This window comes from Brevibacillus composti (assembly GCF_016406105.1).
GTDB classification, from domain to species: domain Bacteria; phylum Bacillota; class Bacilli; order Brevibacillales; family Brevibacillaceae; genus Brevibacillus; species Brevibacillus composti.
This window is the reverse complement of record NZ_CP066308.1, coordinates 4172705-4230375: the sequence shown is the minus strand read 5'-3', so window position 1 is coordinate 4230375 and position 57671 is coordinate 4172705. Positions and strand designations below refer to the sequence as shown.

The following is a 57671-nucleotide window of genomic DNA, read 5'->3' as shown; positions in this document are numbered from 1 at the left end:
CGGCCCACTACTCGTTCATGCAGCAAGCGGCGGTAGTTTTCCATTTCCGGAAGCTCGGGCATGGCAAAAGCACTCCTTTCCTTTCTTTACCTTGTGCGGAAAATGCGGTTCTATACGAGAGCAGCCCGGAGCGGACGGCTACGCAGGGACCGGGAGTGAGCCATCCGGACTTTTTGCAAGACAAAAAAGGACTTCACCCGGATGATAATCCCGTTGATGATATTTGGGCACTCAAACATGTGGGGCAAGTGTACATGAACGGTAAACTTGTGACGCTTCCAGATATTGAGTATTTGCCCCATCTTGACTAGGACATTTGGAGACGATGAATCTTTTACGGGCAGCCCCCATGCGAGAGTGGGGGTTGTCTGTTTTTTTGGAGAAACCATTGTTCGGAATACATACAATATTTTGTTAATAGGAGAAACTTTGCAATATAATAGAAAGGAATTGGCGGTTGGGCTAGGATGATCAGAAGACAAACCAGACGGAGGAGAGAAAATGCTGGAAAAGGCGATCCGGGATGAGCTGAGAGCCATCGTGGGAGAAAAGTATGTTCTCGATACACCCAATGAATTGTATGCGTACTCCTATGACGCGACTCCGATATTCCAGGCGATGCCGGATGCGGTCGTCATGCCGGCGGGCGCGGAGGAGGTGGCTGCTGTCTTGAAGCTGGCGAATGCGCACGGCATCCCAATCGTACCGCGGGGGTCCGGAACCAATCTGGCCGGGGGGACGATTCCGGTCGAAGGCGGCATCGTCCTGAACATGAACCGTATGAATCAAATCTACGAGATCGACCAGCAAAACCTGACGGCCACACTCGGTCCCGGGGTGGTGACAGCCGATCTGCACGCAGCAGTCGAAGCCGTCGGCCTGTTTTATCCGCCTGATCCGGGCAGCATGCGAATTTCCACCATCGGCGGAAATCTGGCACAATGCGCGGGCGGGATGAGAGGGCTGAAATACGGGGTGACCAAGGATTATATCCTGGGGCTGGAATACGTCCTACCGTCGGGAGAGGTGCTTCGCTGCGGCGGGAAGAACATGAAGGACGTGGCCGGGTACGACATGACCAGGCTATTGGTCGGGTCGGAAGGGACCCTCGCCGTCATTACGGAAATAACGGTGAAGCTGCTTCCCCTGCCGGAGTCGAAGCGGACGCTCGTCGCCTACTATACCAATCTGGTGGATGCGGCGAAGACGGTAGAAAAGGTGATTGCCGACAAGATCATCCCGGCTACCATCGAGTTTTTGGACCAGTCCACGATGAAGGTCGTGGATGATTTCGCCAAGCTGGGTCTGCCTCTGGAGATGAAGTCGATGCTCCTGATCGAGCAGGACGGGCCGGCCGATTTGGTCGAGCAGGATATAGAGAGGATCGCGGAGATCGCGAGGCAGCAGGGGGCTGCCGAAGTGAAGCTGGCGACGACGCCGGAAGAGGGGGCGAAGCTGCTGGCGGCTCGGCGATCAGCATTGGCGGCGCTCTCCAGACTGCGCCCCACGACGATTTTGGAGGACGCGACGGTTCCGCGCTCCCGCTTGGCGGAGATGGTTGCGGAGGTCGAGCGGATCGCCGAAAAATACCAGCTCCATATCTGCACGTTTGGCCATGCCGGAGACGGCAACCTGCATCCCACCTGTATGACGGACGAACGGGATCAGGAAGAGATCAAGCGTGTCGAGCAAGCGTTTGAGGAAATATTCCATGCTGCTATCCGCTTGGGGGGGACGATCACCGGGGAGCACGGCGTCGGCATGGCCAAAATGAACTACCTCGACCTCAAAGCAGGACCGGGCGGCATCGAGCTGATGAAGCGGATCAAGGCGGCTTTTGACCCGAATCACATCATGAATCCCGGAAAAATGTTCGCAGGCAGCGGCCGACGGAGAGTGGTGGTGAAACGATGAGCACAGCGCATCGCGGAGGACTGGCCAAATTCAACATGGATGAAATCATGAACTGCATGCATTGCGGCTTTTGCCTGCCCGCCTGTCCGACCTACCGGGAAACAGGCCTGGAATCGCAAAGTCCGCGGGGGCGCATCGCCCTGATGAAAGGGGTTGCGAACGGCCAGCTTGCCATAGACCCGGAGTTTGAAAAAAACATGTACGCCTGCCTCGGCTGCCGGGCTTGCGAGACAGCCTGCCCCGCCGGTGTCTCCTATGGAAGTCTGGTGGAAACCGCACGGGAGGTCGTGGAGGACGACAAAAAGAGCGGAGCCAGGCAGCCATTTTTGCGCCGGCTGATGTTCGATCACGTGTTTCCCTACCCGGAGCGGGTGAGGGCGGCGGGGACAGCGCTGTGGGCGGCGCAAAGCCTGGGACTGCAAGAGCTGGCTAACAAGACAGGGCTGATCCGCCTTTTGCCGCGTGAAATGGCCGAGATGCAGCAGGCGGTGGACAGGATCGCTTCCCCCAAGGAGAGAAAGCAGCGGAAACCGGTGATGCAGGCCGAAGGAGAAGCTGCTCTGAAAATCGGGCTGTTTACCGGCTGCGTCATGGATGTGATGTATTTTGAGACCAACCAGGCGACCGCCCGCCTGCTGACCAAAGCAGGCTGCGATGTCGTTTTTATCGAAGGGCAAGGCTGCTGCGGGGCGCTCCACGCCCATGCCGGAGAAAAGGAAGGGGCCATCCGGCTCGCCAAGCGCAACATTGCCGCATGTGAGCAGGCAGATGTTGATTTGATCGTCAACAATGCAGGCGGCTGTGGTGCGGCTTTAAAAGAGTATCACCACTGGTTTCACGACCATCCTGAGTGGCGAGACCGGGCGTGCGCCTTTGTGGCGAAAGTCAGGGATGCGGGTGAACTCTTGGCAGAGCTGCCGCCGCTGACCTTTACCAAGCCGCTTCATGCCCGCGTCACCTACCAGGACTCCTGCCATCTCGCACACGGCCAAGGTATCCGCAATCAGCCGCGCCAGCTGCTGAAAAGCATCCCCGGACTGGAGCTGGCCGAAATGAACGGGGCGGACAGCTGCTGCGGCTCCGCCGGCATCTACAATATCACCAACTTTGACATGTCGATGCATATCCTCGACGGGAAGATGGAGCACGTCAAGGAGACCAAAGCGCAGATCATCGCTACCTCTAATCCGGGGTGTTTGCTGCAGATGAAAAAAGGGATACTGCGGGCGGGGTTGGAAGGGAAAGTGGAAGCGGTGCATCTTATGGATTTGCTGGATCGGGCGTTGTAGTTATTAAATAGTGGAGGAACGGGGCTGCGGTGAGAAGAAGCATGTTTCCCTGCTAGGCTCCGGGCTCCGCCCCGCAAGGAGATTCACTGGCCGCTCCAGAGTAATTCGCGGGGGTTCGCAAAAGGAGTAGCGCTTCGGGGTCATCCCACGTTGCGCCCCTTTTTCCCGCGAATGACTCCTCCGCTGGGCAGGGCTCCACAGTCGCGCCGCAGGGAAACATGCTTCTTCCAGTGACAGTCGGCTGATGGTCCCCACTGCTTTGTAACTGCACAATTTCGCCTTCAGGTACACAAATTCATATGTTCGCTTCCAAAAAAGTCCGGAAATCTACTCCGGGCTTTTTTAAATGCGGACTTTCCAACTTGAGGATCAATTTTTCCCCATCCATGTAAAAGCCATCACATCCTTTCAAAAAGCAAGCACCGGGAAGAAGCATGTCTCCCTGCGCAGCGACTGTGTAGCCAAGCCCAGCGGAGCAGACAGTCTCAGCATCCCTGCAGGCGGAGCCCGGAGCGAAGCAGGGAGACATGCTTCTTCTCACTACGGCCGCGATTTCTTATCCTTTTCAACGAACGGGTGTAAGTAAAACAATTAGGTGTAGAAGATTTCCATTATCCCAGCCGAATCGGGTAATATATGATAGGGGGACAAGACCCCCTGCCATCTAGCAAGGACAGGAGATCGTATCCATGCAAAAAGTAAACTTGATTGCAACGGCAACCTTCGGGCTGGAGTCCGTGGTGGCCGATGAGGTAAAAGCACTCGGCTATGAAGACGTCAGAGTAGACAATGGCAAGGTAGAGTTCACTGCCGATATTTCTGCCATCGCCAGGACAAATTTATGGTTACGAACGGCGGATCGCGTGCGTCTTAAAATAGGGGAATTTCAGGCGACCACCTTTGACGAACTGTTTGAGAAGACCAAGGCGCTTCCTTGGTCCGACTGGATCCCGGTCGACGCCACTTTCCCGGTCGAAGGGAAATCGGTCAAATCGACACTCTTCAGCGTCCCGGACTGCCAGGCCATCGTCAAAAAGGCAGTCGTGGAAAGCTTGAAAAAAACGTACAAGCAGGATTGGTTTGAGGAAAAGGGGCCGCTTTACAAAATCGAGGTAGCACTGCTAAAGGATACCGCTACCCTGACGATCGACACGACGGGCCCGGGTCTGCACAAGCGGGGATATCGCACATTGATCGGGGCCGCACCGCTGAAAGAGACCATGGCCGCCGCGATGATTTTGCTCTCCCGCTGGAAGCCGGACCGGGTGTTGATGGACCCGATGTGCGGCTCGGGCACGATTCCGATCGAAGCCGCCTTGATCGGGCAAAATATCGCCCCCGGCATGAACCGGGAATTCGTCTCGGAGAGCTGGCCGACCATTCCGAAGACCGCGTGGCGGGAAGCGCGTGCCGAGACGCATGATCTGGCCCGTTACGACCAGCCTCTGGAGATTATCGGCACAGACATCGACGAGGACATCCTGCGCGTGGCCAGACGGAATGCAGCGGAAGCGGGCGTGGATGAGCATATTCATTTTCAGCAGATGGATGTCCGCGACGTCCGCACCAAACGGAAGTACGGCTATCTGATTTGCAACCCTCCGTACGGCGAGAGGCTGGGAGACTGGAAGCAAGCCAGCCGCTTGTACCAGGAGATGGGCAAAACCTTCTCCGCGCTGGATACCTGGTCGCTCTATTTCCTCACGTCGGACGAAGAATTCGAAGAGCATATCGGACGCAAAGCGAGCAAAAAACGAAAGCTCTACAACGGCAATATCAAAGTGGATTACTATCAGTTTTTTGGTCCACGACCACCCCGTCAAAGTCCGATCAAGGCCCCCGGCCAAGACGAACAAAACGAGAGATAGAAGGAGAAAATGGAGGAGAAAACATGGGTGTGACACGTACGGCAGGGAGGGTGCTTACGGCGCTTTTGTCCTTTTCCCTGATGACCGGCTCGGCATTTGCGGCGACAGAACCTGCCGCTGCTCTGCCGCCGGGACCGGAAGACAGCCAGCAGATTGAGCCGCAGCCGCTTCCGGAAGAGGAGACGATTGCCTTTACCGATCTGGGGAACAGCTACGCGCGGGATGCCGTCAATCGTCTGGCAGCGCTTCGCTTGATCAGCGGGCAAGGGGGAGATCAATATCGGCCGCAGGAGCCCATCTCCCGCCAAGATGTCTTTGTGCTGCTGTCCAAGGCGATGGGTGTCCAGCCGAAGCGGCCCAAAGAGGAGAAGTACACGGATGTCTCCGTCGACAGCCCCTATGCGCCCTATATATACGGATTGACCGAGCTCGGCGTGCTGAACGGACGCAGCGACGGCACGCTGGGAGCGCGGGACGCTTTGACCCGGCAGGAAATGGCCGTCATTCTGGACAGGCTGTGGAAGGCGGGAAGCGGGCCCAAACAGGTAGCCCGGCAGGAAACCTACGCCGATCGGAAGGAGATCGCCGAATACGCCAGAGAGGCTGTCGCTTCTGTCACCGCCCAAGGCTGGATGAAAGGGGCAAACGGAATGTTCCGCCCCCAGGGACAGGTGACCCGAGGGGATGCCGCCATCATTGCCGAGCGTATCTGGCAAGCGCGGTATCAGCTGGCTGAAAAGGTCGATTTTCGTGTCGATAAGACGAAGCTGACCGTCATGGCCGGCACCAGCGAAAAAGTGGAGGTTACCCGCCCGACTGGGGGAGCCTTGCCGTTTACGCCGGTATTCGCCTTTGACCGTCCGGCTCTCGGCGCGATGATGCCGGACGGCACCTTTGTAGCGGGGCCGACGCCGGGCAAAGGCATACTGACGGTTACGGTGGGTCTGCGCTCGATCACCATCCCCGTGGAGATTACGGCTGCCCCGGCGGAAAAAGCGCCTGCCGAGCAGGCTGATACTCGTCAGGAGACTGCGGCCGGTGGGGCAGACAACGGCAGCAGCAAAACAACTGACGCTAGTGAGGACGGAACCGGCAGCAGCAATGCGACTGCCGCCAGTGAAGGCGACACCGAAAACAGCAAAGCAACCGTTGCAGATGAGGAAGACCCCGGTACTGCCGAGGCTGTCTCCGGCGAAGAGAAGACAGCCGCGACCGAAGAGAGCGATGCCGATGCGGCTGCGGATGAACTGATCAATCTGGCGCCGGGCAGCTTCACCTCTGTCAAACCCTTCGGCAAGGAGGATGCCTACTTCCGTGAAGTGGAGAAGCAGTATCCCGGTCCGGTCGGCGGTTTGGTCACGCCCTCGGAGACCTGGACCGGCTACAATCGGCAATTTGGCCGCAAGGTGATGGTCGCATTGCCGGAGGTCAAGCAGCTGGAGCGGGTGACGCTCACGTTCAGACATGCCAAAAGCTCGGGGATCACGATTCCGGAGTGGATGGACGTCGAGGTTTCTCCAGACGGAAAAGCCTGGTATTTCGCTGGAAAAGCCAGACATGACGTCTCCCAGGCGGAAGAGGCTGCTCTGGAGCGGACGCTGGCTGTCACGCTGCCGCAGGTAGAGACTCGCTATGTGCGCGTTTCCTTCCCGGTGAAGGTGTTTGCCTTTGCCAGACAGCTGGAGATCTGGGGGAGAGACGGCAAACAGCGTAGTGCCGCACCTGTGCTCCTGCCGTTTGCCAACCAGACCGAGACACTGGTAGAAAAGAAGTCCGTCCGCCGTGTGGAAAACATGCTGCTCGCCTACACGGGCGATCATGGCGAGCGGGGGACATGGACGAAAGAGGATTTCCTCCCGATGGTCGGCTATCGGACCAAGGACGGCTATATGCGTGACCAGATGTTCGACACGGTCCTGTTTCTGCCGTACCAGACCATGCCGGCCACCAAGGAAAAGTGGCAGGCTTATCTGCGGGATCTGTTCGGCTCCCGCCAGCAGTTGGAAGCCCTGAACGACGCGATGCGCGAATTTAATCGGCTGTATGGTACCTTGTACACGACGCCGATTGTCGAGAATGTGGTCTTGGCCTTACCCTACCCGAATTCGGCGCAGACCGACTTTGGCAAGCTGGCTCCGGATAAAGAGTCGCTCTCCTTCTCCGCCAAGCATGTGGGCGAGGAAAAAGCGTACCAGAACCGCAAACAGGCCCTGGAGTGGTACTACAGCGAATTGAAAAAGCGCTGGGATCAGGCGGGATACCAGTATTTGCGGCTGGAGGGCATCTATTGGTTCCATGAGCTGGTGGAAGACAGCGCCCCCAAAGAGCGGGAGCTGATTCGCAACATGGGCCGGATGGTGCATGCGGACGCCCTGCGTTACTACTGGATTCCGTATTTTGGAGCGCCGGGCTTGAGCGAGTGGAAATCCCTCTATTTCGATGTCGCATTCCTGCAGCCGAGCTATTACTCGGACAAGCCCGTTCCGCTCGACCGGATCGAGGGCACGCTGGAAGTGATTCAGAAGTACGGGATGGATGTGGAGATCGAAGGGGACGAGCGGATGTACCGCGATCCGAAGTTCTACCAGCTCTACTACAACCAACTGATCGCCGCGCATAACTACGGCATGGACAAGAACAACATCCACGCGTACTATTTCGGATCCAAGACCCTCTTGGAAGCGGTGAGAAGTCAAGATCCGGCGATCCGCGCCATCTATGACGACACGTACAAATGGATGAAAGGGAAGTTTGATCAAACCGAGTATATGCTGCCGGAAGCCATGCCGGTGAACAAGTAAAGGTCTTCATGCAAAAAGTAAAGCTGCCCCTAAGCTGATATGCTCCCCTTTAAGTAGCAGGTTCAAAAAATAAACCACTGCTTGAAGGGGAGCACTTTATGTCCAAAAAATGAATATAACGCTAGAGAGAAGATAGCTATCATACAACAATTGGAATTAGGTACAGGAAACCGCTCAAATGTTTAACATCAGTGTGAAAACCTATTAGTGACATGGTGGCATTGGTATGAGTTGTACGGAATGGAACTGTTTGGAAATCTGTACTCTAAAGAAGTATGAGAGAGATGGACAGGCGGCTTTACAAGACAGGCGGGGACGGAATGGGAAGTTTAACCATTTACACAAACCTTTTTACGCTCTCTATTGCTCAATTACTTCAGCTAATAAGAGCTGATCTCATTGTAGTTACTATCATAAGCAACGATTGTTGAGAACGAGTTAACACCAATTTTTACATCGAAGTAGTATTTATAATTATTGTCAACTATAAATATGGAAGATTCGTTATTTGGATAGGTAATCTGGATGGATTTTATCCGATTATCATGGATGATTCCACTAACGATGTGAAAATTAGATTCTTTTCCTGGTAACCCACCAACCACTTGCAATTTCGTAAATGGTGATTTAACATCCGTTTGGGTAATTTCGATATTAACTACATCCCAGTTACCATTACTATTTTCAGCATGAAATGCTCCTTCAAATAGATCACCATTATTTTCAAATATAATTTGCCCAAATGCAAGTTCCTCAATATAAGATATCTTTACAACTTTAAAATCTTCTACCTTTGACCCCATTTTTTCATTAGTTTTTTGATGAACAAAGGTAACGAGAGTCTGATCTGTATCCGTAATCGTGTTGGTTAATTCGGGACCGTTATTGATCTCATTTGATTGACATCCAACTAAAACTAGAAAGGCAAGTATAGAATAAAGGATTTTACTGTTCATAAAAAATGGTTCCTCCTTAAATAAAAGTGGGGTTTCCCCCACCTTTATTTATACATTGCAGCAAACATGTAAATTATACCTGGGCCTTCCACCTCACTAATTGCGTATTGTTTCCAGCTTGCAGAGGCACCTGCATTGATAGTCCTAAAAAGCTAGCTGAAAATGCGCTGGATACTTTTGCTGTTACCGGTTGGTATGATTGAATGTATTTGGAAATGCCTTTTGCGTAAGTAATTGTATTCTTAATGGGTTCCTCTGTAACGTTTACTACTCCATATCCGGCTGCAGCGCCACTGGTTGCTTGTGTATTTGTGCTTACGGCGTCATCGGATAGATTTCCAGGTGTATTGTTGTTATTCAGGTAGAAGTGATGAACGATAGCAACCTTGGAATAACTGATACCTTGCTTAAATTCCCAAGATGGACCGGTCGTATAGTGATCCGATCTATCAGGTGTTGTATGGGTGTCAATGTGCGTGGAATAGTTCCACGGACCGGCAATGTGAGGTAAAATTTCGTATGACGATGCAAAAAGTTCCCTCGACATTTCTTCAGCTCTTTGAGGGTCTGTTTCTGATGTTTCGAACTTAACTGAAAAGACGGTACCATCAGAAAATTTAACTTCATAGTGATCTTTCAGTTTTCCTTTCTTTCTTTCTTTATCAATAATTTTTTGAACCTCAGCCATCCTGTCTTCTTGTTGTGCCAAAGCAATTAATTCCTTTTTCCACACTTCTTTATCTAGTTTGCGTATCCTTTCTTTATATTCACGTGGATGAGAATTAACGTATTCGTCAGTAATATCAGGTTGTCTACTATTGATTGAGTTTTCATTTGCTTGATGATCGAGTGAAAACTCTATTCCTCTTTCCTCCATATCTTTTACGAGTTCAGTTAAGTATGCATAATGTTCGGCTTCATCGGTTGACAAACCAGAACTAGTCAACTCATTTTTAATGGATTGATACCTATTCGTTCTTTTAATATCGTCGTTACCAGCAGCAAGAACTGAAGAGGAAATGAGCATAGTAAAGAGAACTGTTATCAACACTTTTTTCAAATCAAATAGCTCTTCACCGTAAAACGTGCTTGATCTCCCTCTATCGCAGTTTTTCGTAGTTATGTAGCCGGTTTACACTCCAGTCTAATGCGAATCTTGAATCTCTCTAGATTGCGGTAGCCGTAGGCTCTTCGTTTGATTACCTTCACTTTGTTGTGTGTCCCTTCAATCTTGGCATTCGTTACCCGAAAGGAGAAATAATTCTGAATGGGCTCTCGCCACTGGACAATCGTTTTGGCAATGGAACGAACCGCAGGAGTCGGAGAATAGAGATGGTCGACAATCCATTTCTGAAGCGCTTCCTCCCCTGCCTCTTGGGTTTGAACGGCATACACGGTTCTTATGTCTTGAAGCGCATAGTAGAGTCGTTCCAGATGTGGATCTTCTGCTAACCAAATCTTCAGTTCCTGAAGCTCTTCGGGCTTCAGCTTGTCAGGGATCGTATGGAGCAGGCGTTGTTCATGTCTGCCCCGACGATGTGTTCCACGAGCATGAGTGCGTTTTCGGGTAGCTTCCAACGCTTTAGAGAAAAGCTGGATCACGTGAAATTTATCTGCTACCACAAGGGTATGCTTCCAGACCTGACGTACGGTTTCAGCCATTCCTGGAGCCAAATCCGTGACAACTACATGGGGAGCCTTACGAAAAGGCCATTGCTGTAGCGCGTTTCGTACCTGTTCACGTGAACGTCCTTCTGTGACTTGCCAGATATGACCGGTTTGAGCATCCATGAGGTTCACGCCATACTTATGTCCTTTTTGCAGAGCAAACTCATCCAGACAGACCACTTCAGGAGCTTCATGTTCTTTTGGTTGAGCAAGGCGTTGGGGGGCCAGTTGGTAGTACCAGCGTTCGAGTGTCGAGTAGGCCACACTCAATTGCTTGGCAACCGAGAGCAAATCCCGGCTGCGGCACATATCCACCGCCATCTCTTGAAATGCAGAGGTGACCGATCCTCGAGGCGGGATACCGTTCCATTCCACTGTCCATGTAAGCACACAACTCGCACAGCGCTGGCGATACACGGGAACGGATACCCAGACGGTCCCCCAAGAAGGAACGAAACGATGACGAAGAATACGCCGTCCAGGACGGGCATGGTTGGTACTGGCTCGGAGGCAGATCGGACAAAGATGACAGGCAGAATTCGGTTCCAGAACAGCGATCCAATCCGTTTCCTTTGTTTTTTCCCAATGTGTGAGATGGAATGATGGAAGTCCGATAAAGTCTGTGCTAAAATCAAGGCACAACGCAGATTTCCTCCTTTTCAGTGGTTGTCTCGACAACTCCCACGATAGAGGAACATCTGCGTTTTTTCAATGTCTAGCACGGGTTATGGTGATGAATCAAAAAATGGGAAAAATGTTATTCCTATCCACAGTATACTAGTACTTAATTCACTTTCTCTAAGACCTCATTTTTTATCGGGGGAATCAACCGGAACATGTACACATACAAGAGCGCACTCAGCAGCGAAAGCCCGAGAATGATCGAAAACACGCCGAGCGGCGCTACCCATTGCGACAGTCCGATTGCCAGCGGCGCAATAAACCGGCCGATGGAAAACTGCAGGGAAGAGGCGCCCATGTACTGGCCCCGCGCATCTTCGGGCGCGTACTTGCTGATAAAGCTCTGCGCCACGGGGGTGCGAATCAGTTCGCCCATGGTGAGAATGAACATACAGCCGAACAGCAGCCAGATGTTAACGGTGAACGCCATCAGGAAAAAGCCAAAGCCGTATAGAACGGACGACAGGATCAGGCTGCTTTGGTCGCTCCAGTTACGGAACCAGCGGGTGACGGGCAGCGTGAACAAGACGACGAGCAAGCCGTTCAGTCCCATCAGCCAGCCAAAGGCCGATGTGCCCCCGATGGAGAAGGACCAGTCGCCCCACCAGACGAGCGGCTGGTTGTGGACATTCTCTTTGACATAGAGGGCCATGTACAAATCCAGCTGCATGAAAGCGATGGCGACCAGGATGCCGGCCAGGATGTAGATCGCAAATGGTTTGTCTTGAAAAATAACGGTGTAGCTTCGGAACTGCTCCTTCAGCGAAAAACGCGGCGGCGGTCCGCTTTCCTCCGTCTTTCCGACAAGCGAGGGAAGGGTCTCTTTGATCAAAAAGAAAATGGCAATCGCGTACACCAGCTCCATAATCGTACAGACCAGCAGCAGTTCAAAGCGGTAGTGCACGAAAAAGATCGAGCCGAGCACCGGTCCGAGCACCACCCCGATGTTCATGGCCGTGTAAAAGGTGGCGAAGACGACGCGGCGCTCCTCCTCTGTCGTCAGGTCGGCCACCATCGCCGAGCTGGCCGGCCAAAACATCGACCCGGCCATCCCGATGCCGATAAATGCAATGTAGTCGATCCAGGGCGACGGTGAAAAGGCAAACAGGGCAAACATGACTGTGGACAGCGAAATCGAAAACAGCATCGTCTTTCTCCGCCCAATCCGGTCCGCCAGGTATCCTCCGGCCAGATTGGAAAAAATGCCGAGCAAGGGCGGGATCGTCAGCAGCAGTCCGGCCACATTTTTGCCGAAGACATCGCTAAAGTAAAGAGCCATGAAAGGAAAGTACATCCAAAAAAATGTATGTGTGATCAATTCGCCAAACAAGCGAACTTTTAAATTCAGGTCCCATGAACGCCAATACATGACCAGGGTTCCTCCGATCTGTTGAGAATTCAAATTTGGCAAGGCTTGTCGTTGTCGTCTGCTGCAGGTGCCGTCACCGCCGCACCGCTCGTCCGGGGGCGTTTGTCGTCTGCACCAGGCTCTCACCGGTTGCGACATTCGGCCTGCGCCATCCCGTCCCGCCTTCGGGGAATACAAAAAAAGCACAAGGGGAGGAGAAAGGGGCCTCATCCACTTGCGCTTTTCGTCGAGATACGGCGGGACTGGGGATTCGGGTACGCGGAAAGAAACGACACGTATCCCGTAGGCAGAATCGACAATAAAGCGACTCGATTCTCCACCGGAGTCCCATATCGGAAAAGACGGAAGCGGTTCAGGCATCCTGCAGCTTCTAGCATTCAGATAGGGTATGATCAAGGGTCGGGACCCTCGATAAGGTCCCCAATCTAAATCTGAGAAACTACAGTGATTACCATGAACCAGCTCTCCTGTCTTTAAAAATTTTTTTCAGATCAACTCTTGTTGACTAGAATACTCTACCTACAGGAAAAAATGCAAGGATTTTTTTGCTTTTTTTTCCTATTCGCATGGTTCTGATTTTCCGCTATTCCACAACAATCTGCCCGGGATGTTCGTCCGTGACCTCGGCGATGATGCGGGCCCACTCCACTCCGGCTGCGTGCAGTTTTTCCAGCAAGCGCTCGGCGTCCGCGGCCGGCAGGCTGATCAGCAGGCCGCCGGAGGTGACAGCGTCACACAGAATCAGGCGATGGATTTCGTCCAGCTCTTCCGGAAAACGGACGCGGTCTCCTACCCAGCGGTAATTCGACTTGCTGCCGCCAGGGACGATGCCTTGCGCGGCCAGCTGCATGGGCATATCGATACGACCGATCTGGAAACGGCAGGAAAAAAGATCCGTTCCGTAATTGAAAAAGTTCTGCATCTTCGGTAAAATTAATTTTATTAAAGACGATGCCCAGGAGGAGATCGAATGTTGGATCCACGCATTGTAAAGCTGGCGGAAAATCTGCTGAACCACTCGGTGCGTTTGCAGGAGAAAGAGTGCTTGTTGGTGGAAGTCCGCGGCGAAGGACACACGTTAGCCAAGGAGTTGGTGAAGCAGGCATACGCCAAGGGCGCCTATCCGTTTGTCCGCCTGATTGACCCGGCTGTCCAGCGTGAGCTGTTGATGGGGGCCAGCGAGGAACGCGCCGCCTACATGCGAAAATGGGAAGAGCCGATGTTTAAAGATATCCAAACTTATATCGTTATCAATGGTCCAATCAATGACAGCGAGTCATCGGACGTACCGGTGGAGCGGCGCCGCGCCCATCAAAAGGTGATGCAGCCGCTGAACGACTACATCGTATCCGAAATTCGCTGGACGCTCCTCAACTATCCGACCGCGTCCATGGCCCAGAGCGCCAATATGTCGACCGAGGCGTTCGAGGACTTTTACTTCGATGTCTGTTCCCTGGATTACCGCAAAATGCAGGAAGCCTTCCAGCCGCTGAAAGAATTGATGGACAAGACGGACAAGGTAAGACTGACAGGGCCGGGTACCGATCTGCAGTTCTCGATCAAGGGAATCCCCAGCATCATCTGTGCGGGCGAAGCCAATATTCCCGACGGCGAGATCTATACGGCGCCGGTCATCGACTCGGTGACGGGCACCATTTCGTTTAATGCAGCCACTTCCTATTTGGGGACACGCTTTGAAAACGTCAAGCTGAGATTTGAGAACGGAAAGATTGTGGAGGCCACCGCCAACAATACCGAGCGGCTGAACGAGATTCTCGACACCGATGAGGGTGCCCGTTATATCGGGGAATTTGCGATCGGCGTCAACCCGTACATCCTGCACCCCATGAACGATATTTTGTTTGACGAAAAAATCGCGGGCAGCTTCCACTTTACGCCTGGCCGCGCTTATGAGAATGCGGACAACGGGAACCGCAGCCAGGTGCATTGGGACATGGTCAACATCCAGCGCCCGGAGTACGGCGGCGGGGAAATCTGGTTTGATGATGTGCTGATTCGCAAAGACGGCTTGTTTGTCCTGCCGGAGCTTGCCGGACTGAACCCGGAAAATCTGAAGGGATAAGGCCGAGTTGAATACCGTTGGAAAACTGATGGAGGCGGATATCTTCCAGACCTCGCATCAAAAAGCCCGGAGCTGCCAAGCTCCGGGCTTCTTCTGTTTTTTCGTGCGCGCAGCTCAATCCAGACCCGATGGGCTTTCGCGAAAATTTTTAGAACTTTTAAAACAAATATGTTTACAAAATGGCACCTCTATATTATATTTATTATACATTTATGTTTAAAAATGAGGTGTTACCATGATCCGCTTAAAATGGAAAGATCATTTGCACATGTTTTTTGGAGGAAACCTCTTGGGCAGGGAGTATCACGCGGAAGAAGGCTATGTGACGCAATGGCTGGAGATGGGACAGGTGAAGAAGACAGAGGAGTTGGACCAGGGGTTGCATGACGTCTTGCTTCGCCTCTGATCGGACGGATCGCGGCCTGCTGGCGTGCGCTTGCCCTTTTTCGCTACAATAGGGGGAAACAAGCGAATGAGCAGGAGGATGACCGTGAGCAAAAAAGGCTGGATGGAGTACGAGGTGACAGGAGAAGATGCGGGACTGACGGTTGAGCGGGTTGTCCGCGAGAGGCTTCAGGTCTCCGGCAGGATGCTGCAAAGACTGACCCGGAGCAAGGGAATTCTCTTGAACCGCAAGGCCCCTTTTCTGCAGAGGCAGGTCAAGGCGGGAGATCGGGTAGCCATCCGCATCACGGATCAACCATCGTCGGCTGCCGTCGGCGGCAAGGCAGGAGGGGCCGAGCGGGAGGGGCGAGTCTTTGCCGATGAACCCAGGGAGAGGCTCCCCCTGGACATCTTATACGAAGATGAGCACTTGCTCATCGTAAACAAGCCAGCCGGCTTGATGGTCCATCCGGTCGGCCCGGACCAGAGTGGAACGCTGGTGGATGCCATTGCCGCCCGCATGCGGGAGCGGGGGGAGCCGGAGGGCGTCCACCCTGTGCACCGGTTGGACAAAGAGACCTCGGGAGCGATTCTGGTGGCGAAGACCGGCTATGGGCATCAGTTGGCAGACCGCGTGCTGCGCGAGGGCAGCTTGCGCCGGGAGTATTTGGCGGTTGCTTGCGGACGTATGGCTCATGAGCGGGGAACGATCCATGCGCCCATCGGTCGGGACCATCGCCATAAGGTGCGCCGCCGCGTGACAGATCGCGGTGAGGAAGCGATCACCCATTATGAGGTGGTCGCCGCGGCCGCGGAGGCCACTCTCGTCCGGGTCTGGCTGGAGACGGGGCGGACGCATCAGATTCGGGTCCATTTTCAGCATATCGGTCATCCGCTGGCAGGGGATGCGATGTACGGAGGCAGGCGAGACCTGTTGAGGCGGCAGGCTCTGCACGCCAGACGGCTTTCCTTTGCCCATCCGCTGACCGGAGCGGAGATATCCTGCGAGGCACCTTTGCCGGATGACCTGGCATCACTTACCGCCCGCCTGTTTGACTCTCCGCCGATTTGAGCGAAACCGGCTGAGATGGAGCTCGCCCCAATTCCATATTCCGCAGATGGCCTGCAGGATGACTGACTGTCGATGAGTTGATCGGCAGTTTTTTAATGGAATCTACCCATTCTTCGTCTTATGCGATGTATGCAAGTATTTACATGCATCAAACCGATGGTTTATAATGGCAAAAGCTGAAACGACAATATGACAGCAAGTACTTGCATGGTATGGAGGGAAAGGAACGAATGGATCAATCCAATCACCGCATCCATCAGGGGGGAAAAGCCGAAGAACAGGAGACTCGCGAGCGTATTTTGGCGGCCGCACGGCAACTGATGGCCCAAAAAGGATACAAAGGGGCGACGACGAGGAAAATATCGGAGCTGGCGGGCGTCAATGAAGTGACGATCTTCCGCCACTTTAAAAACAAGGAGCGCATTCTGGTGGAACTGCTGGAGGAGATGACGGAGATTCGCCCTGCGCTCGATCAGGCGCTGCGGACGGAGTGGGGCGACGTCAAATCGCTGCTGGTCCACTACGCGCAAACCTATTACTACGCACTGGTCGAACGCAAGGAAGTCTTGATCATCTGTCTGATCGAAGCTGCCAATCATCCCGAGGTGTTCAATCTGCTCAGCCGCATGCCGCATCTCGCTGTCGACATGCTGGAGCAGAAACTGCGGGAACTGCAGGAAGAAGGGCAGCTGCCCGAGGGAGATTTTTGTGCGGCGGCCAATATGTTTGTCGCCACGTTTTTTCATACATTCATGGCGAAGCATTGGGTCAAAGTGGACTGCGAGATCGACGAGCCCAAGTTGTTTGAAAGCACCGCCGAGATTCTTCTTCGGGGGATCGGCGGCCGCTGAAATTGCGGCGGATTCCCATCCGTATGTAATAACAGAAAATAGGTCAGAAGCCAGGGAGAAAAGAAAATGGAGCGATGCAAGAGCATGAACGGAAAATGGCTGTATTCTCTCATCATCATAGGTTTATTGACAACGGCGGCGTGCAGCAATCAGGAGCCGGCCGCCGAAACAGGGAGCGAAGTGAAAAAGGTCGTGCTGGCCACGGTGAAGCAGGAGCAGGCGGTAAAGGTGACCGAGCTTTCCGGGACGCTTGCGCCTTTGGAGGAAGCACTGGTGTCCTTTGAGGTCGCCGGCCGGATTACGGAGCTGACCAAAAATGAGGGGGATACCGTTAAAGCCGGGGATGTACTGGCCCGTCTGGACGGCAGCGATTATTCTCTCCAGGTAGCTGCCGCCAGCGCTACGGTGCAGCAGACCGGGGCCACATTGGCCAAAGTAAACAACGGAGCGCGGGAGCAAGAGATCACGCAAGCACGCCTGCTCGTAGAAAAGGCGACCGTCGCCTATAACAAGGCGCAGGATGATTTCAAACGGATTGAACGGCTCTATCAGGAAAAAGCCATTTCCCAGAGCGAATACGAAAACGCGCAAAACTACCTGACTGTCGCGGAGAAGGATTTGCAAAACGCGCAGCAAGCCTTTTCCCTCGTGACACAGGGAGCACGGGCAGAAGACAAGGAACTGACGCAGGCCAGCTACAAACAGGCCGTGGTCACCCAGGAAATAGCGGCGAGCTCGCTGGCAAAGACACAACTTCGCGCTCCGATCGACGGCACGATCATCGCCAAGCTGACGACGGAGGGCTCTCTGGTGGGCATAGGCAGTCCGGTCTACCGCGTGGGCGACATCCGTACGCTCAAGGTGGTACTGCCCGTGCCGGACCGCGAGATTTTTGCCTGGCGCGAGGGCGAGACGATTACGCTGGATCTCTACGGACAGAAACGGGACGCCAAGGTCGTCAAAATCTATCCGGCTGCCAACCAGGGCACCGGAACCATCGGAGTCGAAGTACAGGTAGCCAATGAGCGGAAAGATTGGTTCGCCGGGCAAGTCGTCAAAGCGATCAAAACCGTCGAAGGAAAAACGGGTTTGTACATACCGGTGGAAGCCGTGATCAGCCGCGGGCAGGGCGAAGCCCATGTCTTTGTAAACCAGGGCGGAAAAGCGGTGAAAACCGCGGTGACGATCGGCGAAATCAACAACAACCGACTGGAGATCACTAGCGGATTAAAAGAAGGGGACCAGCTCGTGGTCAAGGGTGTCGACCGGCTGTTTGACGGTGACCCGATCGAAGCAGCGGGAGGACAACCACAGTGATTGAGTACATCATTCGCAAGCGAAAAATCACGCTGCTGTTTTTTGTAATGGTCATCCTGGTGGGCTTCCTCAGCTTTTTTCAGCTGCCACGGCAGGAACAGCCGGACGTCATCGTCAATTTGGCGATGGTGACGACGATCTACCCAGGCGCCTCGCCGGAAAAAGTGGAGCAGACGGTCACGAAAAAGCTGGAGGAAAAAATCAATGAGCTGCAAGGGCTCAACTATATCTCATCGGTCTCCAGCCTCGGAGTATCCAGCATCATCGTGGAAGCCAAAAGCGATGTGGACCCCAAGCAAAAATGGGATGAACTGCGCAAGAAAGTAAAGGATGCCGAAGCGGATTTGCCCGAGGATGCCAGACAGCCGATTATCAACGACGATTTGAACCGGACATTTGTGCAGACGCTGGCGATTACCGCCGATACGCGGGAAGAGCTGTACAGCCTGCGTTCCATGCTGAAATCATGGAAGGAGCAGCTGCGGACGATCCCCAATGTAGCCGATGTTACCATCGAGGGTCTCCCCGATGAGGAAATTCACATTCAGGTGGATACCCAGAGACTGACGCAGTTCGGCCTCACCTGGGGTCAGGTGTTGATGGCAGTCAAGCAGGAAAACGAACGAATCCCGCTCGGCGATCTCACCTCCGACAGCCGCACGTACCAGCTGAAGATTGCGGAAAATCAGAATGTGGACGCATTGGCCGACATTATCGTCTCCCGGACGAGGGAGGGGTACCCGATCTACCTGAAAGATGTCGGCAGCGTCGAGCTTGCGACCGAGTCGGTCGAATCCTACTCTTATTTCAACGGCAAGCCTTCGGTGTCGATCAGCATCAATGCGGAGACGGGCAGCGATGTTCCCTCTCTCCAAAAACGCGTCGAGGAGAAGATGGCCGTCCTGGAGAAGTCCTTGCCCGCTTGGGCCGAGAAGCACTCCATCTACTCGCAAAACGAACGGGTCAACGAATTGTTCGGCGACCTGTCGCGGGAGATGCTGGTCGCCGTCAGTGCGGTGCTCTTGGTCTGCATGCTGGGGCTGAATTTGATCACTTCGTTTGTCGTCGCGCTGGCGATTCCGATCTCCCTGGCCGTCGGGCTGCTGTTTCTGCCCTCCATGGGAATCACGCTCAATATGATTTCGATTGTCTCTTTGATCATTGTTCTGGGGATTCTGGTGGATGACGCGGTAGTGGTCAACGACAATATCGAACGCCGCTTGTCCACGCTGGGCGAGAGGCCGATGCGGGCGGCGGTGATGGGGGCAAAAGAGGTCTCGATCTCCATCACGACGGCGACGCTCGCGACGATCGCCTCCTTTGGCCCGCTGATGTTTCTCAAAGGCAACGTGGGGCAGTTTATCCGTCCGGTGCCGGTCATCATATCCTTGACGATGCTGGCGTCGATGATCATGTCCCTGACGATTATTCCGATTTTCCGCCAGTGGTATGAGCTGCGCCGGAAGGGCGGGGTAGAGGGGTACCGCAAACCGCCGGGTCTCCTCGGAAAACAGCTGCATCAGCTGAACGCCTGGTATGCGGGAAAATTGATGCCGCGCATCTTAAAGCGGCCGCTCATGGCCGGCATGGTGGGCGTTCTGATCGGGACCAGCGCCTATGGCCTGATTCCGTTTACCCCGATCCAGCTGTTCCCCAACGACGACAGGCCGCAGTTCCTGGTAAATGTGCGCGTGCCGGTCGGCAGCAGCATCGAAGAGACAGACCGTGTCGTTCGCGGCGTTTCCGACTGGATTATGAAGCAGCCGGGCATAACGGAAGTGGCCGCGTATGCGGGGGGCAGCGCTCCCAAGATGTTCAGCGGGGATACAAGCGCGGGCGATGGGATCACGGTTGGACAGCTGGTCGTCCGTTTTGACAAATCACAGGTCCAGATCGATGACATGATTGAGCCTTGGCGCGAAGAATTCAAACAGCTGTATCCGGAAGCGAGCATCTTGCCGGTCGAGCTGGAAGCAGGACCGCCTGTCGGCAAGCCAGTGGTGATCCGCGTGTACGGCGAAGACATTCCGACGCTGCGCTCGCTGGCCGAACAGATCAAGGACCGCGTCGCCAGGGTAAACGGCACCTATGATGTTCAGGACGATTTCGGAATCGAGCGCTATGCGCTGGAATTCGTCGTGAATCAGGAGCTGATGAAGGAAAAGCTGGTGACGTACAACGACCTGTCGCAGACGCTGCGGCTGGCCAGCGAAGGCATCACGGTGAGCCAGTTTGACACGGGCGAGGATCTGCTCGACATCAAGCTGTTTATGAACAAAGGGGAGGAAGACCCCACCGTCCTGTTCCAGCGATTGACCGTGGCCAATGCGCTCGGTCAACAGATTCCGGTCTCCCAGCTGGCTGAAGTAAAGCCTTCCTTTAGCACGCAAAAAATTCCGCACCGGAATCTCTCCCGCACCGTCACCATCTACAGCGATGTGCGCGGCCGAACAGCGACCGAGGTGATGGCCGAGGTGAAGCCGATCCTGGAATCCACGCAGATGCCGGAGGGCTATCGCTGGGAAATCGGCGGAGAGACGTCGGAGCAGACGGATATCTTTATCGATATGGGGAAACTGTCAGTCATCGTCGTCTTCCTGATTCTGATTTTGATTGCGATGCAGTTTTATTCCCTCAGCATTCCGGTGCTGGTGCTCAGTACCGTCTATCTCGCTTTTGCGGGCAGCTTGATCGGGCTGTTCGTGACGCAGACGCCGCTCGGCTTCATGACGATGATGGGGGTGATCTCGCTGTCGGGGATCGTCGTGCGAAACGGGATTGTCTTCATCGAATTCATCGAAGAGGCGCGGCATGCCGGCGTGGAGTTGAAGCAGGCCGTCGTGCAGGCCGGGGAAGCGCGGCTGCGGCCGATTTTGCTCACCTCGCTCACAGCCGTCGCGGGCTTGACGCCGCTGGCCATAACCGGCGATGTCTTGTTCCGACCGCTGGCGGTCACGATTATTTTTGGCCTGTTGTTCTCGACGCTGCTGACGCTGATCGTCGTCCCTTCCTTCTACACCGTTCTGGCCGAGCGGAAAATGAAGCGCAGGGCGAGACTGGCGGCGAAGCGGCCTGACCTGTACGGGCCGGAAGCGGAGCTGGACATGTAGCGAAGAAGAGAGAAAGCAAGAGGGGAAGAGAGAGGGTGCCTCGACCAAGCTAAAAGCTGGAGAGGCACCCTTTTTTTCATGGGAAGCATCGCTAGATTCATGTGCGGCAAACGGCTCGCGGCCTGCCTTTTTGGTACGGCTGCTCTTCGCCGTCCAGACGTATTGTCGCGGACTCCGAGGTCGATTTTTTCCGGCTTTCTTTTAAAACGGGTTCAAGATTTTTGCCTGATAGGCGTTATATTTGTTCCCTGCCCGTATGATATAATCCGATAAACAGGAAATTTGCGGAACGGGAAGGGAGAGTGTCCAGGATGAGGCAGCCCGATCTTTTGGAAGAGGAAAAAGTGTTTAAAGACCCGGTGCACAGCTATGTGCATGTGCGAGACAAGCTGATCTGGGATTTGATCAATTCAGCGGAGTTTCAGCGGTTGCGCCGGATCCGGCAACTGGGCACGAGTTTTTTTACCTTTCACGGCGGAGAACACAGCCGCTTCAACCATTCCCTCGGCGTCTATGAGATCATGCGCCGCATTTTGGAGACCTTTGACGGAAGAATCCAGCTTTCCTATGAGGAGAAGCTGCTCTGCCTGTGTGCGGCCTTGCTGCACGACGTCGGGCACGGGCCTTTTTCGCACTCCTTTGAAAAGGTGTTTCGCTATCATCACGAGGACTGGACGCGGGCGATTCTAGAGGGCGACACGCAGATTAACCGGCTTTTGCGGCGGATGGGCGAGGATTTCCCCAAGCGGGTCGCAGAGGTCGTCGCCAAAACCTATGACAACAAGCTGATCGTCAGCCTGGTCTCCAGCCAGATCGATGCCGATCGGATGGATTATCTGCTGCGGGATGCCTACTACACCGGGGTGAATTACGGCAATTTTGAAATCGAGCGGATTTTGCGCGTCATGCGGCCGACCGATGAGGGCATTGTCTTCAAGCACAGCGGGATGCATGCGGTGGAGGACTATATCATGTCGCGCTATCAGATGTACTGGCAGGTGTATTTCCATCCCGTGACGCGCAGCGCCGAGGTCGTGCTGAGAAAGATATTTCAGCGGGCCAAGGAGCTGTTTGCCCAAGGCTATCCCTTCTATCAGGAGCCGACGCTTTTGTTGCCGTTCCTGCGGGAAAAGGTAGAGCTGTCGGATTACTTGTCCCTGGACGAGTCCGTGATCCTCTTTTACATGCAGCTGTGGCGCCAGGAAGAGGATGCCGTATTGAAAGACTTATGCGCCCGTTTTCTTGACAGGAATCTCTATAAATACGTCGAATATAACCCGAGAGACTTCCGTTTGCTGGCAGAGCTAAAAGAACTGTTCCAGTCGGCGGACATTGACCCGGCCTATTATTTGGAAGTAGACACCACCTCCGATCTTCCGTATGATTTTTACCGTGCCGGCGAGGACGAAGAGCGGATCCCGATTATGCTGCTGATGCCGTCGGGTGAGCTGGCCGAGCTATCGGAGAAATCGGAGATCGTGCAGGCGATCAGCGGCAAGCGCCGTTTTGACTACAAACTGTATTTTCCGATGGATAAAGTGTTGGCATTGCCGGAAGAGTTATCCGGAAAGATACGAGACCGTCTGGGAGTGATGGAGGATGCTTAAGCGTCACGCCAAAATCATACGCTTAATCGAGATCGTAGGGGAAGTAAGCGGGCGGAAAAAACTGCAGAAGATGGTATACATAGCAAAGCAGCTCGATATCGACTTCGACGAGAGATTTGAATTTCACATGTACGGCCCCTATTCGGAGGAGCTCACCTTGCGGGTGGACGAGCTGTGCAACATGGGGCTATTAGATGAGCAGGTGGAGACCAAAGGGGCCATCCACATGTACCGGTATACGCTAAATGATACCGGACGGGATTTTTTGCGTTTTCACGAGGTGGATTTCGGAAAAGGCGAAGAGGTCATCCTGCGCATGAACGAGGAGAACTCTCGCTTTCTGGAGCTGGTCTCGACGATTCTTTATTTTAACCACCTTCCCTATGAAGAGATGAAAGCGAAAATTTTTACGTTTAAAAGCAAGCAGCGCTATTCGGAAGAAGAGATTCAGAAGGGGCTGCAGCTCATCGAGGAATTGCGGGCGCTGATGAAAGCCAATCCCGCTGCTTTGATGTAAGGGAACGTCTATTTTGTGTTGGGGAAACGTGCGGGAAACAGGCGAGTGAATAAACAGGCATTTTTGGACAGAAACAGGCAAAGTGAATATGCAGGAAGTCTGGACAAAAACAGGCAGCCAGGATAAACGTCGGTCGGATGACCGGCTTTTTTTTGTCCCAGGGAGGAAATGCATAATGAGCGGGAAGGCAGTCCGGGTGGATGGTGCCCGGGAAGGGAAGGCAGTCCGCAGTCCGGCAGCGAGGGTCTGGGTTGGGAAGCAGGCCGAGTGCTCGCGGATCACCAGACTTGCTTTGGCCGTTGTTCCTTGACAATGAGATAGCGTGGCGATACAGTGCTCGTCGATCAAGCGGGTGCTTGGGTGGGCGTAATTGGCGGGCAGACCCGGCAGGTCATGGGGTAATGAAATGATAGCCGGAAGCCCACTATCAGCAAATAGTCTTGCAAGGGGGATAAATCGTGAAGACGGGACAGAAAAAACGAGGCCTAAAGCCAATTTGGCTGTGGGGCAGCGCAATCTTTTTGGGCTGCATGTTTGTGGCGGCGCTCCTGTCCGCCGCTGCGGGAGAGGAACAACCGAGAGTCGTGTACGTATACAGCGATACCTGCGGGTACTGCAGCAGCTTCACCCCGAAATTCGAACAGGCCGTCAAAGCGCTCCCTGCCAGGAAGGTCGAGAGGCTGGACATCCATAAGCAGAGAGAGTTGGAAAAGGCGATTGCGCTCGGTGCCCAGGTAACGCCAACGGTTTTTGTCTTGAAAAAAGGGGAAATAGTGGGTAAGTTGGAAGGGGATGTAACGGAAGAGAGGTTGCAGAAGTTTATGGAGGAGCAGATGTATAGTCAGTCTTTCTAGGGCTGTCCAACAAGTTTTGTGCTTCTTTTTCAGCTCCTAAGTATGGGGCAGAATTTCTTCCTACTTTGTAAGAAACCATTGAACAAGAATTTAGTAATATCCTAAGTTGGCTGAAGGGGGATTTTATACCGTGAACCAATTGAAAAAACTACTCCCTATTATGTTGATTTCGGTAATGTTCTTGACGGGAACAGTTGTTGCGGGTACAAAGACTACACTTGCTGCTGCTCCAAAAGCTGGACAACAGACGGATTATCAGAACCATCAATATAAAGATGTAATTCAATATGCAATTCAAAACAAACTCATGTGGCTTTTTCCCGATGGAAATTTCCGGCCGGAGCAACCGATTACCCAGGCTGACTTGGTAAGTGGACTGGTTAATGCAAAGGGTCTTACACAGGGGAAAGAGCTGTCCGAGTTCCCAGCTAATCATTGGGCAATGGTTTACTATGAACGGGCCTTGAAGGATGGGGTTTTGGATGGTGTACCTGTAAACCCAAACAAGGTTATCAATCGTGAGGAAGCATCTTTGCTTATGTACAATGCTTGGAAAAGCACCTCCATAGGTTACTTAAAAACACGGCAGGTATACTCAGATGCCGCAGTAGACAGTGGTTGGCTTCCCAAAAAAGAGGGCAAGTTTGTTAACGGGGTATCGACAACCGCATATGACGGTTTTGGAACTGTTAGTCGCGGGGAGGAAGCCTATGCCTTATTCCTCCTTCACCAATATATGAATGATATAAAAGTTGGGGAGAATATTGCATTGCAATTTCATAATTCCTTGAAAGTTTCTGGAGGGGTTTTGAAAGGGCGAATACCTGTAGTCAGCGGGAAAAATATTAGACTCCTAATACGATTCAATAATGATACTGTAACTTCGTACTACTCTGGTGATTTCACGGTAAATACAAGTGCGGTCAAATACATGAGCTTTACTGTAAAGAACTCGGGACAATCTAAAGCAATTGCAGCTTACAACTATGATGAATTGCCACATTTAGTCCGCAAGAATACCCGATAATTGGGGGAGACACATGAGGGGTATGTGGGATAAAATTGGGAGAATGATATTATTAGCGGTGATGATTGGAAATAGCTTCATGACTTTCCCTTATGAGTCAGAGGCATCTCCATCTAATCCGGACCTAAAAGATAGATTTGCTGGATGGTTAGACCATGACAAAATCGTTCAGGATAGTGAGGACCATTTTCTAACTGGATTTGGATTTAATAATGAACGGATGAATTTAACCATAGCAGATGTAAACTATAGCGGGGCAACGAGTGGAAGCGGTAAAGTCGCTAACTACTCCCGAGCTTTAGAAAAAGCCGATAACGGCTATCCAATTGTTGATCAGGCTGAGGCCATAGCTTGGGCCCAACTTTTTAATGGTAATCCTGCCTTTTTGAAGTCTGAAAACGGGCTGCATGGTGGGGTTATTAGCGGAGGGGGAGGAGACACGTACACCGGCTACCTCCTCTCCAAAGTAGCTGAAATGTCCGGAGGTAGGGGAAATGCCTTTACCTTTCGCCCATCCCGTACAGGTGAAAAAGGCTCCTTTGTCGGTGTTACGAGCTTTACTACTACGCAGCGCCCAGACGGAGCCATTAGGACTGATAAAACAACGTACAATGTTGGCGACCTTGTTACTATTACCGCCTGGGGGAAAGACTATAGCATCTACAACCGTGGTCTCAAAGTGTATAATTATTACATTTACAACTTAGATACTGGACAAACGGAAAAAGCATTTTACGAATCAATTACTGACTATCCAATTGCTGGTGAAGGTAATGGAAGTGGGCAGACAGTCAATTTTCCACAAAAGACCTGGATACCTACAAAAGCAGGTAACTATGAAGCGAGAATTCTTTTTACAGACTCCCATGCACGTAACACCAAAAACGCCCCCGCCGTAAACGGCCCGGGCGTTCCGTATTTTTATAAGTTCACCGTTGGAACCCCACCCCCACCCAAAGAAGACCCGCCTCCCGCTCCCGAAGACCCACCCCCGCCCAAAGGCTGCCAAAAAACCACCATGGATATCCGAGTAGAAAGCGATAACAGCGACCGCGAACTGAAAGGTGTGACAAGCGGCGGAGACACGGTATACATCAAAGAAGAAGACCGCTTGGTAATCACCGCCTCCAAGCCGGGAACCTTCACCCAAAATGGAATCCCCCTGCGCACCGGCTCCGGAGGAAATCGAAATGTCGGAGTGTTGGATTATGCGGACGCCGGGAGCTTCACGATCACATACACCAGCGACGATGGAACCTTGTGCTGGGAAAAAGTGTTTTACGCCAGTTCCGGTAAAAAAGGAGAAGACGGATGCCCCATCGTTCAGGTTAACAATGACTACACAACAAGCGGCAGCGTCATCGAAGTGATACCGGGACAACAGGTTAGCATGATTACGCACTATATCGACAAGTACGGGAATAAGCAGCCGCATTATACCTACTGGCTTGTTACCTTGCCAGATGGAAAGACGGAAAAACTCCCTGTCGGCTACGATAATAGAGACAGGCCGGATCCTTACCAGTCTGACCGATTAACACTTCCCTACGGGTCGAAGACATCTGCTGCTTTTGTTCCGCTTGAGCCGGGCAAGACATACAAAGTGAAATTAGACATGTCCAATACCAACTATGCCAAACGGCCGGAATGCGACTGGGAAATCACCATCAAAGTGAAGGATCAAGCCTGCACTATCGATATGCAAAAACAGCTCAGCGCGAAAATACACGGTCAGCCGCCCCATGAATTCCCTCCTTCTGGCGATTACATCGAACCTGTTTTCGGAGTGAAAGCATCCATAGACCATTTCACGAAAACGGCCGAAGGTTACGATACCCACTTAATGCTTTCCGCCAATATGGCAGGGAAATGGTACCTGAACAAAGGATCCACCAAATCGCCCTTGAGCGGACCGTTGCAAGCAAACGGAAAGTTCCAACTCCTTCTCCCTTCCCATATCCGTGCGGGAGACGCGCTGCAGGTGATGTTTGTCTCGGATGACGGCTGTATCTTCGAATTTGTACTTTACCTGAAAACCAACCAATCTTGTTTTATCCTGGATGTCGCGTTGGTAAGGCAAGGGGGTCAAGTTGAATGGGAGCGCTCGGTGAAGCGTGGAGAAAAGATAGAGATGTCTCCAGAGGGTTTTACCAGTGAGCATTCCCTCCGTTTCTATCCGGAAGTAGCCTCTGAATACCAAATATTCTATCTGGATCCGAAAACACAGCAGTGGTCCCCGAGACGAGACGGGAAGTGGCTAGGCAGTTCCAACTCGCCTCGACTCGAGCACACCCTCAATTTTCCCAAAGGCGCTGACGGACTAGCCTTGGAAGGCCTGTACAAAATTTATTTTTACCCGGATAACAGCCGATACGCCCATTGCGACGGAGTTTTCTTTGTTCAAATCGGAGAGGGGGCGCCAAAGCCGGAGGGTGAAAACCTGCTCATCATCAAGAGCAGCTTTGCCATTTCCCCGAAAGACCCGCAGGCGGCCGGCACAGACGCGACCATTACCTTCGATGTGAAAAACGAGGGCAAAGAAGCTCACGACACGATTTTGGCGGTTCGCTGGGAAAGCTCGGAGCAGGCGACCAGACTTGACGTCAAGAACTTCAGGCCCGGCGAAGTGCGAAAAATTACCGTGCCGACAAAATACCCGCAGCAATCGGAGAACTTCATTGCCAACATCAATCCGGAAAAAAACAGGCCTGAACATGAAACCGTCTGGCCGGATAACCGCGCACAGTGGCCCGTTTCCGTCAAAGAGGAGCTGAAGATTCCTGCGCCTCCGGGGGGAGGAGGCAATCTGGACGGGGGGGAAATTGAGCTGATCATCATCGACAGCGGCGGCCGCGAACTGCAAAAGCTGACCACCCATCTGGATGGCGTTTGGGAGCGGGAGCCGGCGACCATTCGCGTCGTCATCGGCCAGACCAAGATCAATCAAGCCTACGAGCGGATCAAACAGGAGATCAATCAAAATATTCAAGCCTACCAGGCCCAGCTCTATCAGTCTGTGAGCGGCGAAGGAATCAAGAATGTCAGCGTGACAGCCACTCCCGGCTCGATCGCCGATGCGAAGAGCATGGCGTTCTACGCCCCGACTATGCTGGACCTTCGTGTGGGCGGCCCCGGAAACCCGCAGGAGTGGCGGGTGAGCAGCGCTTCCGCAGGCGGCGACTATCTCTACACGGGGACGGTTGTCCCTACGCAAACCACTTGGCGACAAACCCTGCAGTCAATCAAATACCAGGCGTCCATCAACGGATTTGTCATCACGGTCGATTACCGCGTGCAGTTCGACGTGAATTACGACCGTTGCTCCGAAGATGAGGAGGGAGAGGAAACGTGCAGTGCGGAGACCATCGTGCAAGAGATGACGGGGAGATATACCGTCACCGTAAAAGGGAGCGAGCGTACCTTCGAGGTGTTTGAGCCTAATGCGAAAGGGGTTCTCCGCCACACAGCCGAGTGGCTGGAATACACGGCCCGCGACCGCTATCCCGCCAACAAGCCGGATGATTTTTACGCGGGCGAGCGCATCCTGACACATGTCCTGCTGGAGCCGCGCCATCAGCATCCGGTCAGCGGCCAGTACCCGGAGATTGCGGGAGCTCAGTCGTGGATCTCGGAGACGGGACTGCGGCAGACCCCGCTGCAATCCACTTTGGCTTTAAAAAAGACGACGCCGCTTTGGTGGCAGGGGCCGTCCTATACCGTGCCTAAGCTGGGGCAGCGCGAGATGGGCGTGGACACTCCCTTGATGGGGGACAAGCAGAAAGGGTTTCAAAAAGGAGCTTCCTATGCCGTCTATTTTACCGTTCGGTTCCGCTTTGGGGCCGAGAAGGGTTTTGCCTTTCCCCAAAAACAAAACGGTACCGGCCATGACATCGCGGATTACCGTGTGCCGTTTACCGTCACAGCCAACGCCTGGGAACGTCAAGGAATACGCAATCACACCACGCGCTAGGTGCCTGTGAATGGAAATTTATTTGCCCCCTCTGTCTGTCTTTTTCTACGGTAAAAGAAGAAACAGGCTAGAGGGGGTTTTTTGATGAAAAAGCGCTTTGCGAGGATCACGTGCACAGTCGCGATGGCGGCCTTGCTGATATCGGGCAGCATACCCGCAGGCATAGCGAGTGAAAAGCTTCAGCTCGCCGGACAGCCCGGTGTCGGGGAATGGCGGAAAATGGAGCCCGAAGCCCCGGAGCAGGCGGACAGCGAAACAGACGCGCCTGATATGGAAGCACCCCGAGAAGATTCATCGCCGGATGGCGTCCCGGAAGACGGTCACGAGGCGCCTGCAGATGAGTTAGGATCGTCCGCGCCAGAACGGACAGAAGAAGAGGAGGCCGCCACAGGTGAAGCTCCAGATGGTTACCCGGAGTCAGAGGGGGATGGCGAGGAGCTGGACCAAGAAGAGATCGAGGAGGGAGCCCGCCGTTTTTACCGTCAATATTCAGGCGGCCGCAAGCCCAGCAAAGCGGCATTAAGCAAAGAGTCTAAAACGTATGAAGTCGAGTCCAATGATACGTTTGAAAAAGCGGATTACATGTTTGCGGGGAACAATGCTTTTGGCAGAATCAGGTCGAGCAGCGATGTGGACACCTGGAAAATTGAGCCCAGGGATCACGGCACACTGACATTTACGTTAAGCCTGCCCCCTTCCGCCGACTACGATATCTATGTCTACGACAAGGAGAAAAGGGAGCTGGGGAATTCAAAAAATAGCGAGGGGAAAGTGCGGAAGGTTGAAAACATCGGCGTAGAGAAGAAACAGAGGTACTACGTCCGTGTCGTCGGGAACAATCGCAGCTATAACAACCAACTCTACTACCAACTGCGCGCCGACCTTCGCACGGGACAAGAGGGAAAGCCAGATCCATACGAGCCGAATAACAGCATACGCGAATCCGCGAAACTGGAAGCCGCGCAGATAACCGCGAACCTGCACCGAAAAGAGGATGTGGATTACTATCAATTCTCCGTAAAAAAGGCCTCAACCATCGTGGTGAAACTGACAGACATACCAGAGACGATGGATTTGGATATACAGCTGTTTGACGGCAGCAGCAAACAGGTCGCCTCTTCCGAAAAGTCCAAAAACAAGGACGAAGAGATTGTTTACAACGGCGACCCTGGGACCTACTACATCAAGGTCTATGCAAGCCGCAGCTCGGCCATCACAAACCACGCCTATCGCTTAAGCCTCCAGACTTACACCATTCCGATCATTTTGATCCCCGGTATTGGCGGGTCCCGTCTTCAAGCGGAGGAAGAGGGAGAAGTAAGAGAGGCATGGCTCGGCCTTGTTGACATAGGATTCGGGATTGGCGATCTTCGTCACCGAATAGAGCTTGCTCTGAAACCGGCGGAGAAAAATAGCGTAAACGTAGTTCCGTATGCACCATGGATCAAGATTAATCCCGAGGGAACGGATGGGGGATTCCGAGCCATCGAGTCTCTCTCCTACACGATTAAATTTGACTATGTAGAAAAAAGGGTCGAACAATATTTAAGCATGGTAAAAAGGCTAGAAGAGGAAGGGTATACAAAAAACAAAGATTTGTTTGCCATGCCGTACGACTGGCGTTTGAGCAATAAAGAGAATGCAAAGTATCTGAAACAAAAGATTGATGAGGCGCTCCGAACGAGTGGGGCAAAACAGGTTCAACTTGTGGCTCACAGTATGGGAGGCCTACTGGTAAGAGAAACATTGCTGACGACCGCTTCCTATCAGCCAAAGGTCAAACGAATTGTCTATATGGGAACGCCATTTCTAGGCTCACCTCGAGCGTACCAGGCTATTAAGTTTGGGTATAACTTTGGGATTCCGGTATTCCATGAAGGGGCGGGCAAGGCCATCGCTGAATATGCCCCAGCCGTTTACGAGCTGCTTCCCTCACGTACATTATTTGAAAAGGAGCTTGTCCTGAAGAGGGATCCCGTTTACGGTTTCCCCTATAACGCGATGCTCGAAGATGACCGAGTCAAGCTGGATTACCTCCCACTGTTAAAGCATGCGGATACCCTTCACAGTAAATGGGATAACAAAACCATTCGTGTTCCGCAATACTCTATTATTGGTTTTGGACAAACCACGCTGAAGGGATATGAGTATTTTACGGGTTTGAAGGTTCTGAGGCCCTTTTTTGAAAGTGCAGGAGATGGGACTGTTACTTTGGCGAGTGCCAATTACGGACAAAAAGATATTTTGAAGAAATTTTATGTAGCGGAAGAACATGCACAATTGCCAAAAAATCCACAAGTGATTGAACAGGTTGTTCAACTTACCAGAGGGAATGATCGGGTCCAACCGGGTTTGCGCCATACGGCCAATACCAAAAACGATTATTTGTACTATATTCTCTATCGAGAAGACGGCGAATTCCCGGAAATAACATTTACCAAATCAGGACAAACCATTGAGATTACGCCCGATAAGAGAGAAGAATGGGAAGACCTACGGATTGAATATCACGGCAATACCGTCGTCATCCACGTACTGGACCACGAGCCCCTCACCTTTACGCAGTCAAGGCAGTCGCGTAATGGAAACTCCTCTGCCGTCCAGATCGAAACCTATTCGTCAAAAGACAAAGCGGACCACCGTGTAGACGAAGACGCGTACAAGAGAAAGAGAGGCGATTAATCTGGAAACGGTCATAGGCTCTGTAGTTTTTACCATCATTTTTTCTTGGATTACCGGCATCCCCGTCGTTTTGCTAACGATCTCGATCTTTACCACGGTTGTTTTCAACGTAAGAGCTTGGGTGAACATGCTGATCATGTTTCTCGTATCTTTTGCTTGCTACGAATTAATATTTGGGGAAGACAGTTGGTTTGGAGGCGATGTGCCTTACAACTTGTTCCGGGCCTTTAACACTGCTTGGACCGTACAGCTTGCAGCATGGCTCATCCGCAGCATCTTCCAAGCCTTCAAAACCAAATGAATGTAACCGCCAAAACTAATCATGCGGAACACACCCGTTCAAACGCATCTGTCACATGGAAAAGAGACCGCTCCTTCCCTGCGGTCCTTGGCAAATTGCACCAGGCACCCCGGCAAATTGCACCGGGCACTTGGCAAATTGGCCGCACCGGCAAAACTGCCCCAGGCACTCGGCATATTCTGCTGGCCGCACCGGCAAAACTGCCCCGGGCACTTCGGCAAATTGCCACGCCCCTTCCTTTCAGGGTAGAATATGAGCAAGAGTACGTATGTAAAGAGGTGTTGAGCGGTGGATATTTTTGACAGCAAAAAAGGCGGCTTTACAATTGTCAACAGCAAGACGGACGTCCATGGCGGTTTCGGTCAGGGGGTATTGGATTTGTCGGCGGTGTCGTCGGTCATTATTGACGGGGACGAAGCCTATATCGATATGGGAGCGCTTCACGCCAAGAGTGCAGTGGAGAAAGGGATCAAATGGACAACGAACAAAGATGAAGTGCCGAACGGCAAACCTTATTGGATTGTGTGGGTAACCGTGGATCGCAACGAAGCGGGGCCTTACTATGCGGGAGCGACAGCATGCTACATGGAGGTGGATCGGGAAGCCCGCCGCGGGTACAAGATCCTGGCGGAACACGTGAACCGGATGGATTACTCCATGAAACGCCGCATTATGCTCTCCGAATTAGGCGATAAGGAAAAAGCCGCCCTGAAAAAATTGCTCATGACCCATAACGAAAAAATGTGGGAAAATTCCACGCAAGAACTAAAGGACAGCTTGGCCTGAGCTGGAAATCTTGAACGGTATGTGAACAAATCGTGAAATCAATTGTTAGTCATATTGAAGTCAGGTACACTTAATTCCATAGCTGTATACATGTACACTAGGTTAGCAAACAGGGAGAGAGCCGTCACTCTTTCCCTGTTTGTCTTTTTTCGAAGCCCTCCAACAATATTTACAGCGCATTTGCCCGTGGCTGTCGTCGCAGACTAGAGATGTACGTCCATACTGTTGCCACAAGGAGGCGTTTTGGTTGACCGACGATACTCGCATCCGCGATGAACAGGATCACTTTGTCCGGCACGGCGGCGTGCATTTTCGTTCCCTTGTGTCTCCCCAGGAAATTAACAAATTTATTGGCAGACTGCCTGCCGGTAAACGAGAGAGCTTGTTTGAGGTGTTGGATGAATTAGAAAAGGCCGGCAAGATCAGCATCTACAACGACCAACTGTTTGCCGACGGGAACGGTGTGGTCGGGGGCGGCGAGCAGGAGACGGCCCAAGGTCAGGGGCAGGGCAACGTGCAGCAAGGAGTTTCTGATGCCGCCGCATCTCCCGAGGCCAATCGCCCCTCCATCCATTAGTCCGGTACAGAGGTCGGCAAAATCGAGGACAAAGGTCGGAATAAAGTCGGCAAATCGAGTACAAAGGTCCGTGTCGGTAGACCGACTACAAAGGTCGATACAAACGGCAGAGGGGCGGTACAACGTTCAACAAAAAGATCGGTCCTCAAAGTCTGTTAGGTGGTCAGCAAAGGCCCTACCCCGTCCAGCAGATGCTGTTCGGGTAAGGCCTTTTTTCCGCATGGCCACATCTTTGACGTTCTGTCAGTCTCCCGGCTGGCTCAGCCAGCTGCCCATTCGCTGCCAGATCGATGGCGAATCCGGCGGGGTCAGCGGTTGGGGCGATTCGTGTTCGGGCAGATGATCGTTGCAAAACTCCTGCGGCTCTGTGCCTTTGGCAAAGTAGAAGAGCTGAGGGTTCGGGCAGTTTTCTGTCGCCAGTTTTCCGGATTTCGGATCGATATAGACCGAGACCACCCCTGCAGGCATCTCGAACAGGGCCGGCGGCTGATCCGCCAGTGCTTTTTCCATGAACTCCGCCCAAATTTTCTTGGACAGATACCCTTCCTTGACATCATCCACCTTGCGATTCTGATCGTACCCTACCCAGACCGTGCTGACCAGCTGCGGTGTAAAACCGCTTAGCCAGGCATCGTAATCCGTCGAACCGGTTTTTCCGGCTACCGGCCGGTTCAGCAGTTCCGCGACCCGATGGCCGGTGCCGCCGCGTTCGAACACGCTCTGCATCATATTGGTCAGCAGAGCGGAAGCGATCGGGTCGGCCACCTCGGTTTTTTCCGTCTTTTCTTCGACGAGGATATTTCCCTGCTGATCCTCGATGCGGGTAATCGCAATCGGCTTTACATAGGCGCCGTTATTGGCAAAAACGGCGTAGACCGCATTCAACTCCAGAGGGGATACCGGCGAGGCCCCCAGCGCGAGAGAGGGCACGGCGAGCAGGGGACTGTTAATTCCCAGCTGTTTGGCCGTATCCACGACTTTTTGCGGGGTGAGATGGTCGATCGTTTTTACGGCATAGATATTGTCCGAGGTTTTGATCGCTTCCCGCATGCTGATGAAGTCGTGGGCGTAGCGTTCGCCAAAGTTGCGCGGGATGTACTGCTTCACCCGGTCATACGTAAAGACCGTCGGTTCGCTTTTCATCATGGTTAGAGGCGTAAAACCGTTTTGCAAAGCGGCCAGGTACAGAATCGGCTTGAATGACGAGCCGGGCTGCCGCTTTCCGAGCACCCGGTTGTACTGGCTCTTTTGGTAATCCCGTCCCCCGACCATGGCTTTGATATGGCCGGTCTTCGGGTCCATCGCGACCAGGGCGGCCTGCAGATCGGGGCTGTCCTTTGGCAGCGTCGCCGCGACGATCTCCTCGGCCTTTTTCTGCATGACCGGGTCTAGCGTCGTATAGATCTTCAGGCCCCCGTGAATAAATGTCTCCTCGTCGATCCCGTACCGGTTTTTCACCAGATTGGCCAGATAATCCTGAAAATAAGGGGCGAGCTCAGGCGCCTTTTCGCGGCTTCTCTCCCGCAGCTTGATGGGCTCGGCAAAGGCTTTCTCCACCTGTTCGGAGGTGATGTAGCCGGAGCGCTGCATCGCTTGCAGGATCAGCTTTTGCCGCGACTTCGCCTTTTCGAAATCGACATAGGGCGAATAGTAGGAGGGTCCCTTGGGGATGCCGGCCAACAGTGCGCTTTCCGCCAGGGTGAGGTCTTTGGCGTCCTTGCCGAAGTAAGTTTGGGCAGCGGCTTGGGCGCCGTAAGCAGAATGGCCGTAGTAGATCTGGTTCATGTACATCTCCAGGATCTCATCCTTGGTGTAATTGAGTTCCAGCTGAATGGCCAGCAGCGCCTCTTTGATTTTCCGCTCCCAGGTCTTGTCCAGCGTCAAATAGAGGTTGCGGGCGAGCTGCTGGGTAATGGTGCTGGCCCCCTGCACTTTTTCCATATGGATCACGTCGACATACGCTGCACGGGCAAGCCGCTTCAGGTCGATCCCGAAATGATTGTGAAAGGAGCGGTCTTCGATGGAGACCGTCGCCTGTATCAGCGCCGGGGCCATCTCCCTCAGCGGCACGACGATCCGGTTGTGGCCGCGATGCAGCGTATCGATCACTTCGCCATTCTCTGCGTAGATCGTGGTTGTTTGATTGATAAATACCTCCGGAAGCGGCTGCGAGCGGAGGTACAGAATCAGCATCAGCAGGGCAAAGGAGCCGCACAATAGGCTGAGTATGAGAAATTTTACGAATTTCTTTACCAGACGAAGGTATCTGAGCAGCGGGGCTTCCCGCATCACTTCCATGACATCTCGCCCTTTCCTCCCTTATTTTTTGCTTCGCGGGGCATAATACGTAGACGATGCTTTTTCCCATTTAGTATGGGGAAAAATGGGTCAAGATAAACTTGGGCTGCTGCGCAAAAAGACATTTTTGAAAAACTTCTTGCATTTTGGGGTCCAGCCACTATAATTTTCTTGGCAGATACGAATTATCCAATCCTCGCGTCTGACTTCCATTACGAACCAAATAGCGGCCTCTGGCCTAGCTTTGGTCGCGTTTTTCAACCAACGCGGTTATTAAAAGGAGGGTACATAATCATGAACATGGAACTGTGGTATACCGAAAAACAAACGGAAAATCACGGTATTACAACAAAAATTAGCGAGACCTTATACAGCGAAAAAACAGAATTTCAACAGCTGGATATTATCAACACCAAACAATTTGGCCGTATGCTGGTCCTCGATGGCATGGTCATGACCACTGACGTGGATGAGTTTGTCTATCATGAGATGATCTCCCACGTGGCCCTCAACACTCACCCGAACCCGAAGAAGGTTCTGGTCGTAGGCGGGGGAGACGGCGGCGCAATCCGCGAAATCGTCAAGCATCCTTCCGTAGAAAAAGCCGTGTTGGCTGAAATTGACGGCGGGGTCATCGAGTCTTCAAAAAAATACTTTCCACACATCGCCAGCGAACTGACCGGCAATCCGCGCGTTGACGTCCAAGTGATCGACGGCATCAAGCATATCCATGATCACAAAGGCGAGTACGACGTCATCATGGTCGACTCGACCGAGCCTGTCGGGCCGGCAGTAGGCTTGTTTGAAAAAGGTTTTTACCAAGGAATCTACGATGCGCTGAAGCCGGACGGCATCATGGTAGCGCAGACGGAATCCCCTTGGTTCAACCGCGATTTGATCAAACGCGTATTTAAAGATATCTCGTCTATCTTCCCGGTCACCCGCCTGTATACATGCAGCATCCCGACCTATCCATCGGGATTGTGGAGCTTTACCATTGGGTCCAAGCAGTACGATCCGCTGGAAGTCGATCCGAGCAAGATCAAGGACGTTGGCACCAAATACTACAATGCCGAGCTTCACCACGCTGCGTTCAAACTGCCGAACTTCGTGGCTGAGCTGACTCGCGACTAAGGACGGAGGCAGAGCAGATGCGTTTTGATGAAGCGTATTCGGGGAATGTGTTTATCCGCAGCCACGCCAACTACGAGGAGAGCCAAGCGGTGATCTACGGCATGCCGATGGATTGGACCGTCAGCTTTCGGCCGGGGTCCCGTTTTGGCCCGGCCCGTATCCGCGAGGTATCGATTGGCTTGGAGGAGTACAGCCCGTACCTGGACAGGCTGCTGGAAGAAGTAAAGTACTTTGACGCGGGAGATATTCCGCTGCCCTTCGGCAATGTCGAAGGCAGTCTGGAGGCGATCCGCGAGTTTGTCAGCAAAGTGCTGGCGGACGGAAAAATGCCGATCGGCCTCGGCGGCGAGCATCTCGTCTCCTGGCCGGTGTTTCAGGCGGTATATGAGAAGTACAAGTCCGATCTGGTGATTTTCCATTTCGACGCCCATACGGACCTGCGGGACCATTACGAGGGCTATCCGTATTCCCATTCCACGCCGATCAAAAAAGCGTGCGATTTGATTGGCGGAAAGAACGTCTACTCCTTTGGCATCCGCAGCGGTATGAAGGAAGAGTTCGAGTGGGCCAAAGAAAACATGCATCTCTACAAGTACGATGTGCTTGAACCGGTCAAGCAGGTGCTGCCGACCATCGGCAACCGCCCGATTTACCTGACCATCGACATCGACGTGCTGGATCCGGCCCATGCCCCGGGCACAGGCACGACGGAAGCAGGAGGCATCACTTCCCGCGAGCTGCTGGACACGATCCATTTCATGTCCAAAAACGGAGCCAATGTGATCGGCTGCGACCTCGTAGAGGTAGCCCCGGTCTATGATCACAGCGAAATGACGCAGATCGTGGCCTCCAAAATTCTGCGCGAGCTGATTCTGGGCTTTGTAAAATAAAAACTGTGCCCCCGTTCTGCCTGGGGACGACAGTCCACTTGAAACTCTATTTGCGAATACGCCTCCGGCACAGTTGTCCGGAGGTGTTTTTTATTCGGCGGGCGAGCGTCCCGAGATAGAAGGCATTCACTTTTTAAACATTTTCGTTTACAAATTAGTCTAAATTGGATAAAATGGTGGCAGATACCAAAGGGATAAAAGGGGCTGTCAGCTGTGAGAGAAGTGTTCGCCAACCGCGAGTTTAAGAAACTGTTTTTCTCCAATCTGTTTTCCGGTTTCGGTCAGGGGATGACGATGATCGGCATTGCCTGGTACCTGGTGGAGACGACCGGATCGGCGGAGCTGCTGGGAACGACCATGCTGACATCTGCCTTTCTGATGTTTTTTATCGGGCCTTATATCGGCACCTTGATCGACCGCCTGTCACGGAAAAAAATGATGCTGGCGGAACATGTTATCGGGTTCACAGTTCTGGCAGTCTTGTCTCTCTGGGGCTTTTTCGGCCCGTATGCGGAGTGGATGCTGATCGCGATCTACCTCGTCACGACCTTGATGTACCAGATTCACTATCCGGCGCAGGCGGCACTGGTGCAGGAGAGTTTTGATTCCAAGCATTACCACGCGATCAACAGCCTGTTGGAGGTAGAGGGGCAGACGGCTTCCGTCCTGGCGGGAGGTTTCGCCGGGCTTCTGCTCAATTATTTCGGCTTGCACCTGGTGCTTATGATCAATGCGCTGACCTATCTGACCGCGTATTTGCTGATGTCGACGATGGCGTATACATTCACCTTGGAAAAAGAAGCGAAGCAAAATGTCGGGGTATCCTGGATGGGACAGCTTTACCAAAGCTGGCAGTACATCCGCTCGCAAAAAGGCTTTCTCGTCTTCGGCATTTCCGCCATGATGCCGTTTATCGCGATTATGGCCAGCAATCTTTTGTCGCCCGTCTACGTGAACCAGACCCTGAAAGCGGATGTGACCGTCTATTCGATGGGCGAGGTCACCTATGCGGTCGGAGCGGTCGCGGCCGGCCTGCTCGTATCCAGGATGGTCGGCAAAGTAGGGCAGCTGCCCGCCATGGTCGGGAATACGCTGCTTTTCGCTGTCGTCACGATTGCCATGGTCGCCATCTCGCAGGGCTGGGGCTTTGTCGCCGCTTCGATCTTCTTCGGCTGGTGCAACTCCTCGGTGCGGCTGGTGCGCCAAACTTTGTACATGAATGTAGTGCCCAAGCAGGTGATGGGACGCGTGATGAGTTTCTTCAATTCGGTCGGTATGATGATGCGTCTCTTGCTGATCGGGCTGTTCACCTATACGGTCGACTACACCGGGGCGGGAGTCGGCTATCTGGTCCTGGCCGGGCTCTTGCTGCTGGCCGCGCTCGGGATCGTCACATCGATGCGCTATCTGCTGGAATCCGCCCAGTCGAGAGCAACAGTTGCAGCGGAGGAGACCTCCGCGTAAAATGGACGGGTGAAAGCTGTCCAGTCCGCGGCAGCAGCCGAGGATATGGCTGCTTGGCATGACCGTTTCGGAAAGAGAGGAATCGTGATCCATGCAAGAGGTGAGTGTAGAACTGAAAACCCGGCATCGGCTGTACGATGACTGGCAAGAGGAAGTAAACCGGTACGCAGGCCGCTTCGTGTGGAAGGAGAGCGACTGGTACCTGACGTATAAAGAACAGCTGGAGGGCGCTGGGGAGGTCAGCACCATTTGGAAAATATCCGAGGGAGTCATCTCCTTGGTGCGCCAGGGGGCCATCCAGACGAAGCAGATGTTCAAGCGGGGAAAAACGGATCGGACGACCTACCGCAGCCCCCATGGCACCTTTCTGATGGAACTGCACGTCAACAAGATGAAAGTAACGGCAGAAAGCGACATCCCGAGCCAGGTGGAAATTTCGTACCAGCTCTGGCTGAACGAGCAGTATGCGGGAGACCATGAACTTCGCTTGCAAATCCAATCCGCCGGGCAGTCCGCCCCGAACCTCTGAGCTGAGCCATGGCTCGGAGGTTTTTAAATCGGCTTGGCGAAGCCACAGTCATCACGTACAATAGTTGTAACTTGCGGCAGAGGAGGAAGCAGAATGACTTTTGTATGGGTCAACGGATTAATTGCCGGTCTGATTCTTGCAGCTTTTCTCGCTTTATGTGATGGCTTGTTCGGGACATCGACGTTTGCCGTACTGATTGATGTCAGCTATGTGCCCGGCTTGGCCGGACTTCCTTCCATCCTGGAACTAATGATTCACCTGTTGATCAGTGTGGTCGTCGTCTTTTTTATCGCTTATTTTTATCCCCGCGATCGGAGAGCTACGGTCAAATATCTGCTGTATTGGGCACTGGCCTTTGCGATTGCCTATCTGCCGTTCAGCCTGTTCAGCAAGACACCGCTATCCTTTGGTGCCTTTTTGATCTGGGTGCTGGGGCATTTGCTCTACACGGTCGTGGTAGCGGCGCAGATTGAGCGCCAGCGGTAAAATGTTATTTCAATGTGCTGAAAATTCGGCATAGTGATGGTTTTTTGGCAGCTTGTTGAAAAGGGAGGCATGCATCCGGATGCCAATGTCCGAAACAGTTGAAATGCTGCAGGCGATATTAGGAGCCATTGACGAAGGGATACACGTAGTAGACGCGAATGGGATCACAATTTTTTACAATCACGTCGCGGCGAAGCTGGACGGGCTTACTCCCGATGAGGTCTTGGGCAAACCTCTCTTGGAGGTTTTCCCCTCTCTCGATCGCCACTCCAGCACACTTTTGACCGTCATCGCAAGCGGAGAGCCGATCTTTAACAAGCCGCAAGCGTACACCAACTGGCGGGGCGTCCGCGTGGAGACGATCAATACCACCCTGCCCGTCCGGGTCGGCAAGCGTCTGGTCGGGGCTGTCGAGGTAGCCAAGGACATCGGCAAGCTGAAGGAGCTCTCGGAAAAGCTGCTGGACCTTCAGGCCAAAATCAGCGGACCGAAAAAGGGCAAGCGCAGTCAAAAGGCAGCCGCGGATGGCCTGTCCTTCCACTTTTCCGATATCCTTACACAAAACAAGCAGATGCTCCAGCTGATAGATCGCGCGAGGAAGGCAGCCAGGACCTCGTCGCCCGTCCTCATCTACGGCGAGACGGGTACGGGAAAAGAACTCTTCGTCCAGTCGATTCACCAGGCCTCCGTGCGGAGAGAGCAGCCGTTTATCGCCCAGAACTGTGCGGCCCTGCCCGCCACTTTGCTGGAGAGTCTCCTCTTCGGAACGACCAAAGGCAGCTTTACCGGGGCCGATGATCGCCCGGGCCTGTTTGAGCTGGCCGATGGCGGCACGCTTTTTTTGGATGAATTGAACAGCATGCCGCTCGATCTGCAGGCCAAGCTCCTGCGTGTCCTCCAGGACGGGGAGATCCGGCGAATCGGCAGCGGCCGGACTACGCGGGTGGATGTCAGGGTCATTGCCGCGGTCAATGAGCCGCCGCAGACGCTGGTCAGCAAAGGCGTGATGAGGACGGACCTCTACTACCGGATCAACGTCGTTTCCTTTGAGCTTCCGCCGCTCAGGGACCGGAGAGAGGATGTGGACCTGTTGACCGCTCATTTTTTGGAGAAGTACAATGCCAGGTTTCACATGCAGGTGAGCGGTGTCAGCGATGAGGTAAGGGCGCTGTTTGCCGGGTACGACTGGCCGGGCAATGTGCGTGAGCTGGAGCATGTGATCGAAGCGGCGATGAATATGGTGGAGGGGGATCGCATCGAAAGGGAGCATCTGCCGCTCCATCTGCTGGACAGGATGGCAGGGATGCCGCTTTCGGTGCAAGGCGGAGGTGAGGGACTTGCGGTGCAGACCTTCGAAGCGGGAGAGCGGCCCCTCCCCGAAGTGCTCAGGGTCGTCGAAGAGCAGCTGATCGCCCAGGCGATGCAGGCGACCGGGGGGAATATCCTGCGGGCAGCCAAGCTGCTGGGCATCCCGCGGCAGACTTTGCAATACAAGCTTTCGCAAAGGAGAGCCGACCCCAAGGACTCCTCTCAAACATAATAAGTGCCGAAAATCCGGCACAAATGCCTGTTGTTTTCCCACGGGGGAGAAGCGCTCTTTTACGATGTTGGCGTTTCTCTCCCTTTGTTTTTGCGGATTTGCCTGTTTTCTGAATCTTTCGATTAGGTTGGCACGAGTGTTGCATCTCTATTTTCATGAGCGTAACAAGCTGTAGTACACGCAGATGAGAGGGGATGACGATATGACGCTGGCTACTTTGCGCGACTGGCGCCAGATTGAACTATGGAAGGACGTTACGGAAGAACAGTGGAATGACTGGATGTGGCAGTTGACCCATACGATTCGTACGGTGGATGAATTGAAGCAAGTCATTAATCTGACACCGGAGGAAGAAGAAGGGGTTCGCATCTCCAACCAGACCATCCCGCTCAACATTACTCCTTACTACGCCCTCCTGATGGACCCGGATGATCCGAAGGACCCGGTGCGCATGCAGTCTGTGCCGCTCTCCTCGGAGATGGTGCGGACCAAATACGACATGGAAGACCCGCTCCACGAGGATACGGACTCTCCCGTGCCGGGGCTGACACACCGCTACCCGGACCGCGTGCTGTTTCTGGTGACGAATCAGTGCTCCATGTACTGCCGCTACTGTACGCGCCGCCGCTTCTCCGGCCAAATCGGCATGGGCGTGCCGAAAAAGCAGCTCGATGCCTGTATCGACTATATCCGCAACACGCCAGAGGTGCGCGACGTCCTCATTTCCGGCGGGGACGGCCTCTTGATCAACGACCGCATCTTGGAGTACATCCTGAGCAATCTGCGGGCGATCCCCCATGTGGAGATTATTCGCATCGGCACGCGTGCTCCGGTGGTTTTCCCGCAGCGCATCACGGAAAACCTGTGCAATATTCTGAAAAAATACCATCCGGTCTGGCTCAATACGCATTTTAACCACCCCAAAGAGATCACGCCCGAAGCCAAGAAGGCCTGTGAAATGCTGGCCAACGCGGGTGTGCCGCTGGGCAACCAGTCCGTGATCCTGGCAGGGATCAACGACTGCCCGTTTACGATGAAAAAACTGATGCAGGACCTCGTGAAAATTCGCGTCCGTCCGTACTATATCTATCAGTGCGACCTCTCCGAAGGGATTGGCCACTTCCGCACACCGGTGAGCAAGGGCATCGAGATTATCGAGCATCTGCGCGGCCATACTTCCGGCTATGCCGTGCCTACCTTTGTGGTAGATGCTCCGCACGGCGGCGGAAAAATCCCGGTGATGCCGAACTATATCGTGTCCCAATCGGCGGATAAAGTGGTGCTCCGCAACTTTGAGGGCGTCATTACGGCTTATCCGGAGCCCAAAGAGTACCACGCCCACGATGAAGAGAATTGCGAATACTGCAAAGCTGCAAAAGGCAAGGCTGTCGGCATCGCTGCCTTGATGAAAGACGAGGCGGATAACCTGGAGCCGGTCGGTTTGCAGCGGAACAAGCGGATCAAAGCGACCAAGGTCAAATCTTTGGCCGACGTGCGAAAAGAGCAACAAGAGAAAAAGAACACCGGAGATGAAAAACAGGCCTCCGGAAAATAAGCAGCCAAATACATGTGGATCGCCCGGGATCCTACTGGATCGAACCGGCCCGGGCAAAGACACCTCGACTGGCAGAGGGGAGCGCGATTCCTTTGCTTGCGGGGTGTTTTTTCTGCGCCCACCATCTGGCAGTCTCCCCGCGACAGAAAGAGTGGTGACGAATCGCGGGCATATGTGTTAAGATCAGGGCATAGCCTAAACTGAACGAACGCTCAGTCTGGACAAGTTGGCAAAAATTTTGAAAAAGAGAAAATAATGAGTGAATGGTCATTCATTTTTTCTGACGCTTCTGCTAAGATAGAAAACAACAGTCGAAGACGAAAAAAGGGGGAGCTGAGGACCTTGCTGGCTCTGATTAATCTCATCGCATTTTTTCTGGTGCTCGCATACGGCCTGTACCTCGCATGCCACGTGGTTTACAGCCGGTATCTTTTCATCAAATTGGGGAAAAAGCCGGATGTGAAGGACGACTTTGGCGCACGCATCAACCTGATGCTGGAGAACGTCGTTTTTCACAAAAAGCTCTTGAAGGACAAAAAGAGCGGCGTGATGCACGTCGTCATGTTTTACGGCTTTATCATTCTGCAGTTCGGCGCGATCGAGCTGATCATCAAAGGGCTGGTCAAAGGCTTCGAGCTCCCTTTTGGCAGCGCCCATCCATACTTCAGCCTGATGCAGGAGATCACCACCTTCCTGATCATGGCGGCAGTTGGCTACGCTTTCTACCGCCGCTATGTGGAGAAACTCAGCCGACTCAAACGCGGCTTCAAGTCCGGCCTGGTGCTGTTGTTCATCTCCAGCCTGATGGCAACCGTCCTGCTGTCGCTTGCCTTTGAGCAGTTGTGGCTGGGGCATGCACCATCGGTATTTGCCCCGATCTCTTCGGTCATTGCCGCTCCGTTTGCGGGCATCTCCGAGACGGCAGCAGCCGCTCTGTTTTACGTATTCTGGTGGCTCCATCTCTTGATTTTGCTCGCTTTTGCGATTTACGTGCCGCAGTCCAAGCACGCACACCTGATCTTTGCGCCGGTCAATGTCTGGTTTAAAAAGCTGGAGCCAGCCGGCAAGCTGTCCAGCATCGATTTCGAAGACGAGACCCAGGAAGTGTTTGGCGTCGGAAAAATTGAAGACTTTACGCAAACCCAGCTCATCGACCTGTACGCCTGTGTGGAGTGCGGACGCTGCACCAGCATGTGTCCGGCTTCGGGCACCGGGAAGATGCTGTCGCCAATGGATCTGATCACCAAAATGCGCGATCATCTGACGGAAAAGGGGGCGGCGATCACCTCACGCACACCGTGGATGCCCAGCTTTGCCTTTGCCAATGCCCCGGCCAACCAGCTCGCCCTGCAAGCGTCCGAAGCGGCAGCGGCATCCGAGGGGGCGACCGCGGCGATCTACGACAAGAATCTGATCGGCGACGTCATCACCGAACAGGAGCTGTGGGCTTGCACCACTTGCCGCAACTGCGAGGACCAGTGCCCGGTGATGAATGAGCACGTGGACAAAATCATCGACATGCGCCGCTATCTGGTCATGACCGAGGGCAGCATGCCGCAAGAGGCCCAGCGCGCGCTGAACAACATCGAGCGCCAGGGCAACCCATGGGGCATTAACCGCAAGGACCGGATGAAATGGATCGAGGGCCTGAACGGTCAGTATGAGGTTCCGACCGTGCAACAGGCGGAGGAGTTTGAATACCTGTTCTGGGTAGGTTCGATGGGCTCGTTTGACCTGCGCAGCCAGAAAATCTCCCAGGCCTTTGTCAAGCTGATGCACGAGGCAGGCGTAAAATTCGCCATCCTCGGCAATGAGGAAAAGAACTCCGGCGATACGGCCCGCCGCATCGGCAACGAATTCCTCTTCCAACAGCTTGCCCAGGAGAATATTGCGCTGTTCCAGGCGTACGGCGTGAAGAAAATTGTGACCTGCGATCCGCATGCGTTCAATACGTTTAAAAATGAGTATCCGGAGTTCGGACTGGAAGCCGAAGTCTACCATCACTCGGAGCTGCTCGCCCAGTGGGTGAAGGAAGGGCGCCTCAAGCCGACGAAAGAAGTGAAAGAGCGCATCACCTATCACGACTCCTGCTACCTCGGCCGCTACAACGAGATTTACGATATGCCCCGCCAAATCCTGGAGGCGATCCCGGGCGTCGAGATCGCGGAGATGAAGCGCAGCGGCTGCGACAGCATGTGCTGCGGAGCGGGCGGCGGGCTGATGTGGATGGAAGAGCACGAAGGCACGCGGGTGAACGTCGCCCGTACCGAGCAAGCTCTCGAAGTGAACCCGACAGCCATCGCCAGCGCTTGTCCGTACTGCTTGACGATGATGAACGACGGCGTGAAGATGAAAGAGAAAGAAGACGAAGTGAAGACGCGCGACGTGGCAGAGATCCTCGCTGACGCGATCTAAACAGCGGTGCAGATGTGAACTCCTTGTCCCAGTGGGGCAGGGAGTTTTTGCAAATGGGGACATCCAGAGAAAAGTGGAAAGGGAGAGGCCTGAATGGATGCAGAGAGATTCGTTCTCTTGCCAATCACACAAAAAAGTCGGGCCCTCTTTTTTTATATTCATTGACTATTCGGACCTGAGGGGGCAAAATGAAGATATAGAAATGAGCGACCGCTCGATCAGTTTGAGCCTTACTTGATTACTTTAAGCCTAACGGATTTCATTTTTGGACGTTCAGAGTACGCAAGCCCATTTGCACGTCACCTAGCGAGGAGGAACCGGTAGATGAAAACGGTAATTGTGGGGGGAGCGCGCACCCCGTTTGGCAAGTTCGGCGGAGCTTTGAAGGATGTCGCGGCCGTAGACCTCGGCGGGATCGTAATCAAGGAAGCGCTGGAGCGCTCGGGCGTATCCGGCGAGCAGGTGGATGAAGTGATTATGGGTATGGTGATCCAGGCGGGAGCCGGACAGGTGCCGTCCCGCCAGGCGGCCCGCAAGGCAGGGATCCCGTGGAATGTCGCCAGCCAGACGATCAACAAGGTTTGCGCCTCGGGCATGAGAGCTGTCACGATGGGGGATCAGATCATCCGGGCGGGTGACGGTCAAATCATCGTGGCGGGCGGCATGGAGAGCATGAGCAACGCACCCTACGCGCTGCCGGGAGCGAGATACGGACTTCGGATGGGAGATGCGGCCGTTCGGGACTTGATGATGTACGACGGCCTTACCTGTCCGTTTGACCAGGTGCCGATGGCGGTCCACGGCAGCAATGTGGCGGACGAATACAAGATATCCCGCGAGGAGCAGGACCGCTGGGCTTACCGCAGCCAGATGCGCGCTGCCGAGGCGATGGCGGCAGGCCGGTTTGACGAGGAAATCGTGCCGGTGCCAATCCCCCAGCGCAAGGGTGAACCGCTCCTGGTGACGAAGGATGAGGCTCCCCGTCCCGATACCACGCTCGAAGGGCTGGCAAAGCTGGCTCCGGTCTATAAAAAGGACGGTACGATCACGGCCGGCAATGCGCCCGGCATAAATGACGGCGCGGCGGCCATGGTGCTGATGTCGGAGGCAAAAGCGGCGGAGCTGGGCGTAAAACCGCTCGCGACCATCCTCGGCCACGCCCAGGTGGGAGCGGAAGCGCCGTATATCGCGACGACACCCGGCCTGGCGATCCAGAAGCTGCTGGAGAAGACCAGCACCCGCCTGGAGGACATCGCCCTGTTTGAAGTCAATGAGGCGTTTGCGGCCGTCACCTTGACCAGCGGCAAGATCGTCGGCTGGGATGAGGAAAAGGTGAATGTAAACGGCGGTGCCATCGCCCTGGGCCATCCGATTGGTGCCAGCGGCGCGAGGATCATCCTCCATCTCGCCTATGAGCTGAAGCGGCGCGGCGGCGGGCTGGGAATCGCGGCGATCTGCAGCGGAGCCGCCCAGGGAGATGCTGTACTGATCAAGGTGGAATAGCGGGCCGGCCGGTCCATTTGCCATGGATAGCTGCCAAGACCCGTTGAAATGAAAGCATCGCAAAAGTTGAATGGTGGAAACGTCGAACGGAGGCATGGAGATGAACATCCAAACAATCATGGTCGTAGGAGCCGGACAGATGGGTAGCGGGATTGCCCAGGTGTCGGCGCAGGCAGGCTTTCGCGTGATCCTGAGCGATGTCAAACAGGAATTCGTAGACCGCGGCCTCGCCAACATCGCCAAAAATCTGTCCCGCAATGTGGAGAAAGGCCGGATGACGGAGGAGGAAAAGGCAGAAGTCCTGAGCCGCCTCACCCTTTCTACGGATCTGGCAGACGGCAAAGACGCAGATTGCGTCATCGAGGCCGTCACCGAGAACATGGGCATTAAAACAGAGATTTTCAAGAAGCTGGACGAGGTTTGCCCGCCTCATGCGGTGCTGGCCAGCAATACCTCGTCGCTGCCGATCACGGAGATCGCCGCGGTGACCACCCGTCCGGAAAAAGTGATCGGCATGCACTTCATGAATCCGGTGCCGGTGATGAAGCTGGTGGAGATCATCCGCGGCCTGCAGACGGCAGATGAGGTGTACCAGCTGACCGAGGATTTGTCCAAGCAGATGGGCAAAGTCCCCGTCAGCGTCAACGACTTTCCCGGTTTTGTCTCCAACCGCGTGCTGATGCCGATGATCAACGAAGCGATCTACTGCGTGTACGAGGGCGTGGCCACGCCGGAAGCCATCGACGAAGTGATGAAGCTGGGGATGAATCATCCGATGGGTCCTCTGACCCTGGCCGACTTTATCGGACTGGATACCTGCCTCTATATCATGGAGGTGCTGTACGAGGGCTTCGGGGACTCCAAGTATCGCCCATGCCCGCTGCTGCGCAAGTATGTTAAAGCCGGATGGCTTGGCAAAAAATCGGGTCGCGGCTTCTATGTATACAACTGAGAGGATACTCATAGAAAGGCAGGACCGACATGGATTTTCGATTCAGTGACGAGCAAGAAATGATGCGCCGCATGGTACGCGACTTTGCCCAGAAAGAGATAGCTCCGCTGGTGCCCGTCATGGAAGAGACGGAAGAATTCCCGCGCGAAGTGGTCAAAAAAATGGGCGAGATCGGCTTGATGGGCATCCCCATACCGGAAGAGTGGGGCGGGGCTGGTGCCGATTTCCCTTCTTATATTCTGGCGATTCATGAGATTTCCAAAGTGAGCGCGACAGTGGGGGTCATCCTGTCGGTGCACACCTCCGTGGGCACCAATCCGATCCTCTACTTTGGCACGGATGCGCAAAAGCAAAAGTACGTGACGCAGCTCGCAGCGGGCAAAATGCTCGGGGCTTTTGCCCTGACCGAACCGCACGCCGGATCGGACGCCAGCCACATCCGTACGTCCGCCGTCAGAGAGGGCGGCGAATACGTCCTGAATGGCAGCAAAGTATTTATCACCAACGGCGGGGAAGCGGATGTCTACATCGCTTTTGCCGTGACCGACCCGTCCAAGGGCACGCGCGGGATCTCCGCCTTTATCGTCGACAAGGATACCCCGGGACTTTCCGTCGGGAAAAAGGAAAAGAAAATGGGTCTTTACGGCTCCAGCACCACTGAGTTGATTTTCGAAAACGCCAGAGTCCCTGCGGAGAATCTGCTCGGCCAAGAGGGCGACGGCTTTACCATCGCCATGGCCAATCTCGATGTAGGCCGAATCGGCATCGCAGCTCAGGCCCTGGGCATCGCAGAAGCGGCTCTCGATTACGCGACCGCCTACGCCAAGGAGCGGAAGCAGTTTGGACAGCCGATTATCAAGCAGCAGGCGATCGCCTTCAAGCTGGCGGATATGGCGACCATGGCAGAAGCGGCGAGACTCTTGGTCTACCGGGCCGCCTACCTGCGCAGTCAGGGACTCCCCTGCGGGATGGAAGCCTCCATGGCCAAAAAATTTGCTTCGGATACAGCGATGAAAATCGCCACCGAAGCGGTTCAGGTATTCGGCGGGTACGGCTACACCCGCGAATATCCGGTGGAGAGGCTGTTCCGCGACGCCAAGGTGACGCAAATCTACGAAGGAACCAACGAGATTCAGCATATCGTCATCGCCAAACATTTGCTTTCCGAATAAAGAAGAGCCCGGAGCACGGGATATAAGACCAACCACCAATTGAGACGCAGGGAGTGGAAGCGATGAATTTTCAACTGACCGAAGAACAAGAGATGCTGCGCAAGATGATCCGCGATTTTGCCGAGACCCAGGTAGCTCCTAGCGCAGCCGAGCGGGATGAGGAAGAGCGTTTTGACCGCGCGATTTTTGAGCAGATGGCCGAGCTGGGACTGACAGGCATCCCTTGGCCGGAAGAGTACGGCGGCGCGGGCGCGGATTACCTCAGCTACGTGATCGCCGTAGAAGAGCTGTCCCGAGTGGACGCCTCCATCGGTGTGACCTTGTCTGCCCATGTCTCGCTGGCGAGCTGGCCCATCTACAAGTTTGGCACGGAAGAGCAGAAGCAGAAGTTCCTCCGTCCGCTGGCTGAGGGCAAAAAGATGGGCGCCTACTGCCTGACTGAGGCAGGCTCCGGCTCTGATTCCGCGGGCATGCGGACGACGGCGGTGCGCGACGGCGATCACTATGTGCTCAATGGCAGCAAGATTTTCATCACCAACGCGGGAGAAGCGGAGATCTACATCGTCTTTGCCGTTACCGACCCGGAGCTGAAGCACAAAGGAATCACGGCCTTTATCGTCGAAAAGGGTATGGAAGGATTTACGATGGGCAAGAAAGAAAAAAAACTGGGGATTCGTTCCTCGCCGACGCTTGCAGTCAATTTCGAAGATGTGCGTGTTCCGGTCGAAAACAGGCTGGGTGAAGAAGGCCAAGGCTTCAAGATCGCGATGATGACACTCGACGGCGGCCGCAACGGCATCGCCGCACAAGCGCTGGGCATCGCCCAAGGCGCGTTCGAGCACGCGCTTGGCTACGCCAAGGAGCGCAATCAGTTCGGCAAACCGATCGCTTCGCTACAAGCCATCCAGTTCAAGCTGGCCGATATGGCGACCAAGATAGAAGCGGCCCGCCTCCTGACCTACCAAGCAGCCTGGCTGGAGGACAGCGGCCTGCCCTACGGCAAGGCATCCGCGATCTCAAAAGTATTTGCCGGCGATATCGCCATGGAAGTGACGACCGAGGCTGTGCAGGTCTTTGGCGGCTACGGCTATACCCGCGAGTATCCGGTGGAACGCTTCATGCGCGATGCGAAAATCACGCAAATCTATGAGGGAACCAACGAAATTCAACGCGTCGTGATCAGCAACTACCTGCTGAAGGAGTAGAGCGAACAACAGGGTGAGATGAGGGCGTTTCATGCACGAAATCACTAGACGCATTCTCGCAGGAGATGTGCGCGGGGCAGCCCGTGCGATCACCTGTATCGAAAACGACTATCCAGAACGGGATCAGATTTTGAAAGAGCTGTTTCCGCACACCGGCCGGGCCAAACTGATCGGGATCACCGGTACGCCGGGAGCCGGAAAAAGCTCTCTGGTCGATTGCCTGATCGGCTATCTGCGGACTCAGAACATCACCGTCGGGGTGGTAGCGGTGGATCCCACCAGTCCGTTTACCGGCGGCGCGCTGCTCGGCGACCGCGTCCGGATGCAGAACCACGCTCTCGACAAAGGGGTGTTTATCCGCAGCATGGGCACGCGGGGCAGTCTCGGCGGCCTCTCAACCAATACGCGGGATGCGGTGCGCGTGCTGGATGCGTACGGCTGTGATGTCATTCTGATCGAGACCGTGGGCGTCGGCCAGTCGGAGCTGGATGTGATGGGTATCGCGGATACGACAGCCGTGGTCCTCAATCCGGGCGGCGGAGACAGCATCCAGGCGTTCAAGGCGGGCATCATGGAGATCGCAGACTTGTTTGTGATCAACAAGGCTGATCTGCCCGGTACGGAAAAGCTGCAGATCGAGGTGGAGCAGATGCTGGACCTCGCCAAGCACGATGCACCGTGGCGGCCCCCGATCGTGCGCACCATCTCCACGGACGGGCAGGGGATGCCCGATCTCTGGCAGGAGGTGGAGCGTCACCAGCAGTTCCTGCGCGAGACGGGCGAGGCAGAGACGCGCCGCTCCCGTCATTTGCAGGAAGAGGTGCTCGACATCGTCCGTGACCGTCTGTTCCAGCGGCTGCTCGCCGATATTCAGCACGGCGGGCACGCCGAGGAGCTGGAGCGGGTGGCGGCCCGGGATGAAGACCCTTACAGTGCGGCCGAGCGGATCATCAGCCGCTGGTGGGGGAAAACTACCTGATCAAGAGGAAAAGAAAGATTGGCTTTCGGCGCTCTCCAGTCGTATAATAACGTGGAAATACGATAGAGAGAGCGCGTCAGTCTTTCTATTACCAAATGTTGTCTGACCAAACGCTCAGTCGGTTGGAAGGTGGATAAGTCGTGGAAAAGAGAAAAAACATACCGTCGCTGGTGAAGGACCCGAAATTGATTGAAAAGCGCAGGGAGCAGATCATCGAGGCTGCTGTTGACCTGTTCATCAAAAAGGGGTTCCACAAAACCACGACGCGTGAAATCGCCCGTGCGTCCGGATTCAGCATCGGCACCCTGTACGAATATATCGAATCCAAGGAAGACGTCCTGTATCTGGTATGCGATGCCATTCACGCCGAGGTGGAGGGCCGTTTGCGTGAAGCGATTACGTTTAACGGAAACGCTCTGAAGATCCTCAAGCTGGCGCTGCGCAGCTTTTTCCGCGTGATGGATCAGATGAGCGACCGTGTGCTGCTCATCTATCAGGAGTCCAAGTCGCTGCCAAAAGAAACGCTTCGCTATGTACTGCGGCGGGAAGAAGAAATTTCGCTTATTTTCGAAGATATACTGCGCAAGGGAATTGCCGATGGTTCGATCGGCATCGATGAAAAGCACGTAAAGCTGATGGCTGACAACATCATGGTGCTTGGAGAGATGTGGGTATTCCGCCGGTGGGCGCTGCAGCGCCACTATACACTGGAGGAGTACACGGAGAAACAGACGGCATTGCTTCTGCGCGAAATCAGCGTTTCCGAGTAGCTCCAACAGGCTTCGTCCTTGGGGGTCTCTCGGTGAGCGCATCACTTGATTTCCAGGGAGAGTGGAACGATGGAAACAGAAGTGTATCGTCCGCAAAACAAGGTGCGCTTTGTCACAGCAGCCAGCCTGTACGACGGGCATGACGCCTCGATCAACATCATGAGGCGGATTTTGCAGGCTTCCGGTGTGGAAGTGATTCACCTGGGTCATAACCGTTCGGTGAATGACATCGTGACCGCCGCGATCCAGGAGGATGTGCAAGGGATTGCCATCAGCTCCTATCAGGGCGGCCATGTGGAATTTTTCAAATATATCGTCGATTCGTTGAAAGAGCGGGGAGCCGGCCACATTCGCCTCTTCGGCGGCGGCGGCGGAGTCATCGTGCCCCGCGAGATTCGCGAGCTGGAGGAGTACGGCGTCAGCAAGATCTTCTCGCCTGACGACGGCCGCAAGCTGGGCCTCCAGGGCATGATCAACTACATGATCCGGGAGTGCGATTTCCCGACCGTGAAGCAGATCCAGGGAGAAGTGGAGGAGCTTCACAAGCAGAATCATCAGGCGATTGCCCGCCTGATCTCGCTTGCCGAATACGCCGTGGAAGATCCGCAAGTGTTTGCGCCGGTGAAGGATCGCCTCCCTGAGCCGCAGCATCTGGTTCCTGTGCTCGGGATTACCGGGACAGGGGGAGCGGGAAAAAGCTCGCTCACGGATGAGCTGGTCCGCCGTTTTCTGCGTACGTATGCGGATAAGACAGTGGCGATCCTCTCTGTCGACCCCTCCAAGCAAAAGACGGGCGGCGCTCTCCTGGGCGACCGCATCCGCATGAACGCCAACAACACGCCGCGCGTCTACATGCGCAGCCTGGCCAGCCGCCGCTCCGGTTCCGAGCTGTCGGCTGCGGTGAAAGACGCGATCCGTGTCGTCAAATCGGCCGGGTTTGACCTGGTCATCGTCGAAACCAGCGGGATCGGCCAGGGGGATGCCCAGGTCACCGAGGTGTGCGACGTCTCGATGTATGTGATGACGAGCGAATTCGGCGCGCCTTCGCAGCTGGAGAAAATCGACATGCTCGACTTCGCCGACCTGATCGTGATCAACAAGTTCGAGCGCAAAGGCTCCGAGGACGCTTTGCGCGAGGTGCGGAGGCAGTATCGCCGCAACCACCAGCTCTTTGATCTGCCGGATGAAAAAGTGCCGGTGTACGGGACGATCGCCAGTCAGTTCAACGATCCGGGCACCAATGTGCTGTTCGCCGCGCTGATGCACAAGATCGTGGAAAAAACCGGGGCCGACTGGAATGTTGCAGGGCTTGATCCGACACCGATCCAGACCCACAAGCCGTCGCTCATCCCGGTGGAGCGCAGCAACTATCTGCAAGAGATCGCTAACACCGTCCGCGGCTACCGCAAATTTACCGAGGAGCAGTCCGCCATCGCCCGCAAGCTCTACCAGCTTGCCGGGGCCAAGGAGACCCTGCTCGCCTCCGGGGAAGAGCATGCTCAGGAAGTGGCGGCGGTGCTGGATAAGCAGATCGCCCATTTTGAAAGCAAGCTTCATCCAGAATGCAAGCAAATTTTGGACAATTGGCCCAAGCTGAAAGAATTGTACAAACAAGATCAGTTCGTCACCAAAATCCGCGACAAGGAAATCGTGACGAAGCTGTTTACCGAATCGCTGTCTGGCACCCGGATTCCCAAAGTCAGCCTGCCTGATTTTCAGGACTGGGGCGAGATTTTGAAATGGTCGCTGAAGGAAAACGTGCCCGGCGAGTTTCCGTACACGGCAGGTGTCTTCCCGTTCAAGCGGGAGGGGGAAGATCCCAAGCGCCAGTTTGCGGGCGAGGGTACGCCGGAGCGCACCAACAAACGCTTCCACTTCCTGTCGCAAAATGACGAGGCCAAGCGCCTGAGCACGGCTTTTGACTCCGTGACGCTGTATGGCGAGGACCCGGACTACCGCCCGGATATTTACGGGAAGATCGGCACCAGCGGCGTCAGCATCTGCACGCTGGACGACATGAAAAAACTGTATGCCGGCTTTGACCTGTGCGCCCCGACGACCTCGGTCTCGATGACGATCAACGGACCGGCTCCGATGATTTTGGCCAAATTCATGAATGCGGCTATCGAGCAGCAGGTAGAGAAGTTCGTCGAACGGGAAGGCAGACAGCCTGGGCCGGAGGAATACGAACAGATCAAGGCGTACACGCTGTCGACCGTGCGCGGCACTGTGCAGGCGGACATTTTGAAAGAGGATCAGGGGCAGAACACCTGCATCTTCTCGACGGAGTTTGCCCTGCGGATGATGGGCGACATTCAGCAGTATTTCATCGACCACAAGGTACGCAATTACTACTCGGTCTCCATCTCCGGCTACCATATCGCGGAGGCGGGAGCCAATCCGATTACCCAGCTCGCCTTCACGCTGGCAAACGGCTTTACCTACGTCGAATACTATCTCAGCCGCGGCATGCATATTGACGATTTTGCGCCGAATCTGTCGTTCTTCTTCTCCAACGGTCTCGATCCCGAGTACACGGTGATCGGCCGCGTGGCTCGCCGGATTTGGGCAACCGTGATGAAGAACCGTTACGGCGCCAACGAGCGCAGCCAAAAGCTGAAGTACCACATCCAGACATCGGGCCGCTCTCTGCACGCGCAAGAGATGGACTTCAACGATATTCGCACGACGCTGCAAGCCTTGATCGCCATCTACGACAACTGCAACTCGCTTCATACCAACGCCTATGACGAAGCGATTACCACCCCGACGGAGAATTCCGTACGCCGCGCGATGGCGATCCAGATGATCATCAACAAGGAGATGGGGCTGGCCAAAAACGAAAATCCACTCCAGGGCTCTTTTATCATCGAGGAACTGACGGATTTGGTCGAAGAGGCGGTTCTTCAGGAGTTCGAGCGGCTGAATATGCGCGGCGGCGTGCTCGGCGCGATGGAAACCCAGTATCAACGCGGCAAAATCCAGGATGAGTCGATGCTCTACGAGATGAAAAAGCACAGCGGCGAGCTGCCGATCATCGGCGTCAATACGTTCATCAATCCCAATGCGTCCGAGGAAGACTACGAAATCGAGCTGGCTCGGGCGACAGAGGAAGAGAAGGAACAACAAATCCGCAACCTGCGCGCCTTCCAGGAGCGCAACCGCGATCTGGCTCCGGCTGCCCTCAAACGGCTGCAGGAAGTCGCGATCAGCGGCGGCAATATCTTCGCGGAACTGATGGAAACCGTAAAAGTCGCCTCGCTGGGCCAAATCAGTGCCGCACTGTACGAGGTAGGCGGACAGTATCGCCGCAATATGTAACAGGCGCAAGCAAGAGAACAACGGCGATCCGTAAACCGCAGCAAGAAGACCAAAGAGAACCAAACACCCGGATGCGAGGAAGGCATAAAAGGAGCGGTTGAAACCCGATGGGGGACGACCGCTCCTGTGTTGCTATTTGTGTTGCTTCTATATCGAAGAAACCACAAAAGTCCGCCGAAGAAGCATGTTCCCATGCGGAGCGACTTAGCAGAGCCATCTGAGCGGAGCAGCGGGGGGCGGGAAACAGGGGCGCAACCCTGATTTCTCTGCGGAGCGAGACCACTTTTGCGCACCCCGGCCACCCGCTGTGGAGCGGACAGTCAAACATCCTCGCAGGCTCAAAACGGAGCGCAGCATGGGAACATCCTTCTTCCCCGACAGCACGTTGAGCGAAAAAAGCGGAGGGTACGTTGAGCAAAAACAGAGAGAAGAGTAGGCACATGCTTCGCGTTCAAGCCCGTTTTTCCCGAAGTCTGCAAAATCACGGGCCCAGCGTTTGAATCCCTTGCATTTTCGTCTAAAATAAGGAATACTGTATGTTAGCCATTTTTATTGATGGACGGCCGGAGCTGTCTGTACTCCGGTCTGCATCGGTTACATAAGGCTCGGCCGGCTTCGCTTTAAAGCCGGACGGCGGCCATGTTTTCAAGCCAAGTTTTCAATATGAAAGGACGTGCCCTGGGTGAGTCAAAAACTTGCACATCTGGACCGTGATAAACTAAATGAGATGGCACTGGTGGATATCGCTTACGAAATCCTGCGCGAAACCAACCAAGTCCACAATTTTCGTGATTTGATGAATCAGCTGGCCGAACTCCGCGGCATGAGCGAAGAGGAAAAAATGGACATCATCGCGCAAGTATATACAGAAGTGAACATTGACGGCCGTTTTGTTTGCCTGGGCGACAATAACTGGGGACTGAAGCGCTGGTACCCGACAGATACGGTCGAAGAGACGCAAGAAGGCGGCAAGAAGAAGAAAGTCATCCTGGACGACGACTTCGACGACTACGAGACAGAGGACGACCTCGTCGAAGAGTATGAGGAAGACGAGATTGCCATCTTCGAAGACGATGAGTTCGTCGAGGAGGCGGAGGAGCTGGACGATGATCTGGACCCTGACCTCGAAGAGGAAGAAGAGCTCGAGGAAGATGAGCTTTTTGAAGAGGACGAGGATGAGTTGGCCGAGGAAGATCCGCTCGATGAACTGGACGAGGAAAATGAGGATTTATAATTCTTGACTCCGATTGGCGGACAAGATAAAATACTCCTTGGGCTTCACATGAAGAAGGACTTTATATGGGAAACTACAAAACAAAAGTGCCCCTACCCGAGATGCTCGGGATAGGACTCGCTTTTGTTTTTTCTTTTTTGGGAGCCGTCTTCATCCGTATATTATGACTACCTAGGAACAGGGGAAAGAGGGGACGTAAAACGATGACGAAGTACATTTTTGTAACAGGCGGGGTCGTATCCTCGCTCGGAAAAGGGATTACTGCGGCTTCTCTGGGCAGACTCCTGAAAAACAGAGGGTTAAAGGTAACGATTCAAAAGTGTGACCCATACATCAACGTCGACCCGGGCACAATGAGCCCGTATCAGCATGGGGAAGTGTTCGTAACGGACGATGGGGCGGAGACGGACCTCGACCTGGGACACTACGAGCGCTTCATTGACATTAACCTGAGCGCCAACTCCAATATGACCACTGGGAAAATTTACTCCACCGTCATCGCCAAAGAGCGCCGCGGTGATTACCTGGGCGGAACGGTGC

Annotated in this window: 43 protein-coding genes (2 of these 43 running past the window's edge); 36 read left to right on the top strand and 7 right to left on the bottom strand. The window is 54.2% G+C overall.

The genetic code is table 11. From position 1 onward, the window contains the following. On the bottom strand, positions 1 to 62 hold the 5' portion of the coding sequence (mutM, locus tag JD108_RS21085; protein ID WP_198827869.1) for a DNA-formamidopyrimidine glycosylase. It extends 748 nt beyond the left edge of the window; 62 of the gene's 810 nt are visible here — the first part of the coding sequence; it begins with the start codon at positions 60 to 62; its stop codon lies off the left edge, out of view. A gap of 439 nt (positions 63 to 501) precedes the next feature. Here mutM and JD108_RS21080 point away from each other — a divergent pair, with 439 nt between their 5' ends. From JD108_RS21080 to JD108_RS21065, 4 genes are all read left to right on the top strand, one after another. Beyond that, a complete protein-coding gene (locus JD108_RS21080; RefSeq protein WP_198827868.1) occupies positions 502 to 1914 on the top strand; it encodes an FAD-binding oxidoreductase in 1413 nt (470 codons plus the stop codon). Continuing rightward, positions 1911 to 3203 carry a (Fe-S)-binding protein gene (locus JD108_RS21075; protein WP_198827867.1) on the top strand — a complete coding sequence of 431 codons (1293 nt, stop codon included), beginning with the start codon at positions 1911 to 1913 and terminating at the stop codon, positions 3201 to 3203. The genes JD108_RS21080 and JD108_RS21075 overlap by 4 nt, the downstream gene beginning before the upstream one ends. 689 nt (positions 3204 to 3892) lie before the next feature. Then, a complete protein-coding gene (locus JD108_RS21070) occupies positions 3893 to 5071 on the top strand; it encodes a THUMP domain-containing class I SAM-dependent RNA methyltransferase (RefSeq protein ID WP_198827866.1) in 1179 nt (392 codons plus the stop codon). Positions 5072 to 5094: 23 nt separating this feature from the next. Then, positions 5095 to 7872: a DUF4855 domain-containing protein gene (locus JD108_RS21065; protein ID WP_198827865.1), complete on the top strand. Its 2778-nt coding sequence runs from the start codon at positions 5095 to 5097 to the stop codon at positions 7870 to 7872. 380 nt (positions 7873 to 8252) lie between these two features. On the opposite strand, the gene JD108_RS21060 is transcribed toward JD108_RS21065, so the two are convergent. The 5 genes from JD108_RS21060 to JD108_RS21040 form a co-directional block, all read right to left on the bottom strand. Next, positions 8253 to 8828, bottom strand: a complete 576-nt coding sequence (locus tag JD108_RS21060) for a hypothetical protein (RefSeq protein WP_198827864.1) — start codon at positions 8826 to 8828, stop codon at positions 8253 to 8255. Positions 8829 to 8901: 73 nt separating this feature from the next. Then, positions 8902 to 9888 carry a hypothetical protein gene (locus JD108_RS21055; protein WP_198827863.1) on the bottom strand — a complete coding sequence of 329 codons (987 nt, stop codon included), beginning with the start codon at positions 9886 to 9888 and terminating at the stop codon, positions 8902 to 8904. A gap of 59 nt (positions 9889 to 9947) precedes the next feature. After that, a complete protein-coding gene (locus JD108_RS21050; RefSeq protein WP_198827862.1) occupies positions 9948 to 11138 on the bottom strand; it encodes an ISL3 family transposase in 1191 nt (396 codons plus the stop codon). A 142-nt stretch (positions 11139 to 11280) separates the two neighbouring features. Then, on the bottom strand, positions 11281 to 12546 hold the full coding sequence (locus JD108_RS21045) for an MDR family MFS transporter (protein ID WP_198827861.1): 1266 nt from the start codon (positions 12544 to 12546) through the stop codon (positions 11281 to 11283). Positions 12547 to 13129: 583 nt separating this feature from the next. Further along, entirely contained in the window at positions 13130 to 13402 is a 273-nt protein-coding gene (locus JD108_RS21040; protein ID WP_228728238.1) for an AIR synthase-related protein, read from the bottom strand. 114 nt (positions 13403 to 13516) lie between these two features. Here JD108_RS21040 and JD108_RS21035 point away from each other — a divergent pair, with 114 nt between their 5' ends. From JD108_RS21035 to JD108_RS20970, 15 genes are all read left to right on the top strand, one after another. Then, positions 13517 to 14629: an aminopeptidase gene (locus tag JD108_RS21035; protein ID WP_198827860.1), complete on the top strand. Its 1113-nt coding sequence runs from the start codon at positions 13517 to 13519 to the stop codon at positions 14627 to 14629. 235 nt (positions 14630 to 14864) lie between these two features. Then, a complete protein-coding gene (locus tag JD108_RS21030; RefSeq protein WP_198827859.1) occupies positions 14865 to 15035 on the top strand; it encodes a hypothetical protein in 171 nt (56 codons plus the stop codon). Positions 15036 to 15101: 66 nt separating this feature from the next. After that, the gene (locus JD108_RS21025; protein WP_228728237.1) at positions 15102 to 16085 is read left to right on the top strand and encodes an RluA family pseudouridine synthase; all 984 of its coding nucleotides are present in this window, start codon (positions 15102 to 15104) and stop codon (positions 16083 to 16085) included. Positions 16086 to 16315: 230 nt separating this feature from the next. Continuing rightward, positions 16316 to 16936, top strand: a complete 621-nt coding sequence (locus JD108_RS21020; protein WP_198827858.1) for a TetR/AcrR family transcriptional regulator — start codon at positions 16316 to 16318, stop codon at positions 16934 to 16936. Positions 16937 to 17020: 84 nt separating this feature from the next. After that, positions 17021 to 18253: an efflux RND transporter periplasmic adaptor subunit gene (locus JD108_RS21015; RefSeq protein WP_198830211.1), complete on the top strand. Its 1233-nt coding sequence runs from the start codon at positions 17021 to 17023 to the stop codon at positions 18251 to 18253. Further along, complete coding sequence (locus JD108_RS21010) at positions 18250 to 21363, top strand: efflux RND transporter permease subunit (RefSeq protein WP_198827857.1); 3114 nt, start codon at positions 18250 to 18252, stop codon at positions 21361 to 21363. Before JD108_RS21015 ends, JD108_RS21010 begins: the two co-directional genes overlap by 4 nt. 311 nt (positions 21364 to 21674) lie before the next feature. After that, positions 21675 to 22970, top strand: a complete 1296-nt coding sequence (locus JD108_RS21005) for an HD domain-containing protein (protein WP_198827856.1) — start codon at positions 21675 to 21677, stop codon at positions 22968 to 22970. Then, positions 22963 to 23487, top strand: a complete 525-nt coding sequence (locus JD108_RS21000) for a YwgA family protein (protein ID WP_198827855.1) — start codon at positions 22963 to 22965, stop codon at positions 23485 to 23487. Before JD108_RS21005 ends, JD108_RS21000 begins: the two co-directional genes overlap by 8 nt. Positions 23488 to 23662: 175 nt before the next feature. Continuing rightward, a complete protein-coding gene (locus JD108_RS22635; protein WP_267459284.1) occupies positions 23663 to 23797 on the top strand; it encodes a hypothetical protein in 135 nt (44 codons plus the stop codon). 148 nt (positions 23798 to 23945) lie between these two features. Further along, complete coding sequence (locus JD108_RS20995) at positions 23946 to 24341, top strand: thioredoxin family protein (RefSeq protein WP_228728236.1); 396 nt, start codon at positions 23946 to 23948, stop codon at positions 24339 to 24341. Positions 24342 to 24471: 130 nt separating this feature from the next. Then, positions 24472 to 25368: an S-layer homology domain-containing protein gene (locus JD108_RS20990; protein ID WP_198827854.1), complete on the top strand. Its 897-nt coding sequence runs from the start codon at positions 24472 to 24474 to the stop codon at positions 25366 to 25368. Positions 25369 to 25390: 22 nt separating this feature from the next. After that, the gene (locus JD108_RS20985) at positions 25391 to 29338 is read left to right on the top strand and encodes an ABC transporter permease (RefSeq protein ID WP_198827853.1); all 3948 of its coding nucleotides are present in this window, start codon (positions 25391 to 25393) and stop codon (positions 29336 to 29338) included. Between the two features lie 84 nt (positions 29339 to 29422). Further along, positions 29423 to 32020, top strand: a complete 2598-nt coding sequence (locus tag JD108_RS20980) for a lipase/acyltransferase domain-containing protein (protein ID WP_198827852.1) — start codon at positions 29423 to 29425, stop codon at positions 32018 to 32020. Positions 32021 to 32609: 589 nt separating this feature from the next. After that, positions 32610 to 33107 (top strand): YwhD family protein, encoded by a 498-nt coding sequence (locus tag JD108_RS20975; protein ID WP_198827851.1) that lies wholly within the window; start codon positions 32610 to 32612, stop codon positions 33105 to 33107. Positions 33108 to 33354: 247 nt separating this feature from the next. Beyond that, positions 33355 to 33684 carry a hypothetical protein gene (locus tag JD108_RS20970; RefSeq protein ID WP_228728235.1) on the top strand — a complete coding sequence of 110 codons (330 nt, stop codon included), beginning with the start codon at positions 33355 to 33357 and terminating at the stop codon, positions 33682 to 33684. A 243-nt stretch (positions 33685 to 33927) separates the two neighbouring features. Here JD108_RS20970 and JD108_RS20965 read toward each other — a convergent pair whose 3' ends face one another. Continuing rightward, positions 33928 to 35982: a transglycosylase domain-containing protein gene (locus JD108_RS20965; protein ID WP_198827850.1), complete on the bottom strand. Its 2055-nt coding sequence runs from the start codon at positions 35980 to 35982 to the stop codon at positions 33928 to 33930. Positions 35983 to 36282: 300 nt separating this feature from the next. On the opposite strand from JD108_RS20965, the gene speE reads away from it, so the two are divergent. The 17 genes from speE to JD108_RS20880 all read left to right on the top strand — a co-directional run. After that, a complete protein-coding gene (gene speE, locus JD108_RS20960) occupies positions 36283 to 37116 on the top strand; it encodes a polyamine aminopropyltransferase (protein ID WP_198830209.1) in 834 nt (277 codons plus the stop codon). Between the two features lie 17 nt (positions 37117 to 37133). Next, positions 37134 to 38006, top strand: a complete 873-nt coding sequence (speB, locus tag JD108_RS20955; protein WP_198827849.1) for an agmatinase — start codon at positions 37134 to 37136, stop codon at positions 38004 to 38006. Positions 38007 to 38219: 213 nt separating this feature from the next. Beyond that, positions 38220 to 39470 carry an MFS transporter gene (locus JD108_RS20950; RefSeq protein ID WP_198827848.1) on the top strand — a complete coding sequence of 417 codons (1251 nt, stop codon included), beginning with the start codon at positions 38220 to 38222 and terminating at the stop codon, positions 39468 to 39470. A gap of 91 nt (positions 39471 to 39561) precedes the next feature. Next, complete coding sequence (locus JD108_RS20945) at positions 39562 to 39999, top strand: YwiB family protein (RefSeq protein WP_198827847.1); 438 nt, start codon at positions 39562 to 39564, stop codon at positions 39997 to 39999. A 93-nt stretch (positions 40000 to 40092) separates the two neighbouring features. Next, positions 40093 to 40485 carry a hypothetical protein gene (locus JD108_RS20940; protein WP_198827846.1) on the top strand — a complete coding sequence of 131 codons (393 nt, stop codon included), beginning with the start codon at positions 40093 to 40095 and terminating at the stop codon, positions 40483 to 40485. A 79-nt stretch (positions 40486 to 40564) separates the two neighbouring features. Next, entirely contained in the window at positions 40565 to 42025 is a 1461-nt protein-coding gene (locus tag JD108_RS20935; protein ID WP_198827845.1) for a sigma-54 interaction domain-containing protein, read from the top strand. Between the two features lie 202 nt (positions 42026 to 42227). Next, positions 42228 to 43580, top strand: coding sequence for a lysine 2,3-aminomutase (gene kamA, locus JD108_RS20930; protein WP_198827844.1), 1353 nt, complete (start codon positions 42228 to 42230; stop codon positions 43578 to 43580). A gap of 342 nt (positions 43581 to 43922) precedes the next feature. Then, positions 43923 to 45995 (top strand): heterodisulfide reductase-related iron-sulfur binding cluster, encoded by a 2073-nt coding sequence (locus JD108_RS20925; RefSeq protein ID WP_198827843.1) that lies wholly within the window; start codon positions 43923 to 43925, stop codon positions 45993 to 45995. A gap of 324 nt (positions 45996 to 46319) precedes the next feature. After that, positions 46320 to 47498 (top strand): acetyl-CoA C-acetyltransferase, encoded by a 1179-nt coding sequence (locus tag JD108_RS20920; protein ID WP_198827842.1) that lies wholly within the window; start codon positions 46320 to 46322, stop codon positions 47496 to 47498. A gap of 100 nt (positions 47499 to 47598) precedes the next feature. Next, positions 47599 to 48450, top strand: coding sequence for a 3-hydroxybutyryl-CoA dehydrogenase (locus JD108_RS20915; RefSeq protein ID WP_198827841.1), 852 nt, complete (start codon positions 47599 to 47601; stop codon positions 48448 to 48450). A gap of 29 nt (positions 48451 to 48479) precedes the next feature. Further along, on the top strand, positions 48480 to 49622 hold the full coding sequence (locus JD108_RS20910) for an acyl-CoA dehydrogenase (protein WP_198827840.1): 1143 nt from the start codon (positions 48480 to 48482) through the stop codon (positions 49620 to 49622). A gap of 62 nt (positions 49623 to 49684) precedes the next feature. Then, positions 49685 to 50827, top strand: coding sequence for an acyl-CoA dehydrogenase (locus tag JD108_RS20905; RefSeq protein ID WP_198827839.1), 1143 nt, complete (start codon positions 49685 to 49687; stop codon positions 50825 to 50827). 31 nt (positions 50828 to 50858) lie between these two features. Continuing rightward, positions 50859 to 51806 (top strand): methylmalonyl Co-A mutase-associated GTPase MeaB, encoded by a 948-nt coding sequence (meaB, locus tag JD108_RS20900; protein ID WP_198827838.1) that lies wholly within the window; start codon positions 50859 to 50861, stop codon positions 51804 to 51806. A gap of 140 nt (positions 51807 to 51946) precedes the next feature. Continuing rightward, entirely contained in the window at positions 51947 to 52576 is a 630-nt protein-coding gene (locus tag JD108_RS20895) for a TetR/AcrR family transcriptional regulator (protein ID WP_198827837.1), read from the top strand. A 69-nt stretch (positions 52577 to 52645) separates the two neighbouring features. Then, entirely contained in the window at positions 52646 to 55897 is a 3252-nt protein-coding gene (icmF, locus tag JD108_RS20890; RefSeq protein ID WP_198827836.1) for a fused isobutyryl-CoA mutase/GTPase IcmF, read from the top strand. Between the two features lie 682 nt (positions 55898 to 56579). Continuing rightward, entirely contained in the window at positions 56580 to 57131 is a 552-nt protein-coding gene (rpoE, locus tag JD108_RS20885; protein ID WP_198827835.1) for a DNA-directed RNA polymerase subunit delta, read from the top strand. A 203-nt stretch (positions 57132 to 57334) separates the two neighbouring features. Beyond that, positions 57335 to 57671, top strand: partial view of a CTP synthase gene (locus JD108_RS20880; protein ID WP_198827834.1) — the 5' end (the start) only. The gene runs 1265 nt beyond the window's last position; the window shows 337 of its 1602 coding nt (coding positions 1–337); it begins with the start codon at positions 57335 to 57337; the stop codon falls past the right edge of the window.

Coding starts and splice junctions, on each gene's coding strand:
- JD108_RS21080 (WP_198827868.1), top strand. CDS start 502: ATGCTGGAAAAGGCGATCCGGGATGAGCTGAGAGCCATCGTGGGAGAA.
- JD108_RS21075 (WP_198827867.1), top strand. CDS start 1,911: ATGAGCACAGCGCATCGCGGAGGACTGGCCAAATTCAACATGGATGAA.
- JD108_RS21070 (WP_198827866.1), top strand. CDS start 3,893: ATGCAAAAAGTAAACTTGATTGCAACGGCAACCTTCGGGCTGGAGTCC.
- JD108_RS21065 (WP_198827865.1), top strand. CDS start 5,095: ATGGGTGTGACACGTACGGCAGGGAGGGTGCTTACGGCGCTTTTGTCC.
- JD108_RS21060 (WP_198827864.1), bottom strand. CDS start 8,828: ATGAACAGTAAAATCCTTTATTCTATACTTGCCTTTCTAGTTTTAGTT.
- JD108_RS21045 (WP_198827861.1), bottom strand. CDS start 12,546: ATGTATTGGCGTTCATGGGACCTGAATTTAAAAGTTCGCTTGTTTGGC.
- JD108_RS21040 (WP_228728238.1), bottom strand. CDS start 13,402: ATGCCCATGCAGCTGGCCGCGCAAGGCATCGTCCCTGGCGGCAGCAAG.
- JD108_RS21035 (WP_198827860.1), top strand. CDS start 13,517: ATGTTGGATCCACGCATTGTAAAGCTGGCGGAAAATCTGCTGAACCAC.
- JD108_RS21030 (WP_198827859.1), top strand. CDS start 14,865: ATGATCCGCTTAAAATGGAAAGATCATTTGCACATGTTTTTTGGAGGA.
- JD108_RS21025 (WP_228728237.1), top strand. CDS start 15,102: ATGAGCAGGAGGATGACCGTGAGCAAAAAAGGCTGGATGGAGTACGAG.
- JD108_RS21020 (WP_198827858.1), top strand. CDS start 16,316: ATGGATCAATCCAATCACCGCATCCATCAGGGGGGAAAAGCCGAAGAA.
- JD108_RS21015 (WP_198830211.1), top strand. CDS start 17,021: ATGAACGGAAAATGGCTGTATTCTCTCATCATCATAGGTTTATTGACA.
- JD108_RS21005 (WP_198827856.1), top strand. CDS start 21,675: ATGAGGCAGCCCGATCTTTTGGAAGAGGAAAAAGTGTTTAAAGACCCG.
- JD108_RS21000 (WP_198827855.1), top strand. CDS start 22,963: ATGCTTAAGCGTCACGCCAAAATCATACGCTTAATCGAGATCGTAGGG.
- JD108_RS22635 (WP_267459284.1), top strand. CDS start 23,663: ATGAGCGGGAAGGCAGTCCGGGTGGATGGTGCCCGGGAAGGGAAGGCA.
- JD108_RS20985 (WP_198827853.1), top strand. CDS start 25,391: ATGTGGGATAAAATTGGGAGAATGATATTATTAGCGGTGATGATTGGA.
- JD108_RS20980 (WP_198827852.1), top strand. CDS start 29,423: ATGAAAAAGCGCTTTGCGAGGATCACGTGCACAGTCGCGATGGCGGCC.
- JD108_RS20965 (WP_198827850.1), bottom strand. CDS start 35,982: ATGGAAGTGATGCGGGAAGCCCCGCTGCTCAGATACCTTCGTCTGGTA.
- speE (WP_198830209.1), top strand. CDS start 36,283: ATGGAACTGTGGTATACCGAAAAACAAACGGAAAATCACGGTATTACA.
- speB (WP_198827849.1), top strand. CDS start 37,134: ATGCGTTTTGATGAAGCGTATTCGGGGAATGTGTTTATCCGCAGCCAC.
- JD108_RS20945 (WP_198827847.1), top strand. CDS start 39,562: ATGCAAGAGGTGAGTGTAGAACTGAAAACCCGGCATCGGCTGTACGAT.
- JD108_RS20940 (WP_198827846.1), top strand. CDS start 40,093: ATGACTTTTGTATGGGTCAACGGATTAATTGCCGGTCTGATTCTTGCA.
- JD108_RS20935 (WP_198827845.1), top strand. CDS start 40,565: ATGCCAATGTCCGAAACAGTTGAAATGCTGCAGGCGATATTAGGAGCC.
- kamA (WP_198827844.1), top strand. CDS start 42,228: ATGACGCTGGCTACTTTGCGCGACTGGCGCCAGATTGAACTATGGAAG.
- JD108_RS20920 (WP_198827842.1), top strand. CDS start 46,320: ATGAAAACGGTAATTGTGGGGGGAGCGCGCACCCCGTTTGGCAAGTTC.
- JD108_RS20915 (WP_198827841.1), top strand. CDS start 47,599: ATGAACATCCAAACAATCATGGTCGTAGGAGCCGGACAGATGGGTAGC.
- JD108_RS20910 (WP_198827840.1), top strand. CDS start 48,480: ATGGATTTTCGATTCAGTGACGAGCAAGAAATGATGCGCCGCATGGTA.
- JD108_RS20905 (WP_198827839.1), top strand. CDS start 49,685: ATGAATTTTCAACTGACCGAAGAACAAGAGATGCTGCGCAAGATGATC.
- meaB (WP_198827838.1), top strand. CDS start 50,859: ATGCACGAAATCACTAGACGCATTCTCGCAGGAGATGTGCGCGGGGCA.
- icmF (WP_198827836.1), top strand. CDS start 52,646: ATGGAAACAGAAGTGTATCGTCCGCAAAACAAGGTGCGCTTTGTCACA.